Consider the following 56,960-nt stretch of genomic DNA (forward strand, 5'->3'; position numbering starts at 1 on the left):
CCGGGCGGGCAGCGGGGCCGGGCGTGGGGCCGAGATTGGGGCTGGGTCTGGGATACGGCGTGGCGGCCGGCGCGTTCTGGGCGCTGGGGTTCCTCGCACCGGCACTGGCGGGCGATTTCACGCCATTGCAGATCTCGATCGGCCGTTATCTGGCCTATGGCGCATTCTCGCTGATCGCACTGGCGCCGCGCTGGCCGACGCTGCGCGCGACGATCGGAAGGCGGGATGTCCGCGCCCTGTTCATGCTCGGGCTGCTGGGCAACATCCTCTATTACGTCCTGCTGTCCTACGCGGTGCGGCTGGGCGGGATCGCCGCCACCTCGCTGATCATCGGCCTGCTGCCGGCGGTGCTGACGCTGATCGGCAGCCGTGATGACGGCGCGGTGCCGCTGTGGCGGCTGGCGCCTTCGCTGCTGTTCAGCCTCGCCGCCATCGCCTGTATCGGCTGGGGGGCGATCGGCACGGCCGCCCCGGCGGCGCGGGGGGCACCGCTGCTCGGCTGGCTGTGTGCCGTCGGTGCCATGCTGTCCTGGGCGGCCTTCGCCGTCATCAACCAGCGCTGGCTGGCCCGGCTGCACCATGTCTCGGCGCAGGAATGGAACCTGCTGACCGGCGGCGCCACCGGCATTCTGGCGGTGCTGGTCGCGGGGCCAGCCTTCCTGCTCGGGGCGCCGGGCACAGCCGGCGGGCGGGACTGGGCGCGCTTCGTGGCTGTGGTGGCCGGCACCGGCTTCCTGGTGTCGATCGTGGGCAATGTCTTCTGGAACCGCATGAGCCGCCTGCTGCCGCTGACGCTGGCGGGGCAGATGATCCTGTTCGAAACCCTGTTCGCGCTGCTCTATGGTTTTCTGTGGGAACGGCGCCTGCCGGGCACGATCGAAATCGCGGCGATCCTGCTGGTCTGCGCCAGCGTGCTGTCGGGCATGGCTGTCCACCGTCCGGTTGCCGTCACCCCGGCCCCAGAGCCTTCGTGATATTGTAAATATCTTGTTGCGGCCGGCGGTTTTTCAGGAAGCCTGGTCGTCGAGCGCGCGGAACATGACGTGGCAATCCACCGGCCCCAGCGTGGCGTGGCGATAGGCACCGGGCAGGGTGCCGACGATCAGGAACCCGGCCCGGCGCCAGAGCCGGATCGCGACCTGGTTGCTGGCCACCACCATGTTGAACTGCATGGCGGTAAATCCCAGCCGCCGGGCTTCGGTCAGCGCATGCGCGCACAGCGCGGCCGCCACGCCCTGCCCACGCGCCGCCGGTGCCACGATAAATCCGGCATTGCAGACATGATCGCCCGGCCCGGCGGCATTGGGCTTGATGTAGGAACTGCCCAGAATGGCCCCGTCGCGTTCGGCCACGAAGGTGGCGCGCGGCGCCTCGCCCCACAGGGCCCAGCCCGCCGCACGGTCCAGTTCGGGGTCCAGCGCATAGGTTTCGCGCGCGCGGGCGATGTCGCGGAGGATCGGCCAGACCGTCTCGAAATCGTCGGGCCTCATCGGACGGATCAGCATGCGGCATTCCTCTGGTGCGGGGCCGACAAGACAGGCCGGTCTGGCATCACCGACTGGGCATCACCGACCGGGCATCACGGAGAAGGGCGTACGGCCTATCGCTGCGCGGGCTGCCCCGGCCGGCCGCACCGCACCAGCAGCGCGCGCAGATGGTTGACCACGGGAAAGACCTCGCGGTTGCGGTCGCCGCCCTGGGCGTCCCATGCCTGCTGCTCCAGTTCCACCACCTCGCGGTCTTCCTCGAAGATCCGGTTGGTGAACACCGCCAGCGCCGGCCAGATCAGGTCGATCAGGAAGGGAATCTTCGGCCGCCGCACCGACAGCAGGCCGAAGGCGCGGCTGGTGCGCTGGTCGGCGCTCTGCGGCACGTAGGCCACCCACAGATCCATCATCAGGTCGCCGTCCTTGTCGACGATATTCAGCGTCTGGTACGGGTATTCGGTTCGCACCGTCACCACTTCCTCGACCGGCTGCTCCTTGCCCTTCAGGTCGCGATGGCGGCCGAAGATCAGGGCTTCGGCCAGCGGCTGGCGGGTGTCGGTACGGCCGAAGCTGTAGCGGGCCTCGACGAAATTCTCGCCCCGGTCCTGGCCCAGGAAGCGGGCGCGGATCTGCCCCATCTGGCGGCGATGCAGGAACTGATGGTTCATGTCCATCAGGTTCTCGTGCATGAAGGTGTAGTGGCAGGCCACGCGGGGGCCGAACTGCCGCGTGCGGTATTCCGGATCGCCGACATGCGCCAGCCTGGGCATCGGCACCGAATCGGCCAGCGCGGGGTCGCCGGGGAAGACGAAGATCAGCCCGCCCTCTTCGCGGCAGGGATAGGTGCGCACGCCGTTGGGCAGCTTGCCCTTGCCCAGATAGGGCACGTCGATGCACCGGCCCGAGCGGCCATAGGCCCAGCCGTGATAGCAGCACTGCACCGCCTGGCCCTTCACCGTACCCTTGCTCAGCGGCACCTGCCGGTGGGCGCAGCGATCCTCCAGCGCGAAGACCGCGCCTTCGGTGGGGCGGACGAGGGCGATCGGCAGGCCGGCATAGCGCACGCCGATGGTCTTGCCGGTCTTGAGTTCATGCGACCAGGCCACGGGGTACCAGAAATCGGGATCACAATCGACCGTGCGCAGGTCGGGGCTCCCGAGGCTGATGTCCGTGTCACGCTCGGTGATGGTGATCTGGTCCATGCTCATGTCCGTTCCGGTTTCTTTCCTGATCGCGCATTGTCCTCCCTCGGCAGCGTCCCTGTCTCGCCCCAGTTGTGAAACCGAGCCTTGCAGGAAACGAAACGGCAGGCTCTTCCCCGCTTGACACGATGCATAGCTCTCAGGCGGTTTCCGCGGTCGCGGCCATGTCCTTGCCCTGGGGCCGCGCCAGGCCGGCCGCATGGTGCGCCATGACAGCCTCGCCCGTTCCGCCGGCATGATCAATCCCGTCTCTGTCAGGCCCGGCGCCATTTATCAGGTTTCGCCGTCGAAATACCATGCGCCGGCCATGCGCCGGAACGATGGGGCACGCAGGCCGTTGAAACCATTGGCGCCGCCCGCTGCCCGGCGGGTGGTTCGCTATCAGGGGGCTGGTGCGCATTCCCGGTCTTTCGCCTGTTCCCGATCGGTTTTATGCTCTCGGGCAGGATCTTCCGGTTCCGCCTTCGCGCCTCCGGGAAGTTGACACAGGCGGCAGACCGGCTGCCGGCGCGCCATAGAGGCGCGGGTATGGAGAAACAAGGCATGGCCGTTCGCAGTCTTCTTCTGACCGTCATGGTGGGCGCGAGCGTCGCAGCCGCCGCCATCGCGCCGGCCTACGCCCAGTCGCCTCTCTATCAGGGCCGGCGCGGCGGTGCGGTCGGGATCGCCGCTGCCGTCGCCAGCAAGGATCGGCCGGACGAGGACGTGGCCAGCGACAAGAACCGCAAGCCCGCCAGCCTGCTGGCCTTCGCCGGCCTGAAGCGTGGTATGAACGTCGCCGACATCATGCCGGGCAAGGGCTATTTCACGCGCCTGTTCAGCAACGTGGTCGGTGGCGAGGGGCATGTCTGGGCCATCGTGCCAGCCGGGCTGGTGGCGAAGAAGCCCACGGCGGCGGATGCGGTGAAGGCCACCGCCGCGATGCCGGTATTCTCCAATGTCTCGGTCCTGATCCAGCCGCTGGACGCGATTCAGGTGCCCAAGCGGCTCGACCTCGTCTGGACGGCGCAGAATTATCACGATGTCTATTACGGCGCCGGCGTCGATGCCGCGTTGGCGTTCGACAAATCGGTATTCGCAGCATTGCGTCCGGGCGGCGTGTTCATCGTGATCGACCATGTGGCCAATCCGGGCGCGGATGCCGACGTGGCGAAGCTGCACCGGATCGACCCGGCGATCATCCGCCGGCAGGTCGAGGCGGCGGGTTTCCATTTCGAAAGTGAGAGCAAGGTGCTCGTCAATCCGGACGATAACCACGACCTGCCGGTGTTCGATCCCGCGATCCGGGGCCGTACCGATCAGGTCGTGCTGAAATTCCGCAAGCCGGCGCACTGATGCGTGCTCGGGCTTTCCTGCCAGAGCATTGCCACCGAAAACCGGTTCGGTGGAAATGTTCTGGTCCAAGCCCGAGCCCTGTCGGGCCACCAAATTCTCGGTGCGAGGCCGCCGCAGTTTTTTGCGCGGTAGCGATATTGGCTTTTCGACGTTCGAATTACTGATTGGCTGTTCCACCTGGGCAGAGCTTTAGTCTGTCGACGAGCCAGCGGCCGGCAGGCCCCGGCGGCTCGGCCGTGGGATAAACGACCGTCATGGGCATATTGGCTCCCCCCTGGGAGATGTCCTCGACGCGGAGTTCGACCAGTCGGCCGCTTTCGATATCGGCGCGAACGGTATGAAAGGGCATGCCGCCCCAACCCAACCCCCCGAGCAGGAAGTGATGTTTGGCGTAGAGATCCGCGAGCCTCCATGTCAGGGGAGACATGACGCCGCGCTCCCGCCCCGCGGATAGCGTGGTCCGGTCGGCCAGCACGAGCTGGACGTGGCGTGCCAGTTCCTCGCGGGGAATGACACCGTCGAACCGCGCCAGAGGGTGGTCGCGAGAGGCCACCATCATGAAGCGGATACCCCCCAGCGCCTCGCTGGACATAGAGCTGGGAAGATCGGGGAGCGGGCCTGCAATGCCGATACCGGCCCTTCCATCGAGAAGAGGCTGAAAGACACCGCCAAGAGCTTCGACGTACAGCCGCAAGGGCGTGTGTGGAAATGTCTCGCGGAACCCGGTCGCCACGGCTGTCACACGGTCCATCGGGAAGAATACATCGACCACGACCGACAATTCGGGCTCCAGCCCCGATGACATGCCTTTGGCCCGCGCCTTCATGAAATCCACACCCGAAACCACGCCGCGCGCATCGGCCAGCAGCACCCGACCGGCGGCCGTCAGTTGCGGGTAACGGCCGGTCCGATCGAACAGCACGATCCCCATCTGCATCTCAAGAGTGGCGATCATCTCGCTGACCGCCGACTGCGACCGGTGCAGCAGCCGCGCCGCCGCCGAGAAGCTGCCTTCATCACTCGCGGCAATGAATGTGCGCAGTTGATCCAGCGATACACCATCCAGCATGGAGCCTCTCTTCGATCCATCGTTCTGTCCGATATTATATATCGGAATATAGCGGCTTTATAGGTGGGTTCATCCATGAGACACGCTGGATCATGTTCGGAGCAATCAGAGACCTGTTCTCAGCGCGCAACAGAAAATCCCTGTCCCCTTCTTCCACGGAGACGACCACGATGAAGATCCTGCATATTGATTCCAGCATTCTCGGACATTATTCGGTCAGCCGGCAGCTTTCCGCGGAAACCGTCGCGCGACACAAGGCAGCGCACCCGGATGCCACCGTCATCTATCGGGATCTCGCTACCGATCCAGTGCCTTATCTGACCGGCGCGCATATGGCGGCGCTACAGGGGAAGCCGGTCACGGATACCGCGCTCGCCGACGATCTGGCGATCGGCGACGGGCATATCAATGATCTCCTGGCAGCCGACATCGTCGTCATCGGCGTTCCGATGTATAATTTTTCCCTTCCCGCCCAGCTCAAATCCTGGATCGACCGTGTGGTCGTAGCGGGCAAGACGTTCCGGTACGGTGCGTCGGGGCCTGAAGGTCTCCTTCCGCAGGGCAAGAAGGCGTTCCTGATCTCGACGCGTGGCGGGATCTATACCGGGGACAGCCCGGCCGCGATGCTGGATCATCAGGAAAAATATCTCGCCGCCGTCCTGGCCTTCATCGGTCTCACAGATGTCACCTGGATACGTGCCGAAGGACTGGCTCTGGGGCAGGACGCGAAAGACGCCACCATCGTGCAGGCGCAGGGTGAAATCGCCCGTCTTCAGGGCTGAACAGCGTTTTATCCAACGGGAGGAATCTCTCCATGACCCAACGTCATTTCGCCCGTGGTGCTTCCATGGTGAAGCTGGCCGATAGCGCATCCTTCCACTCGCGTGAAAACAACGCACCGTCAAATCCCGCGCCTTAACAGGCGTGTCGGACGCTGGGTCACAAACCATCGGTCGATCTATCGCGTGCGCCGGGGCCGAACATAAGCCGGGGTCGAACAAAAAACGGGGCTCCGCAGGAGCCCCGCTTTTCGTATCGTGTTCCGCCGTTCGCGGGTCAGCGCGTCCTGCCAAGTTGTGACCACAGATAGGCGTAGCTGAGTGCCTGTGTCTGGGCGACTTCCTTCTGGCTGGCACCAAAGCCGTGACCACCCGCGACCTGCTCCCAGTAGTAGTAAGGCAGCTTCATCTCGCTCATCCGCCAGGCAAATCGCCGGGCATGGACCGGACCGACGCGGTCGTCCTTGGTGGTCGTCTCGATAAACGGCACCGGATACTTCACCCCTTCCTTCAGGTTCTGAAGCGGGGAAATGCTGCGCAGGAACGCCTTCTGTTCGGGAATGGAGACGGTGCCGTACTCCCCGACCCACGATGCCCCAGCCGACATGTGTTCGTAATTCATCATGTCCAGCAGCGGCACTTCGATATCGACGGCTTTCCAGTAATCGGGATGCTGGGTGAATTCCACCCCCATCAGCAGCCCGCCATTCGACCCACCCTGGATGGCAAGGTGCTGAGGCGACGTCACCTTGCGCTCCATCAGATCCTTCGCCACCGCGGCAAAATCGTCATAGATGCGCTGGCGGTTCGTCTTCAGGCCCGCGTCATGCCAGGCCGGCCCGAACTCGCCACCCCCGCGGATATTGGCCAGCACATAGACCCCCCCACGGGCGAGCCAGTTGTTGCCGATGCCCGCCGAGTAGAACGGAAACAGCGGAACCTCGAAACCACCATAGGCATAAAGCAGCGTCGGGTTCGTCCCATCCAGCGGCATAGTCTTGCGATGGACAATGAAATACGGAATGTCCGTCCCGTCCTTCGAGCGCACTTCGTGCTGCTCGACCGTCATGTCCGAGGCATCGAACTGGCTGGGCAACGTGCGGATTTTCTGAACCGACGCCAGGTCGCTGTTGATCTCCCACAGCGTCGTGGGCGTCAGAAACCCCGACGAGGTGGCGTAAGCGAAGGGCGAGTCCTCATCCGTGCTGATCAGATCGACCGACATGTTCTGCGGTAACGGAAGATCCCGATGCGTAAAATCCGTGCCATTGGCGGCAGGCGTGTAGATGGCGATCTTGCCGCGCACATTGTCATACAGCGTGACGATCAGATGACCATGGCTGGTGGACGCGCCCTCGATCACCTGCCCCGCCGTCGGGGCCAGCAGAAGCTGCGGCGCCGGATTCTTCGCCGCAGGGTCGACCAGCACGAGCGACCCCTTGGTGAATGTCTGGCCGTTTACCGTCCAGTCCTCATCCAGAAGAACGACAAGCCGCGCATTGAACAGCGCCGAAACGCTGGATTTCAGCGGCAGGGCAAGCGAAGTGGTCTGTCCGTCACGATAGAGGAACGTCCGCGAGGCGAACGCATCCAGCCCCTCACGGATCAGCACGACCTGATGGCCCGCGCCGTCATGCAGCACTTCGGGGCCGACCTCGACATCCTTCCTGTTTCCCGCAAAGACGGTCTGCGCCTGGTCGAGAGACTGACCGCGCTTCAGGATTTTGACGATATACGGGTAGGAAGACTCCGTCAGGTCGTCCGCGCTCCAGGGATAGCTGACCAGCAAACTGTCGCGATCAAGCCAGGATGAATCCTGTTTGGCATGCGGCAGGGAAAATCCGCCTTCGACGAACTGGCCGGTTCTGAGGTCGAATTCGCGGACGGTGCTGGCATCCTCGCCGCCATCGGAGAGGTGCAGAAGGCAAAGGTTCTGCTGGGAATGCAGGCAATCAATGCCCTTATAGACCCAGTTGCGCTTTTCTTTCGCCGCCAGCGCATCGAGGTCGAGGGCGACCGTCCATTCCGGATGATCGGTCGCAAACGAGTCCGCCGTCGTGCGGCGCAGAATGCCCCGCAGATGGTGCTCGTCGCGCCAGAAATTATAAACCATCCCGTCCATCTGCATCGGCATGGCCAGACGGTCATGCGTCTGAAGCAGCTTCAGCGAGGTATCATACAGCCCCTTGTACAGCGGGCCATGACCCAGCAGGTCCAGTGTGCGGGCATTCTGGGCTTTCACCCAGCCCATGGCCCGCGCACCATTGATGTCGTTCAGCCATGCCGGAATGGTGTCGGGCAGATCGGCGGCATGCACGGGCATGGCCGAAGGCGTCAGCAGGCTTGCGCCCAGAAGTGCGACCAGCGTGCCGCGACCGAAAATCCTGAATGGTGCCACCACGAAGCGTCCCTGAATGTTACAGTGTAACTGTTTCATTGCAGCAGACAAACCGCAAGGGGCGCGGAGCGCGGAGACGAAATGGCGGCATCCCGCCCGCGCTCATAGCGGCGAGGGCGCCTGCACGGTGCGGTCGTTGATCACATTGCCCGTATTGAGGGTCGTATTCGGTTCCAGCAGGACGACATGGCATTCGTCGCCCAGGGCCTCGGGACAATGCTCCACGCCATGCGGCACGATCAGGAATTCGCCGACTGCGACATCGATGACGCGATCCCGGAAATGCATGCGCAATGTCCCCGATACGACCAGGAACAGTTCGTCTTCATGTTCGTGATGATGCCAGTCGAACATTCCCTTGAGTTTCACCAGCTTGATCTGGGAGGTGTTGATGTCGCCCGCCACGCGGGGGCTCCAGTAATCGGAAAACGTCGCGAACGCCTGCGTCAGGTTTATCTTTTCCATCGAATGCGTCTCCATCATGCTTTGGACAGGATCGTTGTGGACAGGATAGTCTGGATACAGCCGATCTGCCCCGCCAGATCAGCCGATGCCGGAAACGCGCCGTCGAAGGCCGCCGTGCCGACCGTGAAACCGGCGGCACCCGCCAAGGCCGCAGCCCTGATCCGCTCCGCCCGGTCGAGCGACCCGGCGACAATGACGGGCTTGTCCGCCACGGCGCGGCAAACCCGCCGCATCAGGGCCGGCACGTCTCCCGCGAAGCGATAGGCCAGCAGATCCAGCCCATGCACGCCCGGTCGCGCTGCCAGGGCGGCGGCGCTGCGCACGATCTCGGCTTCGGTCCCTTCGAGAACGCTCGGATGCCCGTTGATCCGGCCGGGAAACGGATAGTAGCGGATCGCCGTGCCGTCCAGCAGCCGCAGCACGTCATCAACATGCGTGCCGCCCAGAAGATAATCGACACCCAGGGCGATCCCGGCCCGCACCGAACGAAGCTCGCTCTCGCGATCGCGCGAGACCACTTCAAGAGACATCCTGGCCCCCGCCTGCCGGATCGCGCGTGCAAGGACCTGGAGCCCCGCAAACGGCAGCCCGATATCCTTGAACCCGATATGGCGGACACCGGCGGTCCGGACGGTCTCCACCAGGTCGGCCGCGTTCTCCACCGTCCGGTCGTGGCGGGTCAGCATGAAGATGAAATCGGGCGGGATCATGCGGCGGCTCCGGTCAGGCGAAGGGCGTAATCGAACGCCGTTTCCAGGCTGGACGGATCGGCGACGCCCCGTCCCGCGATCGCGAAGGCGGTGCCGTGGTCGGGGCTGGTGCGCACGAAGGGCAGGCCGAGCGTGATGTTCACCCCCTGCGCGAGACCCATATATTTCACCGGAATCAGTCCCTGGTCGTGATATTGCGCCACCACGACATCGAAATGCTTGGCGCGCGCCTGCATGAACACGGTGTCCCCCGGCCATGGGCCGGAGGCATCCATGCCCTCGCTGCGCGCCTGCGCGATGGCGGGCGCGATGATGCGGGCTTCCTCGTCACCGAACAGACCGCCTTCCCCGGCATGGGGATTAAGGCCCGCCACCGCAATGCGCGGGCAGGCGACGCCCAACGCCCGCGCGCCCGCATGGGCCAGCCGGATCGCCGTCATCTGCGCGGGAAAATCGGCGCGACGGATCGCCTCCCTCAGCGCACAATGGATGGTCACCAGCACGACGCGAATCTCCTCATTCGCCAGCATCATGGCGACATCCGCGCCACCGGCCTGCGCGGCAAGGATTTCCGTATGGCCCGGATAGCGCACCCCGGCGGCGGCAAGGGCTTCCTTGTGGATCGGCGCGGTAACGACGCCGCCAACCGCTCCCGCCTTCGCCAACCCGATCGCGGACAGGATCGCCGCATAGGCGGCCCGGCCGCTTTCGGCGCTGACCCGCCCCACGGGCGGCAGGGCCACGCAGTCCGAGGACGCCAGCACGTTCAACACCCCATCCCCGAACCGGGCCTCGTCCGGCCTGGCCACCCGGCGCACCCGCGCGGCCGGGTCCAGCGCGGTCAGCGCATGGTCCATCACCATCGGGTCACCGATGACGATCCAGCGCCGCCGCGCCGGTCGCCGCAGGAACATCCGGGCCACGATCTCCGGCCCGATGCCGGCGGGGTCGCCCATCGTGACGGCGAGCGGCCGGGCAGGGGAGGCATTCTCGTTCATGATGGTGAGCATAACGGAACGCTCCGGCAGGAAAATCGATATGAACTGACCCGTTCCGGTGATAAAAACTGACCAATGAAGCGGTCCGACATCCCCTCGCTGGACGATCTGCGTGCGTTCGAGGCCGTCACGCGCCTCGGCGCGGTGCGGGCGGCGGCGGCGGAACTGGCCCTGACCCACGGCGCCGTCAGCCGCCGGGTTTCCAAACTCGCCGCCGAACTGCATGTGCGCCTGCTGGAGCCGGACGGACGCGGCGTGCGGCCGACCAGGGCGGGCGAGCGCCTGGCCCAGGCCACGAGCGACGCGCTGCGGGGGATCGCGGCGGCACTGGCCGAAATCCGCTCGGCCTCCGGCGCGCAGCCGATCGTCCTGTCCTGCGAGCGGTCATTGGCGATGCGCTGGCTGATCCCGCGCCTGTCCGACTTCCAGGATCGCCATCCCGGCATCGACGTGCATCTTTCAACGGGCGGCGGCGCGCTGGATTTCGCGCGGGAGCGCATCACGCTGGCGATCCGGCGCCTCGATTTCCCGCTCGCTCCCGACTGGACGGTGACGACGCTGGTGCCGGAAGCGGTCGGGCCGGTCATGCGCCCCGACATGGCGCGGCGGTTCGCGGACGCGGACTATCTGGCGCTGGGGTCGCGCACCCGTCCCGAGGCATGGAAGAACTGGCTGGCCTCCCGGCCCGACATGTCCACGCCGCGCGAAATCCGCCTGTACGACCATCATTTCATGATGCTGGAAGCCGCCGCCAGCGGCCTGGGCGTCGCCCTGTCCCCCCGCATCATCGCGGCGGACGATGTCGCGAACGGGCGCCTGCTGGCACCCGCCGGATTCACCGCCGACGGAACGGCGTACGGGCTGATCCGACCCAGGGACGCATTGGTAACGAACAGTCTGAAAATACTCGAACAATGGCTTATGCGGCAGGCGGAGCACCCCATCCGGCCCGCCCCCTGACCCGCAACGCCGCCACAGCGCGCGGCCGGGGAGCACAAGCCCCCCTGAAACCCCCCGCGCGCCCGATCCGGCGCGATCAGGCGTCCTCGCGCACCGTCCCGGCCATTGCCGCCGCCCGCGCGGCGTTCTTCTCTTCCTCGGTCCAGACTTTGCGCTCGCGCTTCTGCTGCGGCTTGACCTGCTTGACCGGCCCACCCCCCAGCACGGGCGGGCGCATGGTCGAATGCCGTGCCTCTTCCGAATGCCACGGATGGTCGTCCCGCACGATCAGGGCGCGCCCGATCTCCCGCTCCACATCGCGCAGCCACGCCCGCTGCTCGGCATCGCACAGCGTGATGGCAAAGCCGTTGCGGCCGGCGCGGCCGGTGCGGCCGATGCGATGGACATAGCTTTCCGGCAGGCTCGGCAGGTCATGGTTGAACACATGCGTGACCGTATCGACATCGATGCCGCGCGCCGCGATATCCGTCGCCACCAGAACCTGCGCGGTGCCGGCGCGAAAGGCATCCAGCGCGCGTTCCCGCTGGCCCTGCGACTTGTTGCCGTGCAGCGCCTCGGCGGTGATGCCCGCCTCGGTGATGAAGGCGCAGACTTCGTTGGCGATGTTCTTCTGCAAGGTAAAGACCACGGCCTGGCCCATCCCCGGCGTCCGCAGCAATGCCAGCAGCGCCGCCTTCTTGTCGGCCGCATCGACGAACATGACCGACTGCTCGATCCGCTCGACGGTGGTCGAGGGCGGGGCGATCTCGACCTTCGCCGGATCGCGCAGCAGGCTTTCCGCCAGCGCGGCGATGGATTTCGGCATCGTCGCCGAAAACAGCACGGTATGCCGATCCTGCGGCAGCGTCGCGACGATCCGCTCGATCGGCTTGGCGAAGCCCATGTCGAGCATCTGGTCGGCCTCATCCAGCACCAGCGCCTCAAGCTGCGACAGGTCGCACAGCCCCTGCGTGATCAGGTCCAGCAACCGCCCCGGCGTGGCCACGATGATATCCACGCCGGCCGCCAGCGCGTTGATCTGATGAAACTGGCTGACACCGCCGAAAATCGTCGTCACGCTGGGCTGCTGATAGCGCCCGAAGCTTCCGAACCCATCGGCGATCTGCGAGACGAGTTCGCGCGTGGGCGCCAGGACCAGCACGCGCGCACCCCCCTGGGGCGCCGGGCGCGGGTTCGCGGCAAGCCGATGCAGCAGCGGCAGCGCGAAAGAGGCGGTCTTGCCCGTGCCGGTCTGGGCCATGCCCAGCAGGTCCCGCCCTTCCAGCAGCAGCGGAATCGACTGCGCCTGGATCGGGGTCGGAGAGACATACCCTTCCTCGGCCAGCGCGCTCAGCAGGGTCGGCGCCAGGGAGAGATCGGCAAACGTCATGGACATGGTCAAGCGGCGCCTCCGGCGCTGAAGTAAGGCTGCGCCTGTTCGGGCATCGCTGGTTCGGGAAGCCGGAATTCTACGGGCGATGCCCCATCGCGTCAACGCGCGGCGGCACAGCCCGCGTTTCGCCAGAGCGCCCCCGATGGGCTAGATATGTCTCTCCACCCGCCGGAGAGCCGCATGTCCCAGACGCCATCGCCCCACGAGATGATTCGCGTTCGCGGCGCGCGGGAGCATAATCTCGATAATGTCGATGTGGACCTGCCGCGCGACCGGCTGGTCGTCGTCACGGGCGTCTCGGGCTCGGGCAAATCCTCGCTGGCCTTCGGGACGATCTATGCCGAGGCCCAGCGCCGCTACCTGGAATCCGTCTCGCCCTACGCGCGGCGGCTGTTCGACCAGATGCCGGTGCCGGTCGTCGCCGCCATCGAAGGGCTTCCTCCGGCGGTCGCCCTCCAGCAGCAGCGGGGCGGCAGCAGCAGCCGGTCCAGCGTCGGCAGCCTGACCACGCTCTCCAACCTGCTGCGCATGCTCTATTCCCGCGCCGGCACCTACCCGCCCGGCCTGTCGCGGCTGGAGGCGGAATCCTTTTCCCCCAACACGCCCATGGGCGCCTGCCCGACCTGTCACGGTCTGGGCCGCGTCTATGATGTCACGGAAAAGACCCTGGTCCCCGACGACCGGCTGAGCATCCGCGAGCGCGCCGTGGCCGCATGGCCCACCGCCTGGCAGGGGCAGAATCTGCGCGACATCCTGATCACGCGCGGCGTGGATGTCGATCGTCCATGGCGCGACCTGCCGAAAGAGACCCGCGACTGGATTCTGTTCACCGAAGAAACCCCGACCGAGCCCGTCTATCCGGGGCGCACGCACGCGCAGGTGCAGGACGCCATCCGGCGCGGCATTCCGGCGGACTATAACGGCACGTTCAGCGGGGCGCGGCGCTACGTGCTGCACACCTTCACGCAATCGCAGAGCGAAAAGATGCGCCGGCGGGCCGCATCGTTCATGCTGTCCACCCCCTGTCCGTCCTGCCACGGCCAGCGGCTGAACCCCGATGCCCTGCGCGTGACATTCGACGGGCTGAACATCGCCGCCTTCGCGAACCGCCCGCTGGAAGACATCGCGTCCGCCCTGCGCACCTCCGCCAGAACATTGGAAAGCGGCCAGGACGCGACCGCGGTCGCTGCGCGGGGCATGGTCGAGGCCATGATCGAGCGCATCGGCGTGCTGCTCGATCTCGGGCTGGGCTATCTCCAGCTCGACCGGGGCGTGCAGACCCTCTCTCCCGGCGAATACCAACGCCTCCGCCTGGGCACGCAGATCCGCTCCAACCTGTTCGGCGTGGTCTATGTGCTCGACGAGCCGAGTTCCGGCCTGCACCCCGCCGACACGCAGGCCCTCCTGCGCGCGCTGGACGGCCTGCGCGCGGCCGGCAATTCCCTGATCGTGGTGGAGCACAATCCCGATGTGATCCACCGGGCGGAATGGCTGGTCGATGTCGGCCCCGACGCGGGCGAGCGCGGCGGACGCATCCTGTATAGCGGCCTCCCCGACGGCCTGCGGAACGTCAAGGCATCGCGCACCCGCCCCTATCTGTTCGATGCGGTCCAGCCTCGCACCACGCCGGTGCGCCAGCCGGGCGGACAGTTGAAGCTGACCGATATCTGCTGGAACAATCTGGACCATTTGTCCCTCACGCTTCCCCTCGGCGTCCTGGTGTCGGTCACGGGCGTCTCGGGCTCGGGCAAATCCAGCCTCGTCGGGCAGGCGCTGGTGTCGATCATGGCGCGCGCCCTGGGCCAGACAATGGAGATCGACCCCGAGGAAGACAGCACGGACGACGCGCCCCCGCCGGAACGGCGCGAACCGACCGGCACGGTTTCCGGCGGCACCGGCCCGGTCAAACGCATGGTCATGATCGACCAGAAGCCGATCGGCCGCACCCCGCGCTCCAACCCGGCCACCTATACCGGCCTGTTCGATACGATCCGCCGCCTGTTCGCCGAAACGCCCGAAGCGAAACAGCAGAGTTTCGATGCAGGATGGTTCTCCTTCAACGTCGCGAAAGGGCGATGCCCGCGCTGCGAAGGCGTGGGCACGGTGGATGTGGAACTGCTGTTCCTGCCCACGGTGCAGACGCCCTGTCCGGTCTGCCACGGCAGCCGGTACAAGGCCGAGGTGCTGGAAATCCGCTGGAACGGACACAATATTGCGGATGTGCTGGGCCTGAGCATCGACGAAGCGTGCGCTGTTTTCGCCGATGTGCCGGTTCTGGCCAGGGGGTTCGAGACGCTGCGCCGGGGCGGCCTGGGCTATCTGCGGCTGGGCCAGTCGGCGACCACGCTGTCGGGCGGCGAGGCCCAGCGCATCAAGCTCGCGACCGAGCTTCAGAAACAGCGCGGCGGCCACATCCTGTATGTTCTCGACGAGCCGACCACCGGCCTGCACCCGGCGGATGTGGACCGGCTGATGCGCCAGCTTCAGGCGCTGGTCGACCAGGGCAATACGGTGGTGCTGGCCGAGCACGACATGCGGGTCGCGGCGGCCAGCGACTGGGTCATCGACCTCGGCCCCGGCGCCGGCCGCCGGGGCGGCACCATCGTCGCCGCCGGCCCCCCTGCGCAGGTCGCGGCCTCGGAACGCAGCGTCACGGCGCCATTCCTGCGCCGCTATGCCCACCCCGACGAACCATGAAGGGATCGACAGGAAGAAATCAGGACAGATGCCGGCGAATGACGGATGACAGGCCTTCGACGGCGATGACCATCACCAGCGTCATCAGCAGCAGCAGCGAGGCGGTGCGGTACTGAAAAAGGCTGATGGCGGTATAAAGCTGGAACCCCAGCCCACCCGCGCCGACAAAACCCAGCACCAGAGACGAGCGAAGGTTTTCGTCGAACCGGTAGAGCACCAGCCCGAACATCGACGGGGCGAGCATCGGCACGACGCCATGCGCGAAAATCTGCAGGCGGTTGGCACCGGCCAGTTCCATCGCCTCCATCGGCATCACGTCCATGTCCTCGATCATTTCGGCCCCCAGCCGGCCCAGCATGCCCGCCGTGTGCAGCGTCAGCGACAGCACGCCGGGAAACGGCCCCAGACCGACCGCGGTGACGAAGATCAGCGCCCATACCAGGTCGGGCACGGCGCGCAGCAGCCCGACCACACAGCGCGCGGCCATCCGCACGGGGGCATGGCGCACGATGGTGCGCGAGGACAGCAGGGCCAGCGGGCAGGCCAGCAGGGCGCCCAACGCCGTGCCGACCAGCGCGATGTTGAAGGTTTCCTGCGCCGGCTTCCATTCCATGGGCAACTGGTGCCAGTCGGGCGGGCAGGCGCGCCGCACGATATCGACGATCCGCCCGGCGCCCGACAGCAGGTTGGCCGGGCTGACCTGCGTTTCGCGCGCCGCCTGGACCAGCAGCAGGGCCAGAACGGCCATGCCGCCCCAGAACAGGAAGCGGCCGGAGCGGGGGAGGGCGAAGCGGGCGCGTTCCGGCGGGGCGGCGGTCATGGTGCGGGGCATCAGGCGGCCTCCCTCATCGTTTCCCTCGCATACAGGTCGGCCAGGGCCTCATCGGTAACGTCGGCCGGCGGCAGGTCGAAGGCCAGCCGCCCGGCCTTCAGCCCGGCCAGGCGCGTGGCGTGGCGCCGGGCCAGGTCGATCTGGTGCAGCACGCACAGGATCGCCAGATTCTGTTCGCGGGCCACCCGGCGCAGCAGCACCATGACCTCTTCGGCCGCATCCGGGTCCAGGCTGGCGACGGGTTCGTCCGCCAGGATGACGGCGGGCCGCTGGGCCAGCGCCCGGGCGATGGCGACCCGCTGGGCCTGCCCGCCGGAGAGGGTGGAGGCACGCTGGGCCGCCAGGCCGGCCAGCCCCACCTGTTCCAGACAGTCCATGGCCAGCCCCCGTTCGGACCGGGGCAGGATGCCGGCCATCGAGGCAAGGTCCTGATGACGGCCCAGCGTACCGCACAGCACGTTGGAGAGGACCGCCCGCCGCCCGACCAGACGCGGGCTCTGAAAGACCATGCCCAGCGCCATGCGCGACTGGCGCCGCATCTCGCCCTTCAGGCCGCCGATCGGGGTGTCCCCGATCCGGATTTCCCCGCTGGAGGGCGGAATCATCCCCGATGCGATCTTCAGCGTCGTCGATTTGCCGCTGCCGTTGGCGCCCAGCAGCACGACGATCTCGCCCGGTCGAACGGCCAGGTCGATGCCATGCAGCACCATCCTGCGCCGCCCGGCGGTGTCGTAGGATTTGGTCACATCGCTCAGGACCAGGGACTCGCCGTTCATTGCGCACCTTGCATGTCGAGGCCGATCACCGGCGTCAGGCTGCGGATGCCGTCATAGGCGGCATCGGTCTGCGGGGTCAGGCGGGTCGTGGGCTCGGTACCCGTCCCGACATCGTTGGCCCGGATGTGGCTGACATCGACCGCCATCAGGGCATCGACCAGCTTCTTGCGAAAGGCGGGCGGCAGGCCGGGCGCCACGGCGATCGGCCCCTGCGGAATGGGGGGCGATCGCCACAGCACGGTATAGTCCGCGGCATTGTATTCGCCCGCCGCCTGGGCATCGGCGATCGTCTCGCTGTTCAGTTCCGCCGCATCGACCTGCCCGTTGCGGATGGCTTCGAAGGACGCGGTATGGGTGCCGGCGAAGCGGGCGACGAGATCCTGCTTCGGGTCGATGCCGGCGTTCTTGAGCGCCGCCGCCGGCAGCAGATGGCCCGAGGTCGAGCCCGGATCGGAGAACGCGAAACTATGCCCGCGCAATCCGGCCAGATCGTGAATGCCGGTGGCCGGCCGCGTCACGATGCTGGCGGTGTACAGCCCGGCACCCCCCAGCCTGGTCGAGAGCACGGCGACGGCCTCGGCGCCCGCCAGCTTGTGGGCGATGACGTAACCCAGCGGGCCGAACAGCCCGAGTTCGGCATGACCGGAGCGCATCGCCTCGATCTCGGCGCTGTAGGACACGGTAATCATCATATGGACCGGACAGTGCAGCCGCCCGGACAGATCCTGCGCGATGGCGTTGAAGACCGGTTCGAGCGTATTGATCGGCTCGTAAGGCTCGATCACCAGCGTAATGCCGTCGGCATGGGGGCAGGGGATGTCACTGTCGGCCGGGGGCGCATCGGCCCGCGACGGGCTGGCCCAGGCCAGGCAGGCGATGGCGGCCCCCAACACCATGGCAGATGAAGTTTTCATGACATGTCTAGACATGTTAGAGGCCCTTCCTGAAACTATGTCGCGGTGCGTGTCGTACCGTGCGTCGATCTCGAGGCTTTGGCAGATGACAGAAAAAGTTCCGCGCTGGCGGGAAGTGGCCACTGCGCTGACCGAGGGCATTCGCGGCGGGATCTACGAACCCGGCAAGAAGCTGCCGACCGAGCATGACCTGGCGCGGCATTTTCAGTTGAACCGCCACACCATCCGCCGCGCGCTGGAGGAACTGGCCAATGCCGGGCTGATCCGTACCGAGCAGGGGCGCGGCAGCTTCGTCAGCGACGATCCGGTGGAATACCGGATTCATGCCCGCCCCCGCTTCAGCGAATGGATGCAGGGCGTCAACCGCCACGCGGCCCGTCGCAAGCTCGTCCTGCGGCGCATGCCGGCCGACGAGGTCCCCGACCGCGCGCTCGTGCAGGCGGCCCTCGGCGCGCCGCGCGAGGTCATCCTGCTGGAACGGGTGGGATATGCCGACGAACGGCCGGTCTCCTACTCGCGGCATGTTTTCGACGCGGCGTTGCATGACGGGCTGCTGGCGGCGCTGGAGGCGCAGGATTCGATTACCGGCGCACTCAACGGCCTGGGTATCGAAAGCCTGCGTCAGCGCACGCAGGTCACGGCCCGCTGCCCGGACTCGCACGAGGCGTCGCTGCTGCGCATGGAGCCGACCGATCCGCTGCTGCGCACCGTGGGCTACAACGTCACCCCGGCGGGCCGCCCGATCGAACTGTCGATCGGCCACTACCCGGCCCGGCGCATGCAACTGGTCTTCGAACTGCTCCAGCCCGACATGACGGACATCATGCACGACGCCAGTCCTCGATAAGCGCGACCAGCCGTTCGCCCGCCTCGGCCAGTTCGCCCTCGTTGCGAATGGATATGTCGGGCAGGCAGGTCGCGGGCATCGCCCGTTTCAGCCGCCCGTCGATCGCGGCGGCCGTCTCGCGGCCGCGCGTCGCCAGCCGCGCGCGGCGCAGGTCGGCATCCGCGTCGATGCCGACCACGCAGCAGGGAAAGCGCGCGCGCAGTTCGGCAACGATCCCGCGCGAGACATTGGCGACAAGCTGCCGCCCCTGCGCGATATCCTGCGCCATCGACGCCGGCAGCGCGTAGGCCAGCCCATGCGCGCGCCAGGCGACCAGGAAATGCCCGTCGGCTTCCGCCCGGTCGAAGCGCGCGTCGTCCATCGTATCGGGCGTTTCGGTCGCGTCGGCGGGGCGGGTGATGATGCGGCGGGGAAAGAGCACGTCGTCCCGGCCGTCCAGGCGGGCGCGGGCGTACCCGATCACGGCATCCTTGCCCACGCCGGAGGGGCCGGTGACCAGGACCAGGCGTCCCGTCCTCATGCCCCGCCCTCCAGCGCGCAGCGCGCCAGCAGGGTAAAGGGCGCGCCGGGCCGGGGCTCGTGAAAGACGCACAGCGAGGCGACCATGCGCTCCCGCGCCAGCGCGGGGGTGAACAGCGCCTCCATTTCGCCCCGGATATCCGGCGGTAGCACGCTGTCGGCCAGCGTCATGTGGAAATGCCATTCGTCGAACACATAGGGGTATCCCCACCGATGCAGCAACGCCTTCTGCCGGTCGGTGCAGCGCCAGGCGCGCTCTGCGGTGCGCTGCGGGTCCTCGGGTCGCCGATGGGTATCGAAGACCCGCACGCAATCGTCGCCGAACGCCTGCAAGGCCGGGCAGGGTGCGGCCGGCCGCAGGGCGGTAAAGCCCCCTTCCTCCACGATACGCAGCGCCGGCAGAGCAAAAGGCGAGGACGAGGCGGCAAAGGCCGCCACATCGTCCAGAAAGGCCGTGACGGGGCCGTTCAGCGCCATCGGGGCCTTCAGCGTGGCATGGAAGCCGTAGCGGGTGGCCGACCGGGTCAGCGGGGCACGCCGCGCCAGACCCGGCATCTCGACCGGCAGGCCGGTCGCCGGGTCGCGCCCCAGCCAGGCACACCCCGCGCGCCACAGGGCGTCAGACGGCTCCGGCGCGTAATAGAGGGCGTAGCGGGCGCCGGTGTCAGACGACACGATGCCCTCCCACCCACACGCGGCGAATGACCGGCAGGCCGTCATACAGCCGGACCTGCACCAGGTCGGCCCGCCGCCCGGCCTCGATCCGCCCCCGATCATGCAGGCCGACGATGCGGGCCGGCCCGTCGGTAACCAGCGCGATCGCTTCGGGCACCGGCAGAATCTCCTGCGCCACGCAGGCGAAAGCGGCCTCCAGCATCGCGGACGGGACGTAATCGGACGCCAGCGCCGTCACCAGGCCCGCGCGGATCAGGTCGATGGCATTGACGTTCCCGGAGTGCGACCCTCCGCGCACGATATTCGGCGCCCCGGCGATCACATCCATGCCCAGGGCATGGGCACCCCGCGCGGCGGCCAGCGAAACGGGAAATTCGGCAATCGTGATCCCGTCTTCGTGGTTGCGCGCAACCTCTTCCTCCAGCCGGTCGTCATGCGAGGCCAGGGTGATGCCGTGGGCGCGGCAGTATTCGATGACATAGGCGCGGTTGGCTTCCAGATGATGCGCGCGTTCGGCCGCGACGCGGGCCTGCATGGCGTCTATTTCGGCCTCGGTCATGCCCTCCTTGGCCCGGCCGGCCCGCCAGCGCGCGATATCGGCGTACTGGCCGACGCCGGGCGAATGGTCCATCAGGCTGGCCAGCCGCAGCAGAGAGGTCATGCGCGGATCGTGCAACGCCATCTCGAACAGCGGCTGCATGTCGGGCGCGATCAGTTCGCAGCGGAAATGCAGCAGATGGTCGGCGCGCAAGGCTCCCGCTTCCGACAACTCGACCAGATCGCGGATTCCGTCCTCGTAGGTCTGGATGCGGTCGCGGCCGTTGATGTCGCCCAGGCTGAGCGAGTCGAACACGGTCGTCACCCCGGCCACGGCGCATTGCGCGTCATGGGCCAGAAAGGCCGAGCGGGAGGGCCAGCGCGCATTGACGCGCGGCAGGACCTGGCGTTCCAGATTGTCGGTATGCAGGTCGATGATGCCGGGGATGATGTAATCGCCCGCGCAGTCGATGACGGTCGCATCCGTGCTGGCGGCCGGGACGAAGGCGCCCGGCGCGGACAGGCCGTCGGTGCTGAAATGCAGTTCGGTTTCGACGACCGAGCAGGGCAGGACGATCCGGGCGTTGGTCAGCAGGGTCATGGCTGGCTTTCTTCGATGGTCGCGCCGCGTTCCAGCAGCACGGTACGGTCGGCGATGCGCTCGCGCAGCGCATGGTCATGGACGATGGCGACGATCGCCGAGCCCCGCGCGCAGGCTTCGGCGATCAGGGTGCAGACGCAGTCGCGGCTGACGGGGTCGAGCGAGGCGGTCGGTTCGTCCAGCAGCAGCGTCGGCCAGTCGCAGATAAAGCTGCGGGCCAGGTTCACGCGCTGCTGCTCGCCGCCGGAAAAGGTAACGGGCGGCAACGCATGCAGGGCGGAGGGAATGCGCAGCCGCTCCAGCATCGCCGCCGCGTGGCGCCGGGCCTTTTCCAGGTTCATGCCGCGCGCCACGGCCGACCCGGCGACGACATCCAGCGCGCTCAGGCGCGGAATGGCCCGCAGGAATTGCGAGACATACCCCAGCGAGCGCTGGCGCACGTCCAGGATCTCGCCCGGCGACGCGGTGGCGATATCGACCATCGCGCCGTCATGACGAATGCGGACGGCGCCGGAATCGACGCGGTAATTGCCGTAGAGCGCGCGCATCAGGCTCGATTTGCCCGCTCCGGACGGGCCGACCAGCGCGACGCACTCGCCGGGCCGGACCCGCAGGCTGGCCCCGCGCAGGACATCGAGCGCGAGCCCGCCTTGCAGATGCAGGACGAAACGCTTGTGCAGGCCGGATGCGTCGATGGCCCAGCCATTCTGGTGGGAGGTCATGAGGGCAGCACCGATGAGACGAGAAGTTGCGTGTAGGGGTGATGCGGGTCGTCCAGCACCTGGTCCGTCAGGCCCTGTTCGACGATCGCACCGCCCTGCATGACCACCGTGCGGTCGGCCAGCAGGCGCGCCACGCCCAGATCGTGCGTCACGATGATGGCGGCGACATGCAGCCGATGGACCAGCGTGCGGATCAGGTCGAGAATGCGCGCCTGCACCGAAACGTCCAGCCCGGTGGTCGGCTCGTCCATGAAGATCAGTTCGGGATTCGTGACCAGCGTGGCGGCGATCTGCAATCTTTGCAGCATCCCGCCCGAGAAATGCATCGGCAGGTCGTCGATCCGTTCGCGCCCGATCTCCACTTCATCCAGCCAGCGGGCGGCGGTCTCGCGGATCTCGCCATAATCGCGGGCGCCGTTCATCATCAGCCGCTCGCCGATATTGCCGCCCGCCGTCACATCCAGCCGCAGGGCGGCGCGGGCATTCTGGTGGATATAGCCCCAGCGCGTGCGTTGCAGCCGGCGCAGGCGCATCTCGTCCATCGCGGCGATATCGTGCGGCCCCTCCGCGTCGCGGTAGAGAACATGGCCGGAATCGGCGGGCGACAGGCCGGCCAGCGTGGCGAGCAGGGTGGATTTGCCCGACCCGCTCTCGCCGACGATCGCCAGGATCTCGCGCCGGTTGACGGTCAGCGAGACATTGTCGAGCGCATCGACATTGCTGAACCGCTTGTTCAGGAAACGGGCTTCCAGAAGAAGGCTCATTGTCCGCCCTCCTCGGCCCGGCGTTCGGCCTCTTCGATCCGGCTGGCGCAGTAATCGGTATCCGAGCACAGGAAGCGGCGCGTGCCGTGATCGTCGATGATGATCTCGTCCAGATAGCTCGACGTGCTGCCGCAGAAGGCGCAGGTGCCGTCCGCCCGGCCGGGATGGAACGGATGGTCGGTGAAATCGAGCGAGCGCACCGGCGTGTAGGGCGGCACGGCATACAGGCGCCGCTCGCGCCCCGCGCCGAAAAGCTGGAGGGCGGGCATGGCGTCCATCTTGGGATTGTCGAAGGCGGGAATGGGGCTGGGCGACATCAGGACCCGGCCATTGACCATCACCGGATGGTCGTAGGCGCTGGAGACACGGCCGAAGCGGGTGATGTCCTCGTACAGCTTCACATACATCATGCCGTAATCGTTCAGCGCATGGGCGCGCCGCGCGACCGGGCGTTCCGGGATCAGCTTCCACAGCGGCTCGGGCTGCGGAACCTGATAGACGATCACCTGGTTTTCCGTCAGCGCCTGCTCGGGAATGCGGTGGCGCGTCTGGATGATCGTGGCCTCCGCCGTGCGGGTGGTGGTCTCCACCCCGGTCATGCGGCGGAAGAACGAGGCGATGGCGACCGCGTTGGTCGTGTCGTCCGCGCCCTGGTCGATCACCTTCAGCCGGTCGTCCTGCCCGATGATCGCGGCGGTCACCTGAATGCCGCCGGTGCCCCAGCCATAGGGCAGCGGCATTTCGCGGCTGGCGAAGGGCACCTGCCAGCCGGGGATCGCCACGGCCTTCAGCAGCGCCCGGCGGATGCCGCGTTTGGTCTGTTCGTCGAGATAGGCGAAATTATACGCGATCATCGCCATCCTCCTTCTTGCGGTCCGTCCCGTCTTCGGCACGCTGTTCGTCGGCCTGGCGGCGAATGGCGCGGATAATTTCCAGCTCACTCTGGAAATCGACGTAATGCGGCAGCTTGAGATGCTCCACGAAGCCAGTCGCCTGGATATTGTCGCAATGCGACAGCACGAATTCCGGGTCCTGCGCCGGGCTGCCGGTCGCCTCGCCCAGTTCGTCGGCGCGCAGGGCGCGTTCCACCAGCGCCATCGACATGGCGCGCCGGTCGGCATGGCCCACGCTCAGCCCATACCCGCGCGTGAATTGCGGCGGCACGGTCTTGGACCCGGTGAACTGGTTCACCATCTGGCATTCGGTCACGACGATGTCGCCGATCTCGATGGCGAAGCCCAGTTCGGGCGGCACGACCGAAACCGCGACCTCGCCCATGCGCAACTCGCCCACGAACGGGTGCGTGTTGCCGTAGCCGCGCTGGGTCGAATAGGCCAGCGAGAGCAGAAACCCCTCGTCGCCCCGCGCCAGGGCCTGGAGCCGGATCGGCCGGGAGGCCGGAAAATCCAGCGGCATCGTGGTCAGGTCGGCCGGCGGGGCGTCGTGCCCGGCGGCGGGAATGGCCTCCAGCAGCGTCTCGCCCCCCAGAATGCCCATCGCGCCGGGCAGCGGGGCAACGGGCTCGGCCGCCACCGGGGCGGGCGCGGATTCGGACTCGGGCGCCGTCTCCCCGGTATCGAACAGCCGGTGCGAATAATCGGCGGTCGGACCCAGCCGCTGCCCGCCGAGCACATCCTTGAAGATCGCCGACACCCGGCGCTGGACGCGCATCGCCGTGGTATCGATCGGCCGGGCATCGACCAGGCGCGGCTGGGTGGCCCGGTACGACCGCAGCAGGAAGGCGGCTTCAACCAGGTCGCCCTCGGCCTGCAACAGCGCCCGCGCGGCGAGGTCGGGGTCATAGAGCGCGCCTTCGGCCATCACGCGGTCGATGGCCCGGCCGAAGCTGGTGGTCGCCTGACGCAGCGTGCAGCCTTCGCCGTCGCCCCGCCGCCGGTCGGCGCGCCAGGCATGGGCGGCGGCGATCGCGTCTTCGCCGCCCTTGGTCGCGACAAATGCCATGGTCAGGCCTCCGTGATGCAGGTGCTGCGCGGCAGGCCGACGATCTCGGCGCCGCACAGAAGAAACACATCGACCCCGCGCGGAAACAGCGCACCCTGCTGCTGCCATTCCGCCACGAACGCGGCATCCAGGGTGGGGGCGATGGTCTGGGTATGGGCAATGCCCGGCCCCGACAGCGTCAGCGGCGCGCCGTCGGTCATGGATGCGATGTCGAGCAGCAGGGTGGCGCTTGCCTCCGGCGCATCGAACGTGCCCTGGCGCAGCGACGCCAGCACGGGCCGGGCGGAACCATGGGCCGGTCCGGCCAGCACGAACGCCGCCGCCTCGGCCGGGGCCGCGGGCGCGCCGGTATGGAATGTCAGCCACGCCGCCGTATCGCGGTCGGCCTCGGGCAGCGCGACCGGCGTGGTGGCGTCCACCAGCGTCAGCAGCGTGATGGCGGCGGCCGGGGAAAGGCTGCCCGGCGCCTGCGCCAACCGTGGCAGGCCGTAACGTCGGCCGGGATGGGCAACGGCGTCGAGAATGGCGCGGAACGTGGCCTGGGCCATGTGCGAATCCGCAAGGCCCGGAAGAAGAACAGACATCAGCGCCCCGTTGCCATGGTAAAGAAGCGGACTTCCGTGCCGGCGGCGCGGGCCTCGATCGCCGCGCGCCGCTGCGCCTCGATCGCGGCCAGCGGATCGACGACCGAGGCCATCAGCACCGCATGGCGGGTGTCGGACTGAAGCGCCGCATCCAGCCGGGCGATGGCGACGGCGCGGGCTTCGTCGCGGCCCAGCACATAGGCGTGGCCGGTATGGCCCTCGTCATCGACGATGCTGGCGCGGGTCAGCGTCGCCTCGATCAGGTTGAAACCCTCGCCCTCCGCGCCGACGCGCCCCCGCACCATCGTCAGCCCGATTTCGGGCTGACGGAGATGGACGAACGACGGCAGCGGGTCGGTTTGCGAAAGATGCCGGTGCAGAAGCCCGGCGTCGGCACGGGCGAGAATGCCGAGCCAGGACTGGCGCGCGGAATGCGCGGATGAATCAGCGGTCATCGTGACCTCACGAAAAGCAGGTGCATGCCAGATGGCACGCAAAAAAACGGATCGGGTGCGAGGCCAATAAAACAGAACAAATGCCGGATTAAATAATTAAACTTATGTGAAAGAAGAGAGATTAGACAACATGCTCTTGTTGTCCGCAATAGACAACAAGGGAGATTTATATAGTAATAAATCCATATTAACAAAATCTTCATGCACAACTTCATGCGCCCACGTATTTTCCGGTCGGTCCAAATCGAAATCCTTTCATTTATTACGTTATATATGGAGAGTTCTGATGCGCAGGGCCGTGTTTATGTTGGTCGCGACGTCTGCTTGTACACCTCTGCCATTGATGATCGGGGCGGCACGCGCGGCCACGCCCGCAACGGCATCACCCGCCCTGTCCGCGCCGTCGCCGGGCAAGGCGGCGGCGAAGGCGCGCGGCCGGCACCACGCTACCCGCCCGGTGGCGGCATCGGCATCGGCGGCGGCGCCCCGTCCGGTCGCATCCGGCCATGCCGCCGCACCGGCGGCGCGCCGCGCGGTTGCCAACGCGGCCGACCGCTATGTCGCCCCGCCCCCGGCCAGGGACGAGCAGGTGATCGTCACCGGCACGCGTGCCTCCAACGTACGGGCACGCGAGAGCATCAGCCCGGTGGTGGTCCTGTCGGGAAAAACCCTGACGCAGTCAGGGTTCCTCAACCTGTCCGACGCGCTGACGCGCACCTACCCGTCGATCGAGGTCACGCCGCGCGGGCATAATACCAACGCCCTGACCTCGTTCGTCGAAATGCGCGGCCTCGGCCCCAACGAGGTCCTGGTGCTGGTCGATGGCAAGCGCCGCCACGGCACGGCCAACATCGTGCAGAAGGCGGGTCCGGAATTCGCCGCCTCCTCGGTCGATCTGAACATGATCCCCGCGAACATGATCGACCATATCGAGGTCCTGGAAGACGGCGCGGCGGCGATGTACGGGTCGGACGCCATCGCCGGCGTCGTCAACATCATCACCAAGAAGCAGGATCACGGGCTGACGCTGAGCAGCCAGACGGGCGCCAATGCCTATAGCGGCGATGGCTGGCAGTATCAGTTCGCCGCCGATGGCGGGTTGAAGCTGGGCCATGACGGCTTCATCCATCTCAGTGGCCAGATGTACCATACCGACCATATGGTGGCCTATTCGCCCGATCACGGCATGCTGGGTTACTGGCCGGCCGGCGCCGATACCTCCGGCTACTATGCCGGCGTGGTGCCGGGCGCGAAGGCGAATACCGGCAAGGTCAACAACTACTCCAACACGCCCGAGGAAACGCGCGAGAATCTCGGCATTGATTTCGAAAAGCCGCTGACGGACAACATCTCCCTCTACGGCCAGATCGTCTATGCCCACCGCCATGCCGAGATCCTGGAAGGCTACGAATACCCCGATCTCGACTGGGCGCCCGGCGCCGTGGCCATGTATCCCAACGGCGTGGAGCCGATCACCCAGATCGACGAGAACGACTATTCCGCCACCATGGGCCTCAAGGGCGGCCATCTCTTCGGCTTCGACTGGGACCTGTCCTCGACCTGGGGGGCGGATTCCGATCGGATTTCGGAAAAAAGCTCGGTCAATCTGGGCATGTTCGCGTCGAACTGCAACGCGACCGACACGGCGTCTCCCCGCTATTCGGCCAATGGCTGCGGCTATTCGCCCAAGACATTCTGGGATTACACCGAAAAAAGCGCCGAGTGGACCAACAATCTCGATTTCCGCCGCCAGTTCATGGTCGGGCATTCCTTCCCTATCGGGCTCTCCTTCGGCGCCGAACAGCGGTATGACGAATATCAACTCGTGTCCGGCAACCCCGATTCCTACCAGACAGGCGGTGCGGAAGGGCATGCCGGCATCCCGCCGCAGAGTGCGGGAAAATGGTCGCGTGATGTCTGGGCCGGGTATGTCGACGTCAACCTGCATCCGATGAAGCGCCTGCAGATCGACCTGGCCGGACGCTACGAATATTATACCGACACCCAGGATACCGAGACCGGAAAGATCTCGGCCCGCTATGATTTTTCCCGGCGCATCGCCATCCGTGGCACGATCAGCAACGGCTTCCGCGCACCCACCTTGCAGGAAGAACATTTCAGCCGCATGAATGTCTATACCGACAGCGTGCGCGGCCTGCTGCCGGTCAATTCCGCCGCCGCGAAGATCCTCGGCGCGTCGCCGCTCAAGCCCGAGCGTTCGACCAGCATCAGCGCCGGCATCGTCACCGAACCGGTCGACGGTTTCCATGTCGAGGCCGATGTCTATCAGATCAACCTGCGCGACCGCTTCGTGCAGGGCGGAACGGTGTCCGGCGTCACCGCGCTGGAAGCGATCGAGAATTTCGGTTTCGCCATCCCGGCCGCCGCCACCAAGGTGTCGGATTTCAACGCCTATTACCTGTCCAACGGTGCGAGCACCCGTACGCAGGGCCTGGACATCAAGGCCGATTACACATTCAGGTTCCACGAATACGGCGATCTGAACCTGAGCATGGCGCTGAACCTGAACCGCACCCGCCTGCACCATAACGGCCTGTCGTCCCTGGGCAAGCCGCTGTTGAACGACCAGGCGATCGGCTATCTGACGACCGCCTACCCGCGCAGCAAGATCATCCTCGATGCCCGCTGGAATGTCGGCCGGTGGGATATCAATCTGCGGCAGACCCGCTACGGCCAGACCACCGACATGCTGGAATATCAGGACTGGACACCGGCTTCGGCGACCTGCGCGGGCGGCGGCGCCCTGCGCTATTCCAGCACCTGCTTCGCGCCGTTCAACAACACGCCGCGCTGGCTGACCGACCTGCAGGTCGGTTACCAGATCAACCAGCACCTGCATGTGGCCATCGGCGCCAACAACATCTTCAACATCCGGCCGCGAAAGGTCCCGCAGGAACTCAAGGTCGCCGAAGGCAGCCAGTACGATCAGGATTCGGTCCAGGTTCCGATCACCGGCGGATATTATTTCGGGCGGCTGGACGCCCGTTTCTAAAATCCGGCAGGCCGTCCGGCAGGCATCCACCCGCGCGGTGGCTGTCGCCGGCGGACTGGCGAAACAGGGAGGAGAGAAGAAAGCATGACACAGGATTCCACGGTGCGGCCCAAGATCGCGGAAACAATCGTCCATCCCACGGTCCGGCTCAGGCAGGCGGTCATCGGCCAGTATTGCGAGATCCTGGAAGGCGCGTTTCTCGAATATTGCACAATCGGCGATTTCTCCTATCTGGGCGAGCGCAGCACGGTCGCGGATGCCGAAATCGGAAAATTCTGCGCCATCGCGGCGGATGTGCGCATCGGTGCGCCCAACCATCCGATCGGCCGCCCGTCGATGCATCGCTTCACCTATTGCCCGGAATATTACTGGCCCGAGGCCGAACGCGACCAGGAATTTTTCCGCCAGCGTCGCGAAAGCCGCGTGCATGTCGGCAACGATGTCTGGATCGGCCATGGCGTGGTGGTGCTGCCGGGCGTCACGATCGGCGACGGCGCGGTGCTGGCGGCCGGCGCCGTCGTCACCCGCGACGTTCCATCCTACACGATCGTCGGCGGCGTGCCGGCCCGCCCGATCCGCGAGCGTTTCAGCCGCGACATCGCGGCGAGGCTGGAGCGGATCGCCTGGTGGAACTGGCCGGCCGCCGTGATCATGGACCGCCTGGACAGCTTCCAGTCGGAAGACATGGAGGCTTTCTGCGCCCGGTGGGACGACGCAGCCGGAGCGTGAGCCCGCTTGTCCGTCCCGTAGTCGGCCTTCGGAAAAGACGGCAGCGGCTTCAGCCCGCCAGCGCCTGTTCGATAATCGCCAGCCCCTCGTCGATTATGCTGTCCGGCGCGGTCAGGGGTACGAGAATGCGCACGGTCTCGCCCAGCACGCCGCAGGACAGCAGGATCAGCCCCCGTTCGGCGGCGCGGGCGCAGATGGTGCCGGCGCCACCTTTGCACGGTGTCCTGCCGTCGGCTTCCAGAATATCGAAGCCGACCATCGCGCCGGGGCCGCGCGGCGCGCTGAACGGCACCAGCCCCGGCTTGCCGCGCAGCGCGTCCAGCCGGTCGCGGATGCGGTCGCCGATCACGTTGGCGCGCTCCACCAGCCCTTCCTCGGCGATCACGTCCAGCACCGCCAGCCCGGCGGCGCAGGCCAGCGGCGCGCCGGCATAGGTGCCGCCCAGCCCGCCGGGGCCAACGGCGTCCATCAGGTCCGCGCGGCCGATCACGCCGGAGAGCGGCAGGCCGCCGCCCAGCGACTTGGCCACGCACACCAGATCGGGTGCCACGCCGGAAAGCTCGATGCCGAACAGCCTGCCGGTGCGGGCGAAACCGGTCTGCACCTCGTCGGCGATCAGCTTGATCCCGTGCGTGTCGCAGATGGCGCGCAGGGCGTGCAGCAATTCGGTAGGGGCGGGGCGGAAGCCGCCTTCGCCCTGCACGGGCTCGATGATGATGGCGGCGACCTGCGCGGGGTCGATATCCGCCGCGAACAGCAGGGTCAGCGCGCGCAGGCTCTCGGCAACCGAAACGTCACCGGCCGGGAAGGGCAGGTGATAGACGCCGCCGGGCATGGTGCCGAACGGCGCCTTGTAGGGCTGCACCTTGCCCGTCAGGGCCGAGGCCAGCAGCGTGCGGCCGTGGAAGCCGCCGGTAAAGGCAATCACGCCGTTGCGGCCGGTGGCGGCGCGGGCGATCTTCACCGCGTTCTCGGTGGCTTCGGCACCGGTCGTGAACAGGATGGTCTTGGCCGGGCCGGGGAAGGGCGCCAGCGCATTCAACCGTTCGGCCAGCGCGATATAGGATTCGTAGGGCGCGACCTGGAACGCGGTATGGGTGAACAGGTCGAGCTGCCGCCGCACCGCCGCCATCACCTTCGGGTGACGATGGCCCACATTCAGCACCGCGATGCCGCCGGCGAAATCGATATGGCGCCGGCCCTCGACATCCCACAATTCGGCATTGTCCGCGCGGGCGGCGTGGATGGTGGTGGCCGAGCCGACGCCGCGCGGCACCGCCGCCTCGCGCCGCGCCTGAAGGGCGGAATTGGTGGATGACATGGTCGCCTGTCCTCGTTGTCTGAAAGGCTTGGGTCTGAAAGGCTCGGGTCTGAAGGCTCGGGTCTGAAGGCTCGGGTCTGAAGGCTCGGGTCTGAAGGCTCGGGTCTGAAGGGCTCGGGTCCGGAGGGCCTGGTCGCAGGCGAAGGGGGGCTGCCGACGCCGTACCGTGGGCGCTTGTATCGCCCGTTCCACCGGCGCGGGAGACGCCTTGTCGGTCATCGGTGGTGCCTTTCTGTCACCATCCTGTCATGGCGGTTCAGGTGGCCAGCCTTTGGGGGCCTGTGTATGGTGCGCCCTCTTCGGACCGGGGGTGGTGCCTGCCTCGCGCGCCGAAAGGGGGGAACGAGTCCAAGACCGCCCATGCATGACGTTATCCTCAGCCTGATCCTGCTGTTCGTCGCGGCTTTCAGCAGTCTTGCCGTCCGCCTGTTGCCGGTGGCGATCCCCTTGCCGTTATTGCAGATCGCCCTGGGTGTTCTGGGGTCGATCGCCGGGCTGCATGTCACGCTGGACCCGGACATGTTCATGCTGCTGTTCATCCCGCCCCTGCTGTTCCGCGACGCGTTTCATATGCCGATGCGCGAATTCGGCCAGTTGCGCGGCATCATCTTCGCCCTGGCGGGGCCGATGGTGCTGGCGACGACCATCCTGTGCGGGTACGCGATTCACTTCATGTTGCCCCCCATGCCGCTGCCGGTCTGTTTTGCGCTGGCCGCGGTGCTGTCGCCGACCGACGCGGTGGCGGTGGGCGGCATGCTGGGCACGTCGGTGCCGCGCACCATCGTTCACATGCTCGAAGGCGAATCCCTGCTGAACGACGCCTCGGGCCTCGTCTGCTTCCGCTTCGCCGCCGTCGCCGCCATGACCGGTGCTTTCTCTCTGCGCGGCGCGCTGACCACCTTCAGCCTGCTGTCGCTGGGCGGCATCGCGATCGGCATCGCGGTCTGCCTGGCGGCGGCGCGGTTGGACAAGATCCTGCTCGCCCGCGGCTATGACGACCCGCCGACCCAGATCACCTTCATGCTGCTGCTGCCCTTCGCCGCCTACATGTCGGCCGAGGCGGTGGGCTGCTCGGGCATCCTGGCGGCCGTGGCCGGCGGCATGACCATCAAGCTGACGGGCGTGTTGCAGGAAACCCAGATCACCACCCGCCTCCAGGCCCGCACGATGTGGGACATGGTCGGGTTCATCTTCAATTCCGTCATCTTCCTGCTGCTGGGCCTGCAACTGCCGGCGCTGGCCACCAACGGCATGGCGCTGGTGCGCGCGGCCGACCGCTCGCCATGGATGCTGCTGCTGCTGATCGTCGCCATCCATGTGGCGATGTGCATCCTGCGCGTGGCCGGGCTGGCGCTGATCCTGGGTATCGCGGCGTGGCGGTCGCGGCACGATCACGGCGTGTTCCGCTGGCCCGGCTGGCGCGGCCTGCTGGTCGCCTCCGTCGCGGGGGTGCGCGGCGCCGTCACGCTGGCGGCGGTGCTGTCGCTGCCCCAGGCGGCCGAGGGCGTGGCGGGCTTTCCGGCGCGCGACGTGCTGGTCACCGTATCGGTGGGGGTCATCCTGGTCTCGCTGCTCACGGCCAGCTTCTCGCTGCCATGGCTGACGAAGGGCCTGATGGACGGCACGGTCGATCCCCAGGCGCGCGAGGTCAGTTGGGCGCGGCTGGTGCTGGTGCGCACCATGCTGCGCGCCATGCGCGACGAGCAGCAGAGCCTGGCCACACGCGGCAAGGGCCGCGACGAAACCGCCGAGATGCGGATCGAGATCATCGCCCGGCTGATGCAGGAATATGAAAACCGGCTGAACCAGCTCCGCCGCAACAGCGATGGCGAGGCCAGCGCGGCGCAGATCACCTCGATCCGCCGCATGCGCCTGGAACTGGCCCTGCGGCTGAACAACCTGCGCACCTCGCGGATCGAACTGCGCAACCTGCGCGACGCGCAATACATCAACGACGAGACCGAAGCCGCCCTGATGCAGGAGATGGATTACGAGGAGCAGGTGCTCAGGAACCGGGCCAGAAGCCTCCCCCGCGTCACCTAAAAGGGCGCCCGTCACCGCGCGCTGGCGGTGGTCCGACGCGCGTTTCCTGCGCTTCGCTGCTCACGGCCCATAAGGCCGCTCCGCTGCGATGCTCGGAAACACACGCCGGGCGCGGCCCTGGCGGGCCGCTCCCACTCGCCAGCCCACGGTGCCGGGCACCCTTTTCCCATTCTCTGGGAGGGAGGTTCTCTGGGAGGGAGGCCGGCAAGCGTGCCGGCCCCGTTATTTTAACTCAGATCGAACGCGGGCGGCGGGGCGGGCCGCCGGCTGTGCGGGGGCCGCGGCCTTCGGGGCGCGGGTTGCGCGGGCCGGTGCCGGATTCTTTCAATACCGGGGCGGCGGCCAGTTCGGCTTCAAGCTGGCGGATGCGCTTCTGCACGCTCTCGCGCAGCGTGGGGGCGGTGTGCGACTTCATGGTCGCGAGCGTCTCGCGCAGGTCGCGCAACTGCTTCTGCTTTTCCGCGTGCGTGCGGCGGATCGGCTGGTTGTCGGACATCTGGCCGTGAAATGCGCGCATGATGGTGGTGTCCATGTCAAAAATGAAAAAAGGGCCGGGCAGGGCCGGACAGAGGTGAAGAAACGCGCGAGACGCACGAACGGCTACAAGCGGGTACAACAAGTCCCTGGCCGCACGGCGCCCCCACCGGGGGCCATGTGGCCCATATCCGGTGACGGATCGGCGGTCAGTCCGCGTTTCGGTTCAGGATGGCTTTCAACGCATCGGCCAGGCTCCGACAATCCTCGTCGGTGCCCACCGTAATGCGCAGCCATTCCGCGATCCGGGGCGTCCTGAAGTGGCGCACGATGATCGACCGCTCGCGCAGGGCGGCGGCCAGAGCGGCGGCGTCACGATCAGGGTGGCGGGCGAACACGAAATTCGCCTGCGAGGGCAGAACCTCGAACCCCAGCCTGTTCAGGCTGGAGACCAGCCCGCTTCGCGTATCTATGATCTTTCCCGTGGTTCGCGCAAGCCATTCCCGATCGGCGATCGCCGCTTCCGCGCCCGCCTGGGCCAGACGGTCCAGCGGATAGGAATTGAAGCTGTCCTTCACGCGGTTCAGCGCCTCGATCAGGTCCGGCTGGCCGATCGCATAGCCCACGCGCAGCCCCGCCAGCCCGTGCGATTTGGACAGGGTGCGCACCACCAGCAGGTTCGGGTACTGGTGCACCAGCCCGATCGCGGTATCGGCACCGAAATCGACATACGCCTCGTCGATCACCACCACCCGCTCGGGGTGCGCGCGCAGCAGGGTTGCAATCTCGTGCAGCCCCAGCGCAATGCCCGTCGGCGCGTTGGGGTTCGGCAGCACGATGCCGCCGCAGGGCCGGCGATAGGCGTCCACATCCACGCGCATCGCCTCGTCCAGCGGCACCGGCTCGTGCGCGATGCCGTACAGGCCGCAATAGACGGGGTAGAAGCTGTAGGTGATGTCGGGCGTCAGCAGCGGCGCGTCGTGTTGCAGCAGGGCCTGGAACGTATGGGCCAGCACCTCGTCCGAGCCGTTGCCGATGAAGACCTGCTCCATCTCCACCTCATGCGCCTGGGCGATGGCCGCGCGCAGCCGGTCCGACCCCGGATCGGGGTACAGGCGCAGCGTATCGTCGGCGGCGGCGCGAATCGCGGCCAGCGCGGCGGGCGAGGGGCCGTAGGGGGATTCGTTGGTATTGAGCTTGATCAGGTTCGCCAGCTTCGGCTGCTCGCCGGGGACGTAGGGCGTCAGGCTGTGGACGATCGGGCTCCAGAAACGGCTCATGACGGGTTCCGCTGACGCAAGATAAGGAATGGCCCGGCAAGACGCCGGGCATGTTCGTTCTAATCCAACCCGCGCCGGACGGAAACGCCCGTCCGGGAGCGGCCCTGGTGGCCGAGCGCACCGCAGCACAGGACGCGCGCGGCGGATCACCGCCGGCGCGCATATGCGCTCAGGCGGCCGGCATCAGGGCGGTGATGTCGGCCAGGCCCAACTGCGCGGCCAGCAGGCGCGCGCTGTTGCCCTCGCCGTCGCGCAGGTCGGGGTCCGCCCCGCTTTCCAGCAGGAAGGCGGCCATGGCGCCCCGGTTGAACATCACGGCGAAGATCAGCGGCGTGCGCCCCGCATGGTTCGGCGCGTCCAGCGCCGCCCCTGCCGCGATCAGTTGCCGCGCCACCGCCAGGTCGCCCTTGAAGGCCACGCCGGCCAGGGCGGTCGCCCCCTTGTCGTCGCGCAGGTCCACGCTGGCGCCGCCGGCCAGCAGGGCGGCCACGGTGTCGGCATGGCTGTTATAGGCCGCCAGGATCAGCGCCGAATGCCCGCGCTCGTTGCGCGTGTCGGGGTCCATCCCGGCGGCCAGGAAGCTGGCCACCAGGTCGGTCTGGCCATCGCGCGCGGCATCCAGGAACAGGCGGCTGATCTGCTCGGGGGTGAAGGACGCGGCGTCTTCATCCACCGGGTGGGTCGGGGTATCGGGATCGGTGCTGGTCATCGCGGCCTCGCTGTCGGTCATCTGGATGCGGTTCTAGCCGCTGGCGTCCTGCCGCGCGAGGTCCTGCCGCGCAGGGCCGCGCCGCTCCGGCCGCCGGGGGGTCATGACACGGCACTCGCCATGGCCCAGCCCCACGAAACGCTCCGCCGCCACTCCGGCGGCGGTGCGGGCGGCGGCCAGCCGGCGCAGCGGCTCGTCATAGGGCTCGTCGGTCAGGCGGAAGGTACCGTAATGCATCCCGACCGCCAGCCCCGCATCCAGGTCGATCATGGCCGCAACCGCTTCCTCCGGGGTCACATGCACCGGCTCCATCAGAAAGCGCGGGTCATAGGCCCCCACCGGCAGCAGCGCGATATCCGGCGCCCCCAGCCGCGCGCCGATCTGCGCCCAGTGGCGCCCATGCCCGCTGTCCCCGGCAAAGAAGACCGAGGGCGAAGGCCCGTCGCCGGCCGGGCGGATATCGAATCCGCACCACAGCGCGCGGTTGGCATCGAAGGGCGTGCGGGCCGACCCATGCCGCGCCGGGGTGGCGGTCACGCGCATCCCGCCCACATCATGGTGCTGCCACCAGTCGCATTCCACGATCGCCCGCGCGCCCGCCTTGCGGATATGCCGCGCATTGCCCGGCGCGGTAATGAACAGGGGCGCATCCCGCCGACCCAGCGCGGCCAGGCTGGGCAGGTCCAGATGGTCGTAATGGCAGTGCGAGACCAGCACCACATCCACCCTGGGCAGGGCATCGAGGCTGCGCCCCGGCGGCAGCACCCGGCGCGGCCCGGCCCAGCTCACCGGCGAGCAGCGGTCGGAGAAGACCGGATCGGTCAGCACCGTCAGCGCCGTGCCGTCGGCACGCGGCAGGCGCAGCAGGAAGGTGCTGTGCCCGATGAAGGTGACATGGGCGGTGCCGGGGGCGGGCAGGGCCTGCGGGTCGCCCGCCGGTGTCGGCACGGGCGGGGTCGGCCATGTCGGCAGCCGCCGCCGGCGCCACTGCCAGCGCAGGATCTCCCCCACCCCCACGCGCCGGCGCTGAGGGGACGCGGGCAGGATCGAGGACGGGTTGAAGAATCGGCGCCCGTCGCAATGATCCGACACCGGAAGGGAGGATGGCGGCATGGGCGGGGTCTCCTTGTGCTTTCTTCTTATGGCGCGTCCGGCCCCGCATGGAAAAGGCGCGTTTCGGAAAACCGGTCGAGGATTCGTGAATATCTGGGACTGGAAACCTGCGGCAACGAGGCGCTCTAATGGCGACGGCCGCCCCGGTGCGGCGTGGCGACTTGCCGAGGGCGGGGGACCGTGAGAAGGTCGCTCCCGGTTCTTCATCCGGCCCGACCATCAGGACCATAACCGGATGACAAAAATATGAAGAACAGGATCCCAGTGGGCGGGCCTTCCTCCGCCCACGCGTGATGAATCTTGCCCGTTGCCATGCGCGCTGTCGCATGGGCGGTTGTCGGGCGCCAGGCCCGGTCAGATGAGCGAGACGCGATCACCTCATACGGAGAAGATGGTTTAATGCGTTCTATGATCACCCAACCCGTCCGGGCGTTCGAAGGTGGGGCGGCTGGGCCGTCCGCCGAGGACCTGCTGTGCATCGACACCATTCGCACCCTGTCGATGGACGCCGTCCAGAAGGCCAATTCCGGGCATCCGGGCACGCCGATGGCGATGGCCGCGCCCGCGTTCGCGCTGTGGCAGAACGTGTTGCGCTACGACCCTGCCGACCCGCTCTGGCCGAATCGCGACCGTTTCGTGCTGTCGATCGGCCATGCGTCGATGCTCATCTACTCGCTCATCTATCTGGCCGGCGTCCGCGACGTAAAGAACGGCAAGGTGCTGGACGCCCCGGCGCTGACGCTGGAAGACCTCAAGCAGTTCCGCCAGCTCGATTCCCGCACCCCCGGCCATCCGGAATACCACCACACGGCAGGCGTCGAGACCACGACCGGCCCGCTGGGCCAGGGCTGCGGCAATTCGGTCGGCATGGCGATCGCCGAGAAATGGCTGGCCGCCCGCTTCAACAAGCCGGGCTTCGACCTGTTTGACTATCACACCTACACCTTCTGCGGTGACGGCGACATGATGGAAGGCGTGGCCAGCGAGGCCGCCTCCACCGCCGGCCACCTCAAGCTGGGCAACCTGACCTGGATCTACGACAGCAACCGGATCTCGATCGAAGGCTCGACCGACATCGCCTTCACCGAGAATGTCGGCAAGCGTTTCGAGGCTTATGGCTGGCATGTGCTGGAGGTCCGCGACGCCAACGACCAGAAGGCGTTCCTGGCGGCCCTGGCCGACGCGAAGGCCGAGACCACTCGCCCGACCCTGATCATCGTCCATTCCGTCATCGGCTTCGGCGCCCCCAAGAAGGCCGGCACCGCCGCCGCCCATGGCGAGCCCCTGGGCGACGCGGAAATCCTGGGCGCCAAGAAGGCGTACGGCTGGACCAACGACACGCCCTTCTTCGTCCCGGACGGCGTGCAGGACATCTTCAGCAAGGGCCTGGGTGCGCGTGGCGCCGAAGCCAGCGCGCAATGGAAGGCGCTGTACGCCGCCTACGCCAAGGAATATCCCGACCTGGCGAAGGAGGTGGACGACATCCTGACCGGCCGCCTGCCCGCCGGCTGGGACAAGGATATCCCGACCTACGACGCCAACCCCAAGGGCGTGGCCTCGCGCGCAAGCTCGGGCGAGGTGCTCAACGCCATCGCGCCCAACCTGCCGTGGCTGATCGGCGGCTCGGCCGACCTGTCGCCCTCCACCAAGACCAACCTGACCTTCCAGGGCGCGGGCGCGTTCCAGCCGCCGGAATGGAACGGCACCTATGGCGGGCGCAACCTGCATTTCGGCGTGCGCGAACACGCCATGGGCTCGATCTGCAACGGCATCTCGCTGTCGGGCATCCGCGCCTACTGCTCGGGCTTCCTGATCTTCTCGGATTACATGAAGCCGCCGATCCGCCTCTCGGCGCTGATGCACCAGCCGGTGGTCTATATCTTCACCCATGATTCGATCGGCGTGGGCGAAGACGGCCCGACCCACCAGCCGATCGAGCAGCTCGTGCAGCTCCGCGCGACGCCGGGCGTCACCACCATCCGCCCCGCCGACGCCAACGAGGTCGCCGAGGCGTGGCGCACGCTGATCCCGATGATCGACCGCCCGTCGGTGCTGATCCTCAGCCGCCAGAACCTGCCGACGCTCGACCGCACCGTCTACGCCCCGGCCTCCGGCTTGGCCAAGGGCGCCTACGTGCTGGCCGACAGCGACGGCACGCCCGATGTCATCCTGATGGCGACCGGCAGCGAAGTCGGCCTGGTGGTTTCGGCCTACGAGACGCTGAAGGCCGAGGGCGTGAAGGCCCGCGTGGTCTCCATGCCGTCATGGGACCTGTTCGAGGCCCAGCCGCAGGACTACCGCGACAGCGTGCTGCCGCCGTCCGTCACCGCCCGCGTGGCGGTCGAAATGGCCTCGCCCATCGGCTGGGACCGTTATGTCGGCCTCCAGGGCGCGATCATCGCGATGCACGGCTTCGGCGCCTCCGCCCCGGCCGGCGCGTTGCTGAAGAAGTTCGGCTTCACGGTCGACGCCGTGCTGGCTCAGGCCCGCGCGCTGCTGGCCAAATGATCACCCGTGGCCGCCCCGGCAACGGAGCGGCCCCGGACCGGATTGATCGGAAAGAGACGGGGAAAGCCGGCCACAGACCGGCCTTCCCCGCCATGAAATCTGAAGGAGCAACACCATGAACGTCGTACACAAGGCGGGTGTGCAGGGCAGCGCCAATCCGCTCAAGGCGCTCGAATCATTCGGCCAGTCCCCCTGGCTGGACTTCATCCAGCGGTCGTACACCGAAAACGGCAGCCTCAAGAAACTGGTGGACGAGGACGGCCTGAAGGGCGTCACCTCCAACCCCGCCATCTTCCAGAAGGCGATGGGCCAGGGCACGGATTACGACCCGCAATACAAGGACATCCTGTCCCACCACATCGTCGATGCCGGCACGCTCTACGAGACCATGGCCATCGACGACATCAAGGCGGCGGCGAAGGTCCTGCATCCGGTCTACGAGGCGACCAAGGGCCTGGACGGCTATGTCAGCCTCGAAGTCTCGCCCTACCTGGCCCGCGACACCCACGGCACCGTCGACGAGGCGCGTCGCCTGTGGAAGGCGGTCGATGCCCGCAACCTGATGATCAAGATCCCCGGCACCGACGAGGGCGCGCCCGCCGTGCGCACCGTCATCGCCGACGGGCTGAACATCAACGTCACGCTGCTCTTCTCGCTCGACGCCTACAAGGCGGTGCTGGAAGCCTATATCGCGGGGCTGGAAGATCGCCACGCCAAGGGGCTGCCGGTTTCGGGCATCGCCAGCGTCGCGTCCTTCTTCGTCAGCCGCATCGACGGCAAGATCGACAAGAAGATCGACCAGCGCATCGCCGCCGGCGACAAGGACGCCGAGGCTCTGAAGGCCCTGCGCGGCAAGGTCGCCATCGCCAACGCCAAGATGGCCTATGTCCATTGGCAGGAGGTCACGAAGTCCGAGCGTTGGCAGAAGCTGGCGGCACTGGGCGCGCAGACGCAGCGCCTGCTGTGGGCCAGCACCGGCACCAAGGACAAGGCGTACAGCGACGTGCTGTATGTCGAGGAACTGATCGGCCCCGAGACGGTCAACACCATCCCGCCCGCGACGTTCGACGCCTTCCGCGACCATGGCAAGGTCCGCGCCTCGCTGACCGAGGATGTCGAGGGCGCGCGCCACGTCATGGCCGAAGCCGAGCGTCTGGGCCTGGACCTGGCCGGCGTCACCGTCACCCTGGTCGATGAAGGCGTCGCCTCGTTCGCCGATGCGTTCGACGACCTGCTGGGCTCGGTCGCGCGCAAGCAGAACGCGCTGCTGGGCGCGCATCTGACGGAAACGAAGCTGGACCTCCCCGCCGAGATCGACGCGGCGGTGCAGGCCAGCCTCGAAGACTGGCGCAAGGACGGCACCGTCCGCCGCCTCTGGGCGCGCGACGCCACGGTGTGGACCGGCAAGGACGAGGCCAAATGGCTGAAATGGCTCGGCATCGTCGATGACCGCCTGGCCGACCTCGCCGCGCTGGACGCCTTCCAGGCCGAGGTGAAGGCAAAGGGCTTCAAGGACATCCTGCTGCTGGGCATGGGCGGATCGAGCCTCGGGCCGGAAGTGCTGGCCGAGACCTTCGGCAAGCATGAGGGCTTCCCGCACCTCTACGTGCTGGACAGCACCGACCCGCAGCAGATCCGCGCGTTCGAAAATAAGATCGATCTCGCGAAGACCCTGTTCATCGTTTCGTCCAAGTCGGGCGGCACGCTGGAGCCCAACATCCTCAAGGCGTATTTCTTCGAGGCCGCGAAGAAAGTCCTGGGCGACAAGGTCGGCAGCCATTTCGTGGCGGTGACCGACCCCGGCTCGCACATGGAAGATGTCGCGAAGAAGGACGGCTTCTGGAAGGTCTTCTACGGCGAGAAGGAAATCGGCGGCCGCTATTCGGTGCTGTCCAATTTCGGCATCGTCCCGGCCGCTGCCGCCGGCGTGGCGCTGAAGCCCTTCCTCGACAGCGCGCTCTACGGCGCCCGTGCCTCCGCCGCCTCGGTCCCGCCCGCGCTCAATCCGGGCGTGCAGTTGGGCACCGTGCTGGGCGTGGCCGCCACGCAGTTCGGCCGCGACAAGGTGACGATCGTCGCCTCGCCCGGCATCCACGACCTGGGCGCGTGGCTGGAACAGCTCATCGCGGAATCGACCGGCAAGATCGGCAAGGGCCTCGTCCCCATCGATCAGGAAACGCTGGGCGCCCCGGCGCTGTATGGCAAGGATCGCGTCTTCGCCTATCTGCGTCTGGCCTCGAAGCCCGACGCCGCGCAGGACGAGGCGATCAAGGCCCTGATCGCGGCCGGCGAACCGGTGGTCACGATCACGCTGCACCATCCGCGCCAGATCGCGCAGGAATTCTTCCATTGGGAATTCGCCACCGCCGTCGCCGGCTCGATCCTCGGCATCGACCCGTTCGACCAGCCGGATGTCGAAGCGTCCAAGATCGAAACCAAGAAGCTGACGACCGCCTATAACGAGACGGGCAAGCTGCCGCCGGAAACCCCGTTCGCGACCGACGGCGCCTTCGCCTTCTTCGCCGACGCCACCAACGCGGCGGCGCTCAAGGGCACGTCCACGGCCGAGATCCTCAAGGCCCATTTCGGCCGTGTGGGCGCGGGCGATTATGTCGGCCTGCTGGCCTATGTGCAGCGCGACGCCGCGACGATCGAATGGATTCAGGCCACCCGCCTGACCATCCGCGACGCGCTGAAGGTGGCCACGGCGGCCGAATTCGGGCCGCGCTTCCTGCATTCCACCGGGCAGGCTTACAAGGGCGGGCCGAACAGCGGCGTGTTCCTGCAAATCACGGCCGACGACGTGGCCGACCTGCCGGTACCGGGCGAGAAATACACGTTCGGCATCGTCAAGGCCGCACAGGCGCGCGGCGATTTCGACGTGCTGGCCGAACGCGGCCGGCGCGCGCTGCGGGTGCATCTCTCGGGCGATCTGGCCTCGGGCCTGCGCGCCCTGGGCCAGGCGATCGCCGCCGCCCTCTGATCTGAACGGCCCCGCCCGCACGGGGCGGGGCCTCCCCCGGCATCACGCCAATCCGCCGGGGGCTGGCTTATGCGCGGCACGGTACCGCGTGATGGAGACATGACATTATGCAAATCGGCATCATCGGTCTGGGCCGCATGGGCGGCAACATCGCCGTCCGCCTTTCCCGCCACGGGCACGACGTGGTCCTGTTCGACCGCGACCCCGCCACGGTCGGCAAGGTCCGTGACCGGACCGAAGGCGGACGCGGCATCGCCGCCGACAGCGTCCCCGACCTGGTGAGCAAGCTGACGGCCGCGCGCAAGATCGTATGGGTCATGCTCCCCGCCGGCGAGATCACCGAAGCGGCGGTGCAGGAACTGTCCGGCCTGCTCGGCCGCGACGATATCCTGATCGACGGCGGCAACACCTATTACAAGGACGACATCCGCCGCGCCGCCCAGCTTGCGGAAAAGGGCATCCATTATATCGATGTCGGCACCTCCGGCGGCGTGTGGGGCCTGGAGCGCGGCTACTGCATGATGTACGGCGGCACCAAGGATTCGGCGGACCATATCGACCCGATCCTCGACGCCCTGGCGCCGGGCAAGGGCGACGTGCCCCCCACGCCCGACCGCGACAAGCCGGATCTCGATCCCCGCGCCGAGAAGGGCTACCTGCATTGCGGTCCCGCCGGTTCCGGCCATTTCGTGAAAATGGTCCATAACGGCATCGAGTACGGCATGATGCAGGCTTTTGCCGAAGGCTTCGACATCATGAAGATGAAGAACTCGCCGGCCCTGCCCGAAGACCAGCGTTTCGACCTGAACATGGCCGACATCGCCGAAGTCTGGCGTCGCGGCAGCGTGGTGTCCTCGTGGCTGCTGGACCTGACGGCGGAAGCCCTGGCCAAGAACGCCTCGCTTTCCGAATTCACCGGCGAGGTCGCGGATTCCGGCGAAGGCCGCTGGACGCTCGAAGCCGCGATCGAGGAATCGGTGCCGGCTCCGGTCATCACCGCCTCGCTGTTCACGCGCTTCCGTTCGCGCACCGGCAACAATTATGCCGAGAAGATCCTCTCCGCCATGCGCTTCGGCTTCGGCGGACATGTCGAGAAAAAGTAAGAATATTGCATCAGGAACGGTAAGGTCCTGCCTGTGGAATCCGTTCCACAGGCAAGTATCGAAAGCGTGATCGTGTCGCGGGCAGTCTTCGTTCTTTTTTGAAAAAAAGAACCAAAAAACTTTTGATTCGCTCAGGAATTTTGTGCTGGGGACACGCGAGGTTCCGAAACGATTAAAAGTCTTTTTGCTTCTTTTTCTTCAGAAAAAGAAGAATCCTTTGCCCGTCACGACACCAGGCGGAAACAGTACAGGGAAACGTCCGACATGGATGGAATCATCGCGTCCGCGTCCTCCGAGGTCGAAGGGAGCAGCCATCCGCCACGGCGTGCGCCATCGTGCGTCTTCGTCATTTTCGGCGGCGGTGGCGACCTGACGAAGCGGCTGCTGGTGCCCGCCATCTATAATCTGGCCTGCGCCGGCCTGCTGGACGACGATTTCTCGATCATCGCGGTCGACTGGGCCGACCTGTCCGACGACGTGCTGCGCGCGCAGTTCAACGAGGCATTGCAGGAATTCGTGGCCAGGCGCGGCACGGCCGCCACAACCCTGCGCGAGGATATGTGGACCTGGCTCAGCCAGCGGATCACCTACCTGCGCGGCTCGTTCGAGGAAGCCTCGACCTATGCCAGCCTGACCGAACGGATCGGCTCGGGCAACGCGGTATTCTACCTCGCCGTCGCCGCCCGCTTCTTCGGTTCCATCAGCGATCATCTTGGCGAATCCGGCCTGGTCACCGAAGCCAACAGCGCCTTCCGCCGCGTGATCGTCGAAAAACCCTTCGGCCACGATCTGGCCTCGGCGAAGGAACTCAACCGCCGCCTGCTGGGCGTGCTGCGCGAACGGCAGATTTATCGGATCGACCATTACCTGGGCAAGGAAACGGTCCAGAACATCCTGGCCCTGCGCTTCTCCAACGGTTTCTTCGAGCCTTTGTGGAACCGGCAGAATATCGACCACGTCCAGATCACGGCGGCCGAGACCGTGGGCGTGGAGCGGCGCGGCCGCTTCTACGAGGGCACGGGCGCCCTGCGCGACATGGTGCCCAATCACCTGATGCAGCTTCTGGCGATGACGGCGATGGAAGCCCCGGTCTCCTTCGACGCCGACGCGGTGCGCGACGAAAAATCCAAGGTGCTGAAGGCCGCCCATTGCGTGGGGTCCGACGACGTGGTGCGCGGCCAGTACGTCGCCGGCCTGCTGCATGGCGAGGACGTTCCCGCCTATCGCGACGAGCCCGACGTGGCGCGCGACTCCCAGACCGAAACCTATGTCGCGATGAAGCTGGCGGTCGATAACTGGCGCTGGGCGGGGGTGCCGTTCTACCTGCGCACCGGCAAGCGCCTGGCCGAGCGCCGGACCGAAATCGCGATCCATTTCCGCCACGCGCCCTACGCGCTGTTCCGCGACACGCCGGTCGAGCGCCTCACGCCCAACATCATGACCATGCACATCCAGCCCACCGAGGGCGTGACGTTGCAGTTCGGCGCGAAGGTCCCCGGCCCGACGGTGCGCCTGGGTGGGGTGCGCATGAAGTTCGACTATTCCGAATGGTTCAGTGACGGCCCCAGCACCGGTTATGAGACGCTGATCTATGACTGCCTGATCGGCGACGCCACCCTGTTCCAGCGCGCCGACAATATTGAGGCCGGGTGGCAGGTGGTCCAGCCGGCACTGGACTGGAGCACCCGTCCCGGCGCCGACCCGCTCTGCGCCTATGCCGCCGGCTCATCCGGCCCGGTCGAGGCCGACGCCCTGCTGGCCCGCGACGGCCGCCACTGGCTGGCATTGGGCGCATGAGCGTGCCGCAAGCGCAAACCCGCTCCGGCCCCTCGGGGCGCGTGCGGATGGTCGTCTCCGACATCGACGGCACCTTGGTCACGCCCGAAAAGCGCCTGACCCACGCGGTGCTGGATGCGGCAAAGGCCCTGCGCGCGGCCGGCATCACGCTGTGCCTCGTCAGCAGCCGCGCCCCACGCGGCATGGAAATGTTCCTCGGCCCGCTGGGCATCGACACGCCCTATGCGGGGCTGAATGGCGGTCTGGTGGCGCGGCCCGACGGCACCATCCTCTCCCGCCTGTCGCTGGCGCCCGAGACGACGCGCGAAGCGGTCGGCACACTGCATGAGGATGATGTCAGCGCGTGGCTGTTCATCGGCCGCGACTGGCTGATCACCGATCCCCACGGCCCCTATGTGGCGCGCGAGCGCGAGACGGTGCAGACCGATCCGGTGGTGGTGCCCGATTTCACCGGCCATTATCATGATGTCGGCAAGATCATGGGCGCCTCGACCGACTTCCCCCGTCTGGCCCAGACCGAAGCCCGTCTTGCGACCCTGCTTGCCGGCCATGCCAGCGTCCACCGGTCGTCGGATTATTATCTCGATATCACCCACCCCCAGGCCAACAAGGGCTTTGCCGCGATGGAGCTGGCCCGGCTGATGGGGGTCGATATCGGCGAGGTGGCGTGCATTGGCGACATGAACAACGACGTGCCGATGCTCGACGAAGCCGGCGTCGCCATCGCCATGGGCAATGCGCCGGATGCCGTGAAAACCCACGCCCATTTCGTCACCGCCGCCAACACGGCCGACGGTTGGGCAAAGGCGATGCAGGACTATGTTCTGCCGCGAGCGTGAAACGCGGGGCTTTGCCCCGCACCCCACCAAAGGCAGTCGCCTTTGGAAACCAGTCGAACGATCAGGGGTGAAGGGGACGACTGTCCCCTTCCGGGTTCGGGCAGAGCCCGATCTCAAGGACGGAGGATAAACGAATGGGCACGGATCAGATCCGGCTGGTACTGGCCGATGTCGACGGAACCCTGGTCACGCGGGAAAAGATCCTGACCCCCCGCGCGATCCGCGCCGTAGAGCGCCTGCGCGAACGCGGCATCCTGTTCACCATCACCAGCGGCCGCCCGCCGATGGGCATGAAGATGGTCATCGACCCGCTGCATATCGACCAGCCGATCGCCGGCTTCAATGGCGGCATGATCGTGCGGCCGGATTACACGGTGATCGAATCCCACACCCTCACGCCCGAAGTGGCGCGCCGCACGCTGGAGATCCTGCGCGACCACAAGGTCGATCCCTGGGTCTATAACGGCAATGACTGGATCGTCTCCAACGCCGACGCCCCGCATGTGGCGCGCGAGCAATGGACGGTGAAATTCCCGCCGAAGGTCGCGGCCGATGTGGGGGCCACGCTGGACCAGGTGGTCAAGATCACCGGCGTCTCCGACGATCTGGAGCTGATGAAGCGGGTCGAGCACGATTTGCAACAGGCGCTGGGCGACGCGGCGTCCGCCGCGCGGTCGCAGCCATATTATGTCGATGTCACGCACCACGATGCCAACAAGGGCGGCGTGGTGGCGGCGCTGGAGCGGCTGCTGGGCATCCCGGCGGCGCAGATCGCCACATTGGGCGACCAGCCCAACGATGTGCTGATGTTCCGCCCCAGCGGCCTGTCCATCGCGATGGGGCAGGCGTCGGACGAGGTCAAGGCGCAGGCCACCCATGTCAGCACCTCCTCCGAGGAGGAAGGCTTCGCGGTGGGGGTCGAGCGTTATATTCTGGGGGAGAATGCCTGATGGGCCATGACGTAACGAGCGGCCGGCTGGTCGTGCTGGCCGATGGCGAGGCGATCGCCCGCCATATGGCCGAATGGCTGACCGAACTGGCGCTGGCCAAGACCGACGGCCCGTTCGTGGTCGCGCTGTCCGGCGGCTCCACGCCCAAGCGACTGTACGAGATCCTGGGCTCGGCCGAGTACGCCACCCGTTTTCCATGGGCGCGCACCCATCTGTTCTTCGGCGACGAGCGGTTCGTGCCGCCGTCCGACCCGGCCAGCAATTACGCGATGACGCAGGCGGCCCTGCTGTCGCATGTCGCCATCCCCCCGGCGCAGGTGCACCCCATGCCCACCGACGGCGACCCGGTCCAGGCCGCCGCGCGCTACCAGGCGGAATTGCAGGCGCTCTATGGCGCTAAGGAGTTGCAGCCCGGCCGGCCGCTGTTCGATGTCGTGCTGCTGGGGCTGGGCGATAACGGCCATACCGCGTCGCTGTTTCCCCGCCAGCCGGTGTTGCAGGAGCGCAGATTGTGGGTCTCCACCTGCGTGCCCGACGACGCGCCCCATACCCGCCTGACGCTGACCTACCCGGCGATCCATTCCAGCCGCCATGTGGTGTTCATGCTGGCCGGCGCGGCCAAGCGCGATGTCTTCGCCCGCGTCCGCGCCGGCGACCCGGTGGAACCCGCCAGCCACATCACCACCGAGGGCGGGCTTACCTGGCTGGTCGACAAGGCGGCTGCTGGCGTATGACGATCCCGGCACCCCGACGTTAACGGGGATGGTCGGATAAAGAGGAAGAGGGCCGTCGGCATACCCCGGCAGGTCCCGGAAAGGGAACAGGATGAGCGGCCAGAATTCCGACCCGATGGTCGAACTGAAACGCAGGGCGGCCGAGGAAGCCGCCGCGATGGTGCAGGATGGCATGGCTGTGGGCCTGGGCACGGGCAGCACGGCGGCGCTGATGATCGACGCGCTGGGCCGGCGCCGGGCGGAGGGCCTGCGCTTCGTCGGCATCCCCACCTCCGAACGCTCGGCGGAACAGGCCCGCGCCCTGGGCATCACGCTGGTCGATTTCGGCAGCCACCCCCAGCTCGATCTCGCGATCGACGGCGCGGACGAGGTCGAGCGCGGCTCGCTGGACCTGATCAAGGGCCTGGGCGGCGCCCTGCTGCGCGAGAAGATCGTGGCGGCGGCGGCCCGGCGCTTCGTCGTCATCGTCGATGAGGGCAAGCTGGTCGATCACCTGGGCAGCCGCTCGCCGGTCCCCGTCGAGGTCACGCCCTTCGGCTGGGAGAGCACGGCCCGTCAGTTGGGCGAACTCGGCGCGCGGGTGGCCCTGCGCACCAAGCGCGATGGCGAACTGTTCGTCACCGACGGCGGCAACCTGATCCTGGACTGCACCTTCGGCCCCATCGCCCACCCCAAGGCGCTCGAGGCGTCGATCGGCCAGATCGTCGGCGTCATCGAAAGCGGCCTGTTCACCAGCCGCACTTCCGAAGTCATCGTGGCCGGCCGCGACGGCCTGACCCATCTGGTGGCGGCATGAGCGCCCCGGGGCAGGAGCGGCACCCGCCGCTGGCGGTGGCGGAGGGCATTCCCCCTCATGTCATCGTGCTGATGGGCGTCTCGGGCAGCGGCAAGACCTCCGTGGCCGAGGGGCTGCACAATCTGCTGGGCTGGCCGTTCCAGGAGGGCGACCTCCTGCACCCCGAGGCCAATGTCGAAAAGATGGCCGCCGGCATCCCGCTGACCGACGAGGACCGCCTGCCGTGGCTGGGGCTCTGCCACGACTGGATCGCGGAGCGCCTGGCCGATGGCGGCGGCGGCATCCTGACCTGCTCGGCGCTGAAACGCTCCTATCGCGATATTCTGCGGGGGGCGTCGCGCCGGGTGACGTTCATCTACCTGGATGTGCCGAAGACGATGCTGGAAACCCGGCTGGCCCGCCGCCAGGGCCATTACATGCCGCCCAGCCTGCTCCCCAGCCAGCTTGCGACCCTGGAAGTCCCGACGCCCGACGAGCATGCGCTGGTCGTGGAATGCGAAGGTCCGCCCGCCGAAGTCATCGCGCGCGTCCTCAGCGAGATCCGCTATCATATCGGCCGTCTGGGCCAAGAGTGAGAGGCAGCTTGCCGTGCGGCACGCGCCGCGCGGCAGGCCGACTGTGTAAACCGTCTCCGAGGCGCTGAAATCGTCGTTCCGACGGCTATCGGGAGGTCATGTCGGAATGATGAAGTCAGGGCGTGGCGCGCCGGCGCGGAACGCGGTGCGTTCCATCCTCATGCTGCTGCCGGCTGTTCCGCTGATGTTCCTGCCAGCGCCGATGGCCGCGGCACGCGGGCGGCACATTGCCCCTGTCGTCCCGCCACCGGCAGCACCGGTGGCCAGTGCGGCGGACGACACGCCGCCGGTCCCGCAGGCGGGTTCCTGTATCGCCCATGTCCTGTCCCTGCCGCTGCTGACGGGGGAGGGCAGTCCCGGCGTGGCGATCACATTCGGTGCGGCCAAGGGCATGGCCTTTCTCGGCATGTCGCAGGAGACGCTTGGCGTCTTCGAACGGCCGGGCCTCGAATATGACCACGGCCGGGCGGTGCATATGCAAACGATCACCGGCCCGGCCGAAACGTTCGAGACCACCGTCGATCGGCTGGAACTCGGTCGCGGCACGGCCCGGCAAGTCCCGGCCATCATTCTGGGCCGGATGGACGGCAAGGTGGCGGGCCTCCCGATCCTGGGCGTGGTGGGTTACGATATTCTGGGCAATTACGATGTCCTGATGGATTTCCCCCGCCACATCATCACCCTGTTCAGGGAGACCGGCGCCGCCGCATGTTCGCCCCTGCCGGCGCTGGTCGGCGCGCACGCCTATTCCGCGCTGCTGATGCCCAATGCGCAGGGCATGAATGTCACGGTGCAGGTTTCGCTCAATGGCGCGCTGGTGGGCATGGAGGTCGAACCCGGCTCCAACGCCTCGGTCCTGCGCACGGCCGATGCGGCCGATATCGGGGTCGGGAAGGCAGAGCTCGCGGCCGATCCGCGCTCGCGCACCGATGCCGGCAATGCCATCATCGGCCGCCGCCACCGCTTTGCCCCCGTCGCGATCGGCACCTGGCACGGTGCATCCCTGTCGGCCGATGTCACCAATGCGCAGTTCAACATACTGGGCATGGATTTCCTCCGGGGGCGCCGGGTGCTGTTCGCCTTTCCCACCCGCATGTTCTATTTCTCCGATGTCCAGCCCGACGCGGCAGGCGCGGCTTCGGCCACCCTCAGCCTGGCCCAGTCGCGCCTGGCCGATGTCGAAGTGCAGCAGGATGACGGCGGCACGCCCGCCGCACCCGCCCAAGCGCCCGCTCCAGCCCCCGCGCCCTGACGGGCACGGAAACTTCACGGGCTCGCGACGTTGTATCCCTACGAAAAACAAGGGGATTATCCATGCGTCTGTTCGTCCACGCCGCCCTGGCCGCCGCTCTGTGCTGCGTCGCCCTGACGGGGTGCAAGAAGAAGCCCGAGACCCTGGGCCAGAAGATCGACAATCTCGGCAACAAGGTACAGGACACCGTCGACCCGCCGAAGGGACCGGCCGAAAAGCTGGGCCGCAAGATCGACCGCGCCACGGAGTAACCGTGGCGGGGCCACGCCCTTTACACGGCGCGGCGGCCTTTTTAGGAAGGGATTCCACTCCCTGATCCCAGACCCATGGCCGCCATGCCCAGCCCGTCTTCCGGCGAATCCGCCGCCCTTCGTCATACAGTGTTCGAAGACGCCTACGCGCTGGTCATCGGCTGTTCGCTGATCGTGCTCGGGCTGGCCTGCCTGCATCATGCCGGTCTGGTCACGGGCGGCGTGGCCGGCGTGGCGCTGCTGCTGTCCTACGTCCTGCCGCTCTCGGCGGGCACGCTGTTCACGCTGATCAACATCCCCTTCCTCATTTTCGCCAGCCGTACCATGGGCTGGGCGTTCACGATCAAGACCTTCCTCGTCAGCAGCAGCATCACCCTGTTCGCGCTGCTCTTCCCCCATATCATGACCCTGGGCTCCATCGCCCCCCTCTGGGCCGCCTTCTTCGGCGGCACCGTCATCGGCATGGGCATCCTCTCCCTCGCCCGCCATCAGGCCGGCGTCGGCGGTACCGGCGTGGTCACGCTATGGCTCTACAAGAACCGGGGCTGGAACGTCGGCAAGGTCCAGCTCGCCATCGACTGCTTCATCCTGGCCATATCGACTCTTAAAATCGACCTCGCCCATGTCGGGCTGTCCGCCATCAGCGCCATCGCCATCAGCGGCGTGGTCGCCACCTTCCACCGGCCGGGGCGCTATACCGGCTATTGAAAGCATCGGGATTTTCATCCGGACAGGGCATCCGCGTCCGTGATGCCGGCGCTCTGACCGGGCATCAGGGGGCGGGCAGCCTTTCCCGAGACATCGACAATGGCGTGGATTTTCCAGGTCGGTCGGCCACCGGAGGGCCAGGGCTATCCGCCACCATCCTGCCGGAATAGCCCGCGAGACGCGGGAGAAGATCCTGTATCCACTCCCGCTGGCCGCACGCGAGCCACGTAGACATATTGATGTTTCCCCTGAAAAACAGGGGAAACATCACAAATCAAATGGGCGTTCCGGGCTCGAAAGCCCAGTCCTTGACTGACGACACGCCTTAGTAATGGACGGACTGCGAGTCGATCGGCGTCATCTTCGGCGGAGCGAACGTGGTCAGATCGATCCCTTCGACGGCCGCCTTGTATTCCTCATTGCTCGGCATCCGGCCAAGGATCGCCGACAGCACCACGACCGGGGTCGAGGCCAGAAGCGATTCACCCTTCTTCTCGCCGGAATCTTCCACGACACGTCCCTGGAACAGACGGGTCGATGTCGCCAGAACGGTATCGCCCTTTTCCGCCTTCTCCTGGTTGCCCATGCACAGGTTGCAGCCGGGGCGCTCCAGATAGAGGATGTTCTCGTATTCGGTCCGCGCCGTGGCCTTCGGCAGCAGGTCATTGAATTCGAAGCCCGAATAGCGTTCGAGGATTTCCCAATCCCCCTCGCTCTTCAGTTCGTCGATGATGTTGTAGGTCGGCGCGGCGACAACCAGCGGTGCCTTGAACTCCACCTTTCCGGCAGCCTTCTCAAGGTTCTTGAGCATCTGGGCCACGATTTTCATATCGCCCTTGTGCACCATGCAGGAGCCCACGAAACCGAGGTCCACCTTCTTGGTGCCGCCATAGTACGAAACCGGGCGGATCGTATCGTGGGTATAGCGCTTGGACACGTCGGGATTGTTCACATCGGGATCGGCGATCATCGGCTCGTCGATCTGATCGAGATCGACCACGACCTCGGCGAAATATTTCGCATTGTCATCGGGCGCCAGCGCGGGCTTCTCGCCCGAGCGGATCTCGGCGATGCGCTTGTCGGCTTTGGCGATCAGCCCCTTCAGCGTGCCCGCGGCATTGTCCATGCCCTTGTCGATCATGATCTGGATGCGCGACTTGGCGATTTCCAGCGACTCGATCAGCGGCTCGTCCTGCGAGATGCAGATCGCCGCCTTGGCCTTCATCTCGGCCGTCCAGTCGGTAAAGGTGAAGGCCTGGTCGGCAAGCAGCGTGCCGATATGCACTTCGATGACGCGGCCCTGGAAGACGTTGTCGCCGCACTGCTTGAGCATCTGCGCCTGGGTCGCGTGCACCACGTCACGGAAGTCCATGTGCGGCTGCATCGTGCCTTTGAACGTGACCTTGACCGATTGCGGGATCGGCATCGTCGCCTCGCCCGTGGCCAGCGCCAGCGCCACGGTGCCGGAGTCGGCGCCGAAGGCCACCCCCTTGGACATGCGGGTATGGCTGTCACCGCCGATGATGATCGCCCAATCATCCACGGTAATGTCGTTCAGCACCTTGTGGATCACGTCCGTCATCGCGTGATAGACGCCCTTGGGGTCACGCGCGGTGATCAGGCCGAAATCGTTCATGAATTTCATGAGCTTCGGAATGTTCGCCTGGGCCTTCTTGTCCCAGACCGATGCCGTATGGCAGCCCGACTGGTATGCGCCGTCCACGAGCGGCGAGATGACGGTGGCCGCCATCGCCTCAAGCTCCTGCGCCGTCATCAGGCCGGTGGTGTCCTGGGAGCCGACGATATTCACCTTCACGCGAACATCCGACCCCGCATGCAGGACCTTGCCCGGCGTGACGCCGACGGCGTTGCGGTTGAAGATCTTCTCGACAGCGGTCAGGCCCTGATCCTTGACCGTGATTTCCTTGTTCGGCGCGAAGACCGGGGTCGCCTCGACCCCCAGCGTCTGGGCCGCGAACGTCTGGAGCTTCTTGCCGAAGACGATGGCGTAGGAACTGCCGGCCTTCATGAACTCCATTTTCTGCGGCGTGAGCGCGGCGGCGATATCGACCAGTTCCTTGCCGTTCTCGTCGCGAAGCTGCTTGTTCTTCACGTCGATCTTCAGAACGGTGCCGGTCTCGACCGAGTATTTCTGCTCAAGGATGGGGTTGCCATCGTTATTGAGGATCGGCTTGCCGTTGTCGTCGGTCTTCTTGACCCAGTCCTTCAGGTTCAGGCCGATGCCGCCGGTCACGTCCACGGTGGTCGCGAAGATCGGCGAGATACCGTTGGTCCCCGCGACGATCGGCGCGAAGTTGACGAACGGCACGTACGGGCTGGCCTGCTTGCCGGTCCACAGCGCCACATTGTTCACGCCGGACATGCGCGACGAGCCGACGCCCATCGTGCCCTTTTCGGCGATCATCATCACCCGCTTGCCGGGGTGCTTCTTCTGGAGCGCGACGATTTCCTGCTGGGCTTCCGGCGAGATCATGCATTTGCCATGCAACTCGCGGTCCGAGCGCGAATGCGCCTGGTTGCCCGGCGACAGAAGGTCGGTCGAGATATCGCCTTCCGCCGCGATGAAGGTCACGACCGGGATCTCGTCCTCGACATCCGGAAGCTTGGTGAAGAACTCGGCTTTGGCATAGCTCTCCAGCACGTCCTTCGCGACGGCATTGCCGGCCTTGAAGGCGTCGCGCAGTCGGAACATGTCGGCGTCGTAGAGGAACACCTGGGTCTTCAGCACCTCACCTGCCTGCTTGGCGAGCGTGCTGTCGTCGCCGAGGGCGATGTCGAGCAGCACCTTGATCGACGGGCCACCCTTCATGTGCGAAAGCAGTTCGAGGGCAAAGGCGGGCGTGATCTCAGGGACGACCGTTTCACCCAGCACGATCTTCTTCAGGAAGGCGGCCTTGACGTCGGCCGCGCTCGTGGTGCCGGGCAGCGTGTTGTAGATGAAGAATTTGAGGGCATCGGCCCGGTGCTCGTTCCCGGCGTCCTCGATCAATGTAATGATGTCACGGACGAGCGCGCCGTCGTCGATCGGCTTGGGAGCGAGCCCTTGATTTTCTCTGTCCTTGATTTCGGTCAGGTAATCTGAATAGGCGTTCATCGCAATCCCAACTTCATTGATGTGTATGGACCTGAAGCGCAGCCCTGCAAACCGGGTACGGCTAAGTCGGCTCAAGGTTCTTATGGCTTCCAGTTACGCCAACCCCTGCCGACTGACAAGATATGCCATTTCAACAGAAAGAGTCCCTGAATGCAGTCTTGATGGCGTAAAAGTGGCGATCCACATGCTTATTGGATTAGAATATGCAAATCGCCTATTCTACCTCACCAGTCTTTTCTGATCTGATCGATTACGCAGCATTTGTCATTTCAATTTTTCGGCACTGACAATCTCAAGGTAAGACTCACAAAGAGGTTGAAAGCAGCCTGTCCGATCAGTTCGATTTCTTTGGAACGTTTCTTTATTGGCATAGATAAAAAATGAAAAGAAGAATTTCCATCTTATATTTTAAATTTGAGATGGAACGCTGATTTCAACGAAATAAACCAGATCAATATTGTGCAAGAGAAAAAGACCAGGATATTCCAGCGGATAGGGCAAGCACGCGCGATCCTTCGCCCTTCGTCGCGGAACCCTCGGCCTGGTTCCGACAGCCTGTAGCGATGACCGAGCGGAACGCGACGAAGGTTTGCGGGCGGCCCTATCTTGGAGTCTATCCTGAAAGCCGCTGACGGTACGCAAAAACATGGCACCAGCCATGCGTCTGGCGCTGGTATTCGCGCATCCCAGCGGCGGCCCGCCGTGGGCGGGGCTTGCAAGGGTGTCTCGTCAGGTCAGCCCGGCAGAGCCGGACCTGTTCAAATGCGTGCATTCAAACCAACAACCGGGCGCGTTTCCACCAAACCGGGTTAGAATCCTGACGAATGGGGGTGAAGGGGGCTCGGCCCCCTTCCGGGTGCAGGGCAGCGCCCTGCGCACCACGCCAAAAGCCCGGCCCCATGGGCGCCGGGCAAGCCCTCAGAAGGCCGTCGAGACGGTCCCCGTCATGGTGAAGCGCGGTTCGACCATGAAGGAGTTGCCATAGCCCAGGGTGGGGGCGAAGCTGCTGCTGTAGACATTGTGGCTGTTCAGGTCGTTGCGGCTATAGACCACGCCCATCGGCCCGGTGCGGACGATCGAGCCGGTCAGGTTGGTGAAGTTCAGGCGGAAGGTCGGCGACTTCGCGAACAGGAAAGCCGGGAAGTGATAGCCCAGCGACAGCGTGTTCGTCACAAAGCCCGGCATGCGCTGGTCGCCGGCGATGCTGACCGATTGCGGGCCGGTGTAATGCAGGCTGCCGTTGGCGAAGAAGCCCTTGTAGGTATAGGTCAGGCCGAAATTGGCCATGACGCGCGGCGCCATCACCGCCTGCGATCCCTTGGAGTGGATCAGCGTGTTGGTATAGGGGTCCATCACGTCGCTATCCTGCGTGGCATGCAGATATTCGATCGACGCATAGGGGCTGAAACCGTGGATGGAGCGGCCCGAAATCATGGCGTCGAAGCCGCGCATCGTCTGGCCGCCGATCGACATGGGCGAGAAGCTGTTCATGCCGACATACTGGTTCACGATGCGGTTCGTGACGTTGTAGTTGAACAGCGACATATCGAAGATGATATATTTATCGTGGTAGCGATATCCCAGTTCTTCCTTGATGGAATACTGGTTTTTCAGAAAGTTCGGGCCAGACGGCAGCCAGCCCATATCCACCGCGCTCGGCTGGCGGTAATCGCCCTCGGCGTTGATGTAGATCTGGTGATGCTCGTTGAACGTATAGCCGATCGAGAGTTGCGGCAGCGGCTCGGTGCGGTTGTTGCTGCAATGCTGGAAGTCGCCGCTATTGTCGCAGACCGACCCCTTCACCTTGGTGCCGTCGATATTGGCGAAGCTGGATGTCCAGCTATTGATCATCGCGAACTTGAACCCGGCATGGATCACCAGCCGATCCTGCAGGTATTTCGCGGTATCCTGAACGAACAGCGAATGGATCTCGTAACCGGCATTCTGGCCGAAGGTGAAGGCGCCGGTCTTGTACAGGTACCACGGGCTGGGCGGCCCACCATCGGCGCGCGTATCGCCGCTGGGGTAGGACTGATTGGTGTAGGTGTTTTCATACCAGTATCCGACCGAGAACATGTTGTGCGGGTCGATCTGGTAGTTCAGCTTCGCCACGGTCCCCACACCGCGGGTATCGTTCTGCAGGAAGAAGCCGGTCTGGTTCGGCCCGTTATAGGGCGTGCCGTCGGCGTTCGAGATGGGGTTGTTCGGCGACGCATCATAGCCCTGGCCGAAGGTGAAATAGGGTTGCAGGTCAAGGCTCAGGCGCGCGGGCAGCACGATGTGCACCGGCGCGGTCAGGAAGACCTGGTTCCAGTGATCCTTGCTGTTCAGCCAGTAATTGTCGTTCTTGGGGTCGGCCGACCGGCCCCAGCCCTGGCCGGTATGCTTGTAGCGATAGAACTGGTCCTCGGTCGGGTAATTGTCGATGGTGAAATTCTCGTTGCTCCACGACAGGAACAGCTTGGCGGTCGATCCGTTCTGCCAGTCCTTCTGCACGCCGAAATCCAGATGGTGGCGCTCGTTGATGCCCGCACCCATCCACGACCGGCTATGGGTGTTGGAGAACGAGAGGTAGCCGCGCACGCCGGTATTGCCGATCTCGCCGGATTCCAGGCGCAGGAACTCGCGCGACATGTTGTTGGTGCCGTAGGAGAAATCCATCAGGCCGCCGAATTTCTGCGCCGCCGTGTGGCTGCGCTCGTTCATCACGCCGCCGGCGGCGGACATTACGGGCAGGTCGGTGGCCGAACTGCCGGGGGTGACGTTGACTTCCTCCAGGTTTTCGGAGTCGATGTTCTCGGCCATGTATTTGGCCGCCGCCGCCGGCGCGCCGTCCACCATCAGGCCCATGTCCAGGTCGGTCAGGCCACGCACCTGGATCATGCCGCCCTGCATGCCGGCGGTATCGGGCGTCGAGACGCTCAGGCTGGGCAGGTTCTTGATCAGGTCCAGCGCCGTGCTGGTCGGCGCGCGCATGTCGATATATTCCTTGGCCACGGTCTGCACG

At 66.3% G+C, this 56,960-nt stretch carries 48 protein-coding genes (1 of these 48 running past the window's edge); 21 read left to right on the top strand and 27 right to left on the bottom strand.

Annotation, left to right across the window (positions count from 1 at the left end):
- A partial coding sequence (locus ABF821_RS03445) for a DMT family transporter (protein WP_415529031.1) occupies positions 1-974 on the top strand: 974 nt, incomplete at its 5' end.
- A gap of 33 nt (positions 975-1,007) precedes the next feature.
- Here ABF821_RS03445 and ABF821_RS03450 read toward each other — a convergent pair.
- Entirely contained in the window at positions 1,008-1,505 is a 498-nt protein-coding gene (locus ABF821_RS03450) for a GNAT family N-acetyltransferase (RefSeq protein ID WP_182973226.1), read from the bottom strand.
- A 95-nt stretch (positions 1,506-1,600) separates the two neighbouring features.
- Positions 1,601-2,695 (bottom strand): Rieske 2Fe-2S domain-containing protein, encoded by a 1,095-nt coding sequence (locus tag ABF821_RS03455; RefSeq protein ID WP_415529032.1) that lies wholly within the window; start codon positions 2,693-2,695, stop codon positions 1,601-1,603.
- A gap of 537 nt (positions 2,696-3,232) precedes the next feature.
- On the opposite strand from ABF821_RS03455, the gene ABF821_RS03460 reads away from it, so the two are divergent.
- Positions 3,233-4,024, top strand: a complete 792-nt coding sequence (locus ABF821_RS03460) for a class I SAM-dependent methyltransferase (RefSeq protein WP_220791703.1) — start codon at positions 3,233-3,235, stop codon at positions 4,022-4,024.
- 157 nt (positions 4,025-4,181) lie between these two features.
- Here ABF821_RS03460 and ABF821_RS03465 read toward each other — a convergent pair whose 3' ends face one another.
- Positions 4,182-5,093 carry a LysR family transcriptional regulator gene (locus ABF821_RS03465; RefSeq protein WP_415529033.1) on the bottom strand — a complete coding sequence of 304 codons (912 nt, stop codon included), beginning with the start codon at positions 5,091-5,093 and terminating at the stop codon, positions 4,182-4,184.
- 170 nt (positions 5,094-5,263) lie between these two features.
- On the opposite strand from ABF821_RS03465, the gene ABF821_RS03470 reads away from it, so the two are divergent.
- Positions 5,264-5,875: an FMN-dependent NADH-azoreductase gene (locus tag ABF821_RS03470; RefSeq protein WP_415529034.1), complete on the top strand. Its 612-nt coding sequence runs from the start codon at positions 5,264-5,266 to the stop codon at positions 5,873-5,875.
- Between the two features lie 274 nt (positions 5,876-6,149).
- Here ABF821_RS03470 and ABF821_RS03475 read toward each other — a convergent pair whose 3' ends face one another.
- The 4 genes from ABF821_RS03475 to pdxA all read right to left on the bottom strand — a co-directional run bounded on the left by ABF821_RS03475 (position 6,150) and on the right by pdxA (position 10,455).
- Positions 6,150-8,273 (bottom strand): prolyl oligopeptidase family serine peptidase, encoded by a 2,124-nt coding sequence (locus tag ABF821_RS03475; RefSeq protein WP_415529035.1) that lies wholly within the window; start codon positions 8,271-8,273, stop codon positions 6,150-6,152.
- Positions 8,274-8,372: 99 nt separating this feature from the next.
- Complete coding sequence (locus tag ABF821_RS03480) at positions 8,373-8,735, bottom strand: cupin domain-containing protein (protein ID WP_415529036.1); 363 nt, start codon at positions 8,733-8,735, stop codon at positions 8,373-8,375.
- A gap of 14 nt (positions 8,736-8,749) precedes the next feature.
- Positions 8,750-9,445 (bottom strand): 4-hydroxythreonine-4-phosphate dehydrogenase, encoded by a 696-nt coding sequence (locus ABF821_RS03485; protein ID WP_415529037.1) that lies wholly within the window; start codon positions 9,443-9,445, stop codon positions 8,750-8,752.
- Positions 9,442-10,455 (bottom strand): 4-hydroxythreonine-4-phosphate dehydrogenase PdxA, encoded by a 1,014-nt coding sequence (pdxA, locus tag ABF821_RS03490; RefSeq protein WP_415529038.1) that lies wholly within the window; start codon positions 10,453-10,455, stop codon positions 9,442-9,444. The genes ABF821_RS03485 and pdxA overlap by 4 nt, the downstream gene beginning before the upstream one ends.
- A 63-nt stretch (positions 10,456-10,518) precedes the next feature.
- On the opposite strand from pdxA, the gene ABF821_RS03495 reads away from it, so the two are divergent.
- A complete protein-coding gene (locus ABF821_RS03495) occupies positions 10,519-11,403 on the top strand; it encodes a LysR family transcriptional regulator (RefSeq protein WP_415529039.1) in 885 nt (294 codons plus the stop codon).
- Positions 11,404-11,479: 76 nt separating this feature from the next.
- On the opposite strand, the gene ABF821_RS03500 is transcribed toward ABF821_RS03495, so the two are convergent.
- The gene (locus ABF821_RS03500) at positions 11,480-12,778 is read right to left on the bottom strand and encodes a DEAD/DEAH box helicase (protein ID WP_415529065.1); all 1,299 of its coding nucleotides are present in this window, start codon (positions 12,776-12,778) and stop codon (positions 11,480-11,482) included.
- Positions 12,779-12,955: 177 nt separating this feature from the next.
- On the opposite strand from ABF821_RS03500, the gene ABF821_RS03505 reads away from it, so the two are divergent.
- Positions 12,956-15,472, top strand: coding sequence for an excinuclease ABC subunit A (locus ABF821_RS03505; protein WP_415529040.1), 2,517 nt, complete (start codon positions 12,956-12,958; stop codon positions 15,470-15,472).
- Between the two features lie 19 nt (positions 15,473-15,491).
- On the opposite strand, the gene phnE is transcribed toward ABF821_RS03505, so the two are convergent.
- The 3 genes from phnE to ABF821_RS03520 are packed head-to-tail and all read right to left on the bottom strand — an operon-like array spanning position 15,492 to position 17,994.
- Complete coding sequence (phnE, locus tag ABF821_RS03510) at positions 15,492-16,304, bottom strand: phosphonate ABC transporter, permease protein PhnE (RefSeq protein WP_415529041.1); 813 nt, start codon at positions 16,302-16,304, stop codon at positions 15,492-15,494.
- A complete protein-coding gene (locus ABF821_RS03515) occupies positions 16,304-17,080 on the bottom strand; it encodes a phosphonate ABC transporter ATP-binding protein (protein WP_415529042.1) in 777 nt (258 codons plus the stop codon). Before ABF821_RS03515 ends, phnE begins: the two co-directional genes overlap by 1 nt.
- Positions 17,077-17,994 carry a phosphate/phosphite/phosphonate ABC transporter substrate-binding protein gene (locus tag ABF821_RS03520; protein WP_415529043.1) on the bottom strand — a complete coding sequence of 306 codons (918 nt, stop codon included), beginning with the start codon at positions 17,992-17,994 and terminating at the stop codon, positions 17,077-17,079. The genes ABF821_RS03515 and ABF821_RS03520 overlap by 4 nt, the downstream gene beginning before the upstream one ends.
- An 85-nt stretch (positions 17,995-18,079) precedes the next feature.
- On the opposite strand from ABF821_RS03520, the gene phnF reads away from it, so the two are divergent.
- Positions 18,080-18,841: a phosphonate metabolism transcriptional regulator PhnF gene (gene phnF, locus ABF821_RS03525; RefSeq protein ID WP_182973236.1), complete on the top strand. Its 762-nt coding sequence runs from the start codon at positions 18,080-18,082 to the stop codon at positions 18,839-18,841.
- Here the strand turns inward: phnF and phnN are convergent.
- From phnN to phnG, 9 genes are read right to left on the bottom strand one after another with little or no spacing between them, the layout of a single operon-like run.
- A complete protein-coding gene (gene phnN, locus ABF821_RS03530) occupies positions 18,816-19,361 on the bottom strand; it encodes a phosphonate metabolism protein/1,5-bisphosphokinase (PRPP-forming) PhnN (RefSeq protein WP_183008342.1) in 546 nt (181 codons plus the stop codon). The two genes, phnF and phnN, sit on opposite strands and share 26 nt — an antisense overlap.
- The gene (locus tag ABF821_RS03535; RefSeq protein WP_415529044.1) at positions 19,358-20,035 is read right to left on the bottom strand and encodes a DUF1045 domain-containing protein; all 678 of its coding nucleotides are present in this window, start codon (positions 20,033-20,035) and stop codon (positions 19,358-19,360) included. The genes phnN and ABF821_RS03535 overlap by 4 nt, the downstream gene beginning before the upstream one ends.
- Positions 20,025-21,173, bottom strand: a complete 1,149-nt coding sequence (locus tag ABF821_RS03540) for an alpha-D-ribose 1-methylphosphonate 5-triphosphate diphosphatase (protein WP_415529045.1) — start codon at positions 21,171-21,173, stop codon at positions 20,025-20,027. Before ABF821_RS03540 ends, ABF821_RS03535 begins: the two co-directional genes overlap by 11 nt.
- Complete coding sequence (phnL, locus tag ABF821_RS03545; protein WP_415529046.1) at positions 21,170-21,895, bottom strand: phosphonate C-P lyase system protein PhnL; 726 nt, start codon at positions 21,893-21,895, stop codon at positions 21,170-21,172. Before phnL ends, ABF821_RS03540 begins: the two co-directional genes overlap by 4 nt.
- Complete coding sequence (gene phnK, locus ABF821_RS03550) at positions 21,892-22,659, bottom strand: phosphonate C-P lyase system protein PhnK (RefSeq protein ID WP_182973241.1); 768 nt, start codon at positions 22,657-22,659, stop codon at positions 21,892-21,894. The genes phnL and phnK overlap by 4 nt, the downstream gene beginning before the upstream one ends.
- Positions 22,656-23,513, bottom strand: coding sequence for an alpha-D-ribose 1-methylphosphonate 5-phosphate C-P-lyase PhnJ (locus ABF821_RS03555; protein WP_415529047.1), 858 nt, complete (start codon positions 23,511-23,513; stop codon positions 22,656-22,658). The genes phnK and ABF821_RS03555 overlap by 4 nt, the downstream gene beginning before the upstream one ends.
- Positions 23,500-24,621, bottom strand: coding sequence for a carbon-phosphorus lyase complex subunit PhnI (locus ABF821_RS03560; protein ID WP_182973243.1), 1,122 nt, complete (start codon positions 24,619-24,621; stop codon positions 23,500-23,502). The genes ABF821_RS03555 and ABF821_RS03560 overlap by 14 nt, the downstream gene beginning before the upstream one ends.
- Positions 24,622-24,623: 2 nt before the next feature.
- Positions 24,624-25,169 carry a phosphonate C-P lyase system protein PhnH gene (gene phnH / locus ABF821_RS03565; protein ID WP_415529048.1) on the bottom strand — a complete coding sequence of 182 codons (546 nt, stop codon included), beginning with the start codon at positions 25,167-25,169 and terminating at the stop codon, positions 24,624-24,626.
- A 35-nt stretch (positions 25,170-25,204) separates the two neighbouring features.
- On the bottom strand, positions 25,205-25,660 hold the full coding sequence (gene phnG / locus ABF821_RS03570) for a phosphonate C-P lyase system protein PhnG (protein WP_183008349.1): 456 nt from the start codon (positions 25,658-25,660) through the stop codon (positions 25,205-25,207).
- 343 nt (positions 25,661-26,003) lie between these two features.
- Here phnG and ABF821_RS03575 point away from each other — a divergent pair, with 343 nt between their 5' ends.
- Together ABF821_RS03575 and ABF821_RS03580 are read left to right on the top strand one after the other, a co-directional pair.
- On the top strand, positions 26,004-28,673 hold the full coding sequence (locus ABF821_RS03575) for a TonB-dependent receptor plug domain-containing protein (protein ID WP_415529049.1): 2,670 nt from the start codon (positions 26,004-26,006) through the stop codon (positions 28,671-28,673).
- A gap of 84 nt (positions 28,674-28,757) precedes the next feature.
- The gene (locus ABF821_RS03580; protein ID WP_415529050.1) at positions 28,758-29,402 is read left to right on the top strand and encodes a DapH/DapD/GlmU-related protein; all 645 of its coding nucleotides are present in this window, start codon (positions 28,758-28,760) and stop codon (positions 29,400-29,402) included.
- Positions 29,403-29,451: 49 nt separating this feature from the next.
- Here the strand turns inward: ABF821_RS03580 and gabT are convergent, their stop codons facing one another.
- A complete protein-coding gene (gene gabT / locus ABF821_RS03585) occupies positions 29,452-30,723 on the bottom strand; it encodes a 4-aminobutyrate--2-oxoglutarate transaminase (RefSeq protein ID WP_415529051.1) in 1,272 nt (423 codons plus the stop codon).
- A gap of 360 nt (positions 30,724-31,083) precedes the next feature.
- Between gabT and ABF821_RS03590 the strand changes: the two genes are divergently transcribed.
- The gene (locus tag ABF821_RS03590; protein ID WP_183008353.1) at positions 31,084-32,766 is read left to right on the top strand and encodes a Na+/H+ antiporter; all 1,683 of its coding nucleotides are present in this window, start codon (positions 31,084-31,086) and stop codon (positions 32,764-32,766) included.
- Positions 32,767-32,998: 232 nt separating this feature from the next.
- Here the strand turns inward: ABF821_RS03590 and ABF821_RS03595 are convergent, their stop codons facing one another.
- The 4 genes from ABF821_RS03595 to ABF821_RS03610 form a co-directional block, all read right to left on the bottom strand.
- On the bottom strand, positions 32,999-33,283 hold the full coding sequence (locus ABF821_RS03595; RefSeq protein WP_114726080.1) for a hypothetical protein: 285 nt from the start codon (positions 33,281-33,283) through the stop codon (positions 32,999-33,001).
- A 166-nt stretch (positions 33,284-33,449) separates the two neighbouring features.
- A complete protein-coding gene (gene hisC, locus ABF821_RS03600) occupies positions 33,450-34,520 on the bottom strand; it encodes a histidinol-phosphate transaminase (protein WP_415529052.1) in 1,071 nt (356 codons plus the stop codon).
- Positions 34,521-34,689: 169 nt separating this feature from the next.
- Positions 34,690-35,229: an ankyrin repeat domain-containing protein gene (locus tag ABF821_RS03605; protein WP_182973290.1), complete on the bottom strand. Its 540-nt coding sequence runs from the start codon at positions 35,227-35,229 to the stop codon at positions 34,690-34,692.
- A 33-nt stretch (positions 35,230-35,262) separates the two neighbouring features.
- Positions 35,263-36,342 (bottom strand): MBL fold metallo-hydrolase, encoded by a 1,080-nt coding sequence (locus ABF821_RS03610; RefSeq protein ID WP_415529053.1) that lies wholly within the window; start codon positions 36,340-36,342, stop codon positions 35,263-35,265.
- Between the two features lie 399 nt (positions 36,343-36,741).
- On the opposite strand from ABF821_RS03610, the gene tkt reads away from it, so the two are divergent.
- The 12 genes from tkt (at position 36,742) to ABF821_RS03670 (ending at position 50,838) form a co-directional block, all read left to right on the top strand.
- Entirely contained in the window at positions 36,742-38,850 is a 2,109-nt protein-coding gene (tkt, locus tag ABF821_RS03615; RefSeq protein ID WP_415529054.1) for a transketolase, read from the top strand.
- Positions 38,851-38,965: 115 nt separating this feature from the next.
- On the top strand, positions 38,966-41,833 hold the full coding sequence (locus tag ABF821_RS03620; RefSeq protein ID WP_415529055.1) for a bifunctional transaldolase/phosoglucose isomerase: 2,868 nt from the start codon (positions 38,966-38,968) through the stop codon (positions 41,831-41,833).
- A gap of 107 nt (positions 41,834-41,940) precedes the next feature.
- Positions 41,941-42,936 (top strand): phosphogluconate dehydrogenase (NAD(+)-dependent, decarboxylating), encoded by a 996-nt coding sequence (gnd, locus tag ABF821_RS03625; RefSeq protein WP_415529056.1) that lies wholly within the window; start codon positions 41,941-41,943, stop codon positions 42,934-42,936.
- Positions 42,937-43,200: 264 nt separating this feature from the next.
- Positions 43,201-44,733, top strand: coding sequence for a glucose-6-phosphate dehydrogenase (gene zwf / locus ABF821_RS03630; RefSeq protein ID WP_415529057.1), 1,533 nt, complete (start codon positions 43,201-43,203; stop codon positions 44,731-44,733).
- Entirely contained in the window at positions 44,730-45,572 is an 843-nt protein-coding gene (locus tag ABF821_RS03635; protein WP_182973256.1) for a Cof-type HAD-IIB family hydrolase, read from the top strand. Before zwf ends, ABF821_RS03635 begins: the two co-directional genes overlap by 4 nt.
- Before the next feature lie 134 nt (positions 45,573-45,706).
- Positions 45,707-46,522, top strand: a complete 816-nt coding sequence (locus ABF821_RS03640; RefSeq protein WP_415529058.1) for a Cof-type HAD-IIB family hydrolase — start codon at positions 45,707-45,709, stop codon at positions 46,520-46,522.
- Complete coding sequence (pgl, locus tag ABF821_RS03645; protein WP_415529059.1) at positions 46,522-47,256, top strand: 6-phosphogluconolactonase; 735 nt, start codon at positions 46,522-46,524, stop codon at positions 47,254-47,256. The genes ABF821_RS03640 and pgl overlap by 1 nt, the downstream gene beginning before the upstream one ends.
- Before the next feature lie 91 nt (positions 47,257-47,347).
- Positions 47,348-48,052 (top strand): ribose-5-phosphate isomerase RpiA, encoded by a 705-nt coding sequence (gene rpiA / locus ABF821_RS03650; RefSeq protein ID WP_415529060.1) that lies wholly within the window; start codon positions 47,348-47,350, stop codon positions 48,050-48,052.
- Entirely contained in the window at positions 48,049-48,627 is a 579-nt protein-coding gene (locus tag ABF821_RS03655) for a gluconokinase (protein ID WP_182973260.1), read from the top strand. The genes rpiA and ABF821_RS03655 overlap by 4 nt, the downstream gene beginning before the upstream one ends.
- 106 nt (positions 48,628-48,733) lie before the next feature.
- Complete coding sequence (locus tag ABF821_RS03660) at positions 48,734-49,879, top strand: pepsin/retropepsin-like aspartic protease family protein (protein ID WP_415529061.1); 1,146 nt, start codon at positions 48,734-48,736, stop codon at positions 49,877-49,879.
- Positions 49,880-49,941: 62 nt separating this feature from the next.
- Positions 49,942-50,130, top strand: a complete 189-nt coding sequence (locus tag ABF821_RS03665; RefSeq protein ID WP_182973262.1) for a hypothetical protein — start codon at positions 49,942-49,944, stop codon at positions 50,128-50,130.
- Between the two features lie 75 nt (positions 50,131-50,205).
- Positions 50,206-50,838, top strand: coding sequence for a YitT family protein (locus ABF821_RS03670; RefSeq protein ID WP_259654573.1), 633 nt, complete (start codon positions 50,206-50,208; stop codon positions 50,836-50,838).
- A 325-nt stretch (positions 50,839-51,163) separates the two neighbouring features.
- Here ABF821_RS03670 and ABF821_RS03675 read toward each other — a convergent pair whose 3' ends face one another.
- Both ABF821_RS03675 and ABF821_RS03680 read right to left on the bottom strand, forming a co-directional pair.
- Positions 51,164-53,953: a bifunctional aconitate hydratase 2/2-methylisocitrate dehydratase gene (locus ABF821_RS03675; protein ID WP_415529062.1), complete on the bottom strand. Its 2,790-nt coding sequence runs from the start codon at positions 53,951-53,953 to the stop codon at positions 51,164-51,166.
- A 918-nt stretch (positions 53,954-54,871) separates the two neighbouring features.
- Positions 54,872-56,960 carry the 3' portion of a TonB-dependent receptor gene (locus ABF821_RS03680; RefSeq protein ID WP_415529063.1) on the bottom strand. It continues 311 nt past the right edge of the window, so the window shows 2,089 of its 2,400 coding nt (coding positions 312-2,400); its start codon lies beyond the right edge, outside the window; its stop codon occupies positions 54,872-54,874.

The sequence above is a fragment of the Gluconacetobacter sp. genome (assembly GCF_047721585.1).
GTDB lineage: Bacteria > Pseudomonadota > Alphaproteobacteria > Acetobacterales > Acetobacteraceae > Gluconacetobacter > Gluconacetobacter dulcium.

What these genes read in the sequence shown, in the direction of transcription:
- ABF821_RS03455 (WP_415529032.1), bottom strand. Translation starts at nt 2,695, where the DNA reads ATGAGCATGGACCAGATCACCATCACCGAGCGTGACACGGACATCAGC.
- phnN (WP_183008342.1), bottom strand. Translation starts at nt 19,361, where the DNA reads ATGAGGACGGGACGCCTGGTCCTGGTCACCGGCCCCTCCGGCGTGGGC.
- ABF821_RS03620 (WP_415529055.1), top strand. Translation starts at nt 38,966, where the DNA reads ATGAACGTCGTACACAAGGCGGGTGTGCAGGGCAGCGCCAATCCGCTC.
- ABF821_RS03520 (WP_415529043.1), bottom strand. Translation starts at nt 17,994, where the DNA reads ATGAAAACTTCATCTGCCATGGTGTTGGGGGCCGCCATCGCCTGCCTG.
- ABF821_RS03655 (WP_182973260.1), top strand. Translation starts at nt 48,049, where the DNA reads ATGAGCGCCCCGGGGCAGGAGCGGCACCCGCCGCTGGCGGTGGCGGAG.
- ABF821_RS03465 (WP_415529033.1), bottom strand. Translation starts at nt 5,093, where the DNA reads ATGCTGGATGGTGTATCGCTGGATCAACTGCGCACATTCATTGCCGCG.
- ABF821_RS03485 (WP_415529037.1), bottom strand. Translation starts at nt 9,445, where the DNA reads ATGATCCCGCCCGATTTCATCTTCATGCTGACCCGCCACGACCGGACG.
- phnE (WP_415529041.1), bottom strand. Translation starts at nt 16,304, where the DNA reads ATGCCCCGCACCATGACCGCCGCCCCGCCGGAACGCGCCCGCTTCGCC.
- tkt (WP_415529054.1), top strand. Translation starts at nt 36,742, where the DNA reads ATGCGTTCTATGATCACCCAACCCGTCCGGGCGTTCGAAGGTGGGGCG.
- phnH (WP_415529048.1), bottom strand. Translation starts at nt 25,169, where the DNA reads ATGGCCCAGGCCACGTTCCGCGCCATTCTCGACGCCGTTGCCCATCCC.
- ABF821_RS03460 (WP_220791703.1), top strand. Translation starts at nt 3,233, where the DNA reads ATGGCCGTTCGCAGTCTTCTTCTGACCGTCATGGTGGGCGCGAGCGTC.
- pdxA (WP_415529038.1), bottom strand. Translation starts at nt 10,455, where the DNA reads ATGCTCACCATCATGAACGAGAATGCCTCCCCTGCCCGGCCGCTCGCC.
- hisC (WP_415529052.1), bottom strand. Translation starts at nt 34,520, where the DNA reads ATGAGCCGTTTCTGGAGCCCGATCGTCCACAGCCTGACGCCCTACGTC.
- ABF821_RS03670 (WP_259654573.1), top strand. Translation starts at nt 50,206, where the DNA reads ATGGCCGCCATGCCCAGCCCGTCTTCCGGCGAATCCGCCGCCCTTCGT.
- ABF821_RS03450 (WP_182973226.1), bottom strand. Translation starts at nt 1,505, where the DNA reads ATGCTGATCCGTCCGATGAGGCCCGACGATTTCGAGACGGTCTGGCCG.
- ABF821_RS03640 (WP_415529058.1), top strand. Translation starts at nt 45,707, where the DNA reads ATGGGCACGGATCAGATCCGGCTGGTACTGGCCGATGTCGACGGAACC.
- gnd (WP_415529056.1), top strand. Translation starts at nt 41,941, where the DNA reads ATGCAAATCGGCATCATCGGTCTGGGCCGCATGGGCGGCAACATCGCC.
- ABF821_RS03515 (WP_415529042.1), bottom strand. Translation starts at nt 17,080, where the DNA reads ATGAACGGCGAGTCCCTGGTCCTGAGCGATGTGACCAAATCCTACGAC.
- ABF821_RS03480 (WP_415529036.1), bottom strand. Translation starts at nt 8,735, where the DNA reads ATGGAAAAGATAAACCTGACGCAGGCGTTCGCGACGTTTTCCGATTAC.
- ABF821_RS03595 (WP_114726080.1), bottom strand. Translation starts at nt 33,283, where the DNA reads ATGCGCGCATTTCACGGCCAGATGTCCGACAACCAGCCGATCCGCCGC.
- phnF (WP_182973236.1), top strand. Translation starts at nt 18,080, where the DNA reads ATGACAGAAAAAGTTCCGCGCTGGCGGGAAGTGGCCACTGCGCTGACC.
- ABF821_RS03470 (WP_415529034.1), top strand. Translation starts at nt 5,264, where the DNA reads ATGAAGATCCTGCATATTGATTCCAGCATTCTCGGACATTATTCGGTC.
- ABF821_RS03675 (WP_415529062.1), bottom strand. Translation starts at nt 53,953, where the DNA reads ATGAACGCCTATTCAGATTACCTGACCGAAATCAAGGACAGAGAAAAT.
- ABF821_RS03560 (WP_182973243.1), bottom strand. Translation starts at nt 24,621, where the DNA reads ATGGCATTTGTCGCGACCAAGGGCGGCGAAGACGCGATCGCCGCCGCC.
- ABF821_RS03610 (WP_415529053.1), bottom strand. Translation starts at nt 36,342, where the DNA reads ATGCCGCCATCCTCCCTTCCGGTGTCGGATCATTGCGACGGGCGCCGA.
- ABF821_RS03605 (WP_182973290.1), bottom strand. Translation starts at nt 35,229, where the DNA reads ATGACCAGCACCGATCCCGATACCCCGACCCACCCGGTGGATGAAGAC.
- ABF821_RS03635 (WP_182973256.1), top strand. Translation starts at nt 44,730, where the DNA reads ATGAGCGTGCCGCAAGCGCAAACCCGCTCCGGCCCCTCGGGGCGCGTG.
- rpiA (WP_415529060.1), top strand. Translation starts at nt 47,348, where the DNA reads ATGAGCGGCCAGAATTCCGACCCGATGGTCGAACTGAAACGCAGGGCG.
- phnL (WP_415529046.1), bottom strand. Translation starts at nt 21,895, where the DNA reads ATGACCTCCCACCAGAATGGCTGGGCCATCGACGCATCCGGCCTGCAC.
- ABF821_RS03575 (WP_415529049.1), top strand. Translation starts at nt 26,004, where the DNA reads ATGATCGGGGCGGCACGCGCGGCCACGCCCGCAACGGCATCACCCGCC.
- ABF821_RS03590 (WP_183008353.1), top strand. Translation starts at nt 31,084, where the DNA reads ATGCATGACGTTATCCTCAGCCTGATCCTGCTGTTCGTCGCGGCTTTC.
- ABF821_RS03660 (WP_415529061.1), top strand. Translation starts at nt 48,734, where the DNA reads ATGATGAAGTCAGGGCGTGGCGCGCCGGCGCGGAACGCGGTGCGTTCC.
- phnG (WP_183008349.1), bottom strand. Translation starts at nt 25,660, where the DNA reads ATGACCGCTGATTCATCCGCGCATTCCGCGCGCCAGTCCTGGCTCGGC.
- phnK (WP_182973241.1), bottom strand. Translation starts at nt 22,659, where the DNA reads ATGAGCCTTCTTCTGGAAGCCCGTTTCCTGAACAAGCGGTTCAGCAAT.
- zwf (WP_415529057.1), top strand. Translation starts at nt 43,201, where the DNA reads ATGGATGGAATCATCGCGTCCGCGTCCTCCGAGGTCGAAGGGAGCAGC.
- pgl (WP_415529059.1), top strand. Translation starts at nt 46,522, where the DNA reads ATGGGCCATGACGTAACGAGCGGCCGGCTGGTCGTGCTGGCCGATGGC.
- ABF821_RS03495 (WP_415529039.1), top strand. Translation starts at nt 10,519, where the DNA reads ATGAAGCGGTCCGACATCCCCTCGCTGGACGATCTGCGTGCGTTCGAG.
- ABF821_RS03505 (WP_415529040.1), top strand. Translation starts at nt 12,956, where the DNA reads ATGTCCCAGACGCCATCGCCCCACGAGATGATTCGCGTTCGCGGCGCG.
- ABF821_RS03500 (WP_415529065.1), bottom strand. Translation starts at nt 12,778, where the DNA reads ATGTCCATGACGTTTGCCGATCTCTCCCTGGCGCCGACCCTGCTGAGC.
- ABF821_RS03580 (WP_415529050.1), top strand. Translation starts at nt 28,758, where the DNA reads ATGACACAGGATTCCACGGTGCGGCCCAAGATCGCGGAAACAATCGTC.
- gabT (WP_415529051.1), bottom strand. Translation starts at nt 30,723, where the DNA reads ATGTCATCCACCAATTCCGCCCTTCAGGCGCGGCGCGAGGCGGCGGTG.
- ABF821_RS03555 (WP_415529047.1), bottom strand. Translation starts at nt 23,513, where the DNA reads ATGATCGCGTATAATTTCGCCTATCTCGACGAACAGACCAAACGCGGC.
- ABF821_RS03540 (WP_415529045.1), bottom strand. Translation starts at nt 21,173, where the DNA reads ATGACCCTGCTGACCAACGCCCGGATCGTCCTGCCCTGCTCGGTCGTC.
- ABF821_RS03665 (WP_182973262.1), top strand. Translation starts at nt 49,942, where the DNA reads ATGCGTCTGTTCGTCCACGCCGCCCTGGCCGCCGCTCTGTGCTGCGTC.